This is a genomic window from Pantoea sp. X-Soil-ISGK-285 (assembly GCF_059730815.1).
Map to the genome: position 1 here is coordinate 2,799,804 of NZ_AP035938.1, position 57,671 is coordinate 2,857,474.

The window sequence follows — 57,671 nt, forward strand, 5'->3', positions numbered from 1 at the left end:
TCGGCGCTGAATGTCAGCGGCGTGCCCGACAGCTCCGCCTCCAGCCGCTCGGACGAGGCGCGCAGGGTGCGCACTTTGGCCTGCGCCTCGCCGAAGTTCGACTGGAAGCGTGTCGGATCGAGGGTCGCCAGCACCTGCCCTTTTTCGACAATGTCGCCCTCATGCACGTTAAGCTGTTTGACGATGCCGCCATCCAGGCTGTCGATCACCTGCGCGCGGCTGGAAGGGGTGACTTTACCGGTGCCGACCGTGACCTCATCCAGAATGGCAAAGTGCGCCCAGATGAGAAAAATCGCCAGCGCGGCGGTGCAGAGCCAGATAATCGCCGATGTCCGGCGCTCATGACGGGCAAGATCTTTATCAACAATAACCAGACTCATGCGGTGTCTCCTTTACCTGGCGACGGTGCCGACGCGGGTGTCGTCGCACGGCGCAGGATCTCGTCGCGCGGGCCGTCGGCCACAATCCGGCCGTTATCCATCACCACAATACGATCGACCATCTTCAGCAGCGCCGGACGGTGCGTCACCAGCACCAGCGTCCGGCCGCTGATCCAGCCCTGTAGCTGACGGATCACATGCTCCTCCAGCTGTTCATCCATCGCCGCGGTGGGTTCATCCAGCAACACCACCTGCGGCTGACGCAGGATCAACCGGCTCAGCATCACCATCTGACGCTGGCCGCCCGAAAGTCCGCGCCCGCCTTCATTGATAATGCGGTCCAGGCTGGCGGCATCCTGCTGGACCAGCGACAGCGCGCCGCTGATGCGCAGCGCCTGCAGCATCTCCTGTTCGCTGGCATGGGGATTGCCCAGCATCAGATTCTGCCGCAGCGTGCCAAAAAAGAGGCGGGAGTCGTGCGACAGCCAGCCGAGCTGACGACGTAAATCGGTGGGATCGATACGCTCAATATCGACGCCATCGACAATCACTTTGCCCTGCGTCGCCAGCGCCTGACCGGCGAGGATCTTCAGCAGCGTCGATTTCCCTGCTCCGACTTTGCCCAGAATGGCAATCTTCTCGCCGGGCTTAATCTGTAGTTGCTGAACGTTGAGCACATTCTTTTCATTCTCTTCGTCATAGCTGTAGTGCACATTGCGCAGATCGTACTGGCCGGTGAGCGTCGGGCAGTGTGCCAGCGTGGTCGCTTCAGGCTGATCAAGCGGCTTTTTCAGCAACTCATCCAGCCCTTTCATCGCCATTTTGGCGTGCTGCCAGCGCGAGAAGACCATGGTCAGCTGCATCAACGGGGCGATGGTGCGTGATGAGAGCAGGCTGCAGGCAACCAGCGTACCGGTAGTGATTTGCGAATCGAGCACCAGATAGACACCAAATACCAGCATGCCCGCATAGGTGAGCTGCTGCACAGTCGAGGCCCAGCCGGTGAGACGCGCGCCCCACAACCGCTGCTGGTTACTGATTGAGGCGCTGACTTCGTGCGTCTGCTCCCACTGACGCTGAAAATAGGGTTCCGCCTGCAGCGCCTTGATATCCTCAATCCCTTCAATGGTCTCTACCAGCACCGCATTGCGCAGCGCGCCCTCGCGCAGCCCCTCTTTGGCCAGCCGCGCCATCGGGATCTGCACCAGCAGACCGGGAATGACGATCAGCGGGATCGCCGCCAGCGGAATCAGCACCAGCCAGCCGCCAACAAACGACATAATAAACAGGAACAGGATAACAAACGGCAGATCGGCCGCTGCGCCTACCGTGGTCGAGGTGAGCAGCTCACGCACCTGGTCGATCTCACGCAGCTGCGAGATAAACGAACCGGTCGATTTCGGACGCGCCTCATTACGTATGCTCATCGCCCGGGCAAACAGCATGGCCGAGACTTTCAGGTCGATGCGTTTGCCCATTAAGTCTGACACCTGGGTCCGCATCAGCCGGATCAGATACTCAATGGCCGCAGCGATCAGCACGCCGACAAACAGTACCCACAGCGTGGACTGCGACTGGGCCGGGATGACCCGATCGTAGACCTGCATCGAAAAGAGAATACCGGCCAGTGCCAGCACATTACTGATCACCGAGGCCAGCGAAATTTCCGTGATACGGCGGCCCATACCGCGAAAATTTTTCCAGAACCAGTGTGGTTCATAAGGCTGAACGAATTCGTCGATGCGCGCATCACGGCCACGCGCCGCTACGCCAATCACGCCGACATCGCCCTGGGCGCGTGCCAGCAGTTCTGATAAAGCGCTTTCACGCACCACATCGCCGCCCTCACTGAGCCAGTAGCGCGCGCTGTTGTCTGAATCGATGCTCTCCAGCACCGCCACGCTGGCATTCTCCAGCACCAGCACCACCGGGGTGATCTCCTGACGCCAGCGCAGTTTGTTCTGCGGCACCATGGTCAGATGCAGTCCCAGCAGGCCGGAGAGTCGTTCCAGCTGCTGTGACACCGGCAGATGTTCAAACCAGCGCATCTGCTGACGCAGGGTTTTGCCATCGGCAGGTTTACCGAATCGCGCGGCTACGCGCAGCATGGCGGCAATCCAGTTATCGGTATTCAGGGTTGATGTACTCATTATTAATGCCTTATCGCTATTGCAGCGAAGGAAGGAGATCGCCGCTGCTTTGCTGGCGATCGATACCCATGATATCGAGCAGATTGTCTACCGCGGCGGCATAACGCACGGTGGCGTCCCAGCCATCGTAAAGCGCGGTGATACGTGAGCTGTCAGCCTGAAACACATCCTGTTCCACGCTAAGCAGATCGTTCAGGCTGCGCTTACTCAGGCGATATTCATCGGCGTAGACATTACGGGTATGGTCGGCGCTGGCCAGCTGCACTTCCCCGGCAGCCTGCCGCTGCTGCGCGCCAATCATGTCGGCATAGGCGGTAGAGGCGTTTTGATTGATGGCGAGCTTGGCCTGCTGAATAGCGGCCTGCGCCGCTTCACGATCGCCCTCCGCTGACTGGGTTTTCGCATTCACCAGGCCGCCCTGATAAAGCGGCGCTTCCACCTGCAGCTGCACTTCATCATCCCAGTAAGATTGACGATCGTTTTCATAGCGGGTCCGGCCCGCCTGCACTTTAATCGTCGGCCAGTGACCGGACTCTGCCTGGCGCACCCGTTCACGAGCGGCTTCCTGCTTCGACTGCGCGCTGCGCACTGCCGCGCTGCTTTCATAGGCGATTTTGTCGAGGGTGATCTGCTGCTTAAGCAGCGCCTGTGGCAGTTCAGGCAGCGTGGCGGGGACCACGCCGGTCAGCACGGTCAGTTGCGCGGTGGCGGAACGATGCTGGGCACGATATTGCTCCAGCGTGGCCTGCATGGCGGCGATGCGGGTTTCTGCCTGCAGCACGTCGGACTGGGAATTGAGGCCGGCATCGGCGCGCAGCTTCGCGATATCCCGCACGCGCTTCAGTGAGGCAATATTGGTATGCGCCGTTTCTGCCAGCGCCTGGTAACGTTTGACTTCGAGGTAGGCCTGCAGCGTATCTTCCGCCACGGTGGTCATGGAGTCGAACAGGCTGTAACGATAAGCATCCGACAGCGCGTGCTGCTCATCGATGGCGCTGCCGGTGCGGCCAAAGTCGTAGAGCAGCTGGCTGAGCGTGATGCCACCGGAGCCGTTGTTGTTCAGGCTCCCGGCGGAGTCGGTCTGATGAGAGCGTCCCGCCGCGCCCTGCAGTGAGATCTGCGGATACCAGGCGCTGCGGGCGGCATCAAGATCCCCCTCACCGATGTGGATCTGTGCCGCCGCTTCCGAGATTTTCGGATTGCGGGCAAAGGCCCGAAGAATGGCGTCGCGCAGCGTTAAGCTGGCAATCTGCTCTTCGGTGGGCGCGGCGCGCCAGTTAAATTCGGCTTTAGGTAACGGTGCGGCAAAGGCCGCGTGCACTGCAACGCCACTCAGGGCGCACAACAAAAAAGTTAATCGCGCTTTGTTCATTATCCATACCAACAGGGGTTCTTATCATCATGGTGTTTTTCCTGGTGAACAAAGCGAGCAAAAAGGGGTGCAACTCAGCGTCTGACAGATTTACTGCGTTATTTTATTTATGGTTCGCAAGCGAGACGCTAAACGACCTTTAACATTATTAGATCAGATCCCGCGCTTATTCCTGCTAAAAACAGATGAAATCGTTAATATTTCTGCTGAACGAACGAAAAGCAACCACTGAGCGAGCTCGCGCCAATCCAGACAGGCTTAACAGACCTGTCCGGAAGGCAGTGCGTTTACTAATGTGTCAGCGTCAGACCAGGGGGTGTGCCGCAGGATGCTGCAGCAGGTGGTCGGCGAGCGTATAAGGAATATCGGAGAACAGTTGACTTTCCTGCGGTGCGGCGGCGGCAGAAGATGCCTGCGCCACATGTGCGGTTTCCGCCTGCTGGGTCAGGCTGACCGTCTCCAGCAACTGGTCCACCGTCTGACCCTCCAGCGGGTTGGCACTTTCAGTATGTGATGCCACCTGCACCGCCTGGCTGGCACTGGCCAAATTACCGGCGCTGTCTTTGCCGCTGACTGTCATCTGGTACTCACCATCGTCCAGCGGTGCCAGCTGCCCGGCCAGAATGGTCAGCGCCCAGCCGCCATCGGCTTTTACACTGGCGCTGTAGTGCTGATCGCCCAGCGTTAATTCCACCAGGCTGCCCGGTTGCAGATGACTGGAGCTGCCCTGAATCAGATGCCAGCTGTTGACATCGGCAGCATCAATTTGGTTATCACCAAAAGCCGTGTCCAGGGTCAGCGTTGGCCGCTGGTGCACGGCTACGGTAAAGAGTTTATCGCTGGTCTGGGTGTCGCTGTTGCCATATTCATCCCAGCGGTGAAAGGTGGCGGCGACCGGGCCATCCGACAGCGCCAGCAGCTCGCTGGAGGTCAGTGTTACCATACCTTTGGCATCGGGCTGGTAGGTTTTATCGTTGATCTCCAGGGTGTTGGCACCTTCAACGTAGAAGCTCAGATCGTGCTGCGCCTCCTGATAGTTGAGCGTCATGTCACCGCCGATATCCATTTCGGTGTAGATCGGAATAAAACCGGTGTGGATATTCAGCTCATGCGTGACGTCGATGTAGTTTTTGGCCCCGTCGATCGACCAGGCGCGGATTTCCCCAACGTTGATAAAGGCGTGCACATCCGCTGCCGGGATCACCACCTGCCAGTGTCCATCATCGCCTATGGTGGCGGCATAATCTTTCTGGTTGGCACCCGTGATCACCAGGCGATGGCCCGGCATGACGGTGGAGAGCGTGCCGCTCAGTAGCAGGTCCTGCTGGCTTTCTGCCAGGTTTATCACATCGTCCGCAGTGATCTTATCGAAGCTAATTTTTGGCAGGCTACTCAGATGGGTGATCAGCGTCAGATCGTGATATTCGGTGGCGGTTTTTCCATTGGGATCAGTCGCCGTGACTTTCAGGCTGTAGACCCCGTCTTTCAGCGCCTGCATATCGCTTTCATGAAATGTGCCATACCACTTACCGTCATTTCCCATGCTGGCGGTGGTGGTTTGCGTACCCAGCGTCAGTTTCAGCACCGACCCCACCGGCAAGTGCGTTGCGCTGCCGCTAATCTCGACGCCATAAATGCTCTCAGCAATACTCACCGCGTTGTCACCACTGACCGTGTCCACGGTCAGGGTAGGTTTGATCGTGCGGTCGGTATAGAGACCAAAATCTACGGTGGTTGCCGTGCTTTGCCCTGCTTTATCGGTAATGGTCAGCGTCAGCGTATGATTGCCATCCGCTACGCCTTTCAGCGTATCAGCCGGCATGGAGGCGTTCCAGTAGCCCCACTTATTGACGGTGCTGTGCCAGCTTTGATCGTTGAAGGTCAGCGTTACGGTGGATCCCGCTTCTCCTTCCGCACGGCCGCGCAGATGCACCGGCTTTTGCGCTTCCCAGCCGGCGATCACGCCATCACTGGCGATCGGTTCATAGGGTCGCAGCATAGCGGGCGGCGAACTTTTCACCGCGCTGACAGCCAGTGTGCTGTCGTTGAGCGGGCTGCTATGCAGTGACTCGGTGGAGAGCGTAGTGATCGGCAGGCTCTGGCCCGGCGTGGCGAAAGGAAGGCTCAGACTTTGCGTGGCGGCTGGCGCAATGGCGGGCACAGCGCTATCGGCGACGGCAAAATCGCTCACCGCCGTCTGAAAAATGGATTCAAGCCGGGTAGTACGAAGCGTATCGCGTGATGACATAGGTAACCTCAGTTCAGAACAGAAACGCAGACAAAAACCATCGGATAAACCGATCGTTTAGTCTGACAACATGGTAGTGGGACAGCTGAAGCTGCCCGTTTCCGCTGGTCGGAACCGGTTACCCGCAGGTAACAAGGATTGATAAACAGGACGCTAATAAAAGCGCCAAATAGAGTCAGAATGCTGATTTTACGGCGTGACGCCGTTTGTTGCGCCTACCCTAATCTTTCATTCTGCTAATGAATAGTGGCGATAATCTGGAAAATGCAATTATCACGTGACTAAAACAAAAAAAAGCGGGTGCTTTCGCACCCGCTCTATTCATCTTCTGAACAGACCTTTCAGTCACTACACAACATGAACCTGCAGGTTCTGCTGCACCAGCACATCGCCCAGGGTGTTATCACTGGTCAGCGCCGAGTTGTGGTAAATCTCAAAGACTCTGCCCTCAACGGTACGCTCGCCCGTCACTTCCCAGATTCCGCCGTTGCTGTTAGCCAGTGTCACCTGGCTGCCATCTGCGCCTTTGATCAGCAAATCGTCACTCTGCTTATCCGTGATATTGAGTGCTTCATTGAGATCGAGCTTCACGGAGTTGGTTCCGGTTTTACCCAAATCGAGCACCTCAATGTGTTCGACCTTCAGGCCCAGCGCGGTGAGATCCAGACTGAGATGCTCACCATTCAGCACCAGGGTATCGGTGCCTGCGCCGCCATCAATATGGGTAAAGTTAAGGTCACTGACCGTCACGATATCCGCCCCGCTGCTGCCGGTCACTGTCGCCCCCTCAATGGTGCTGCCATCGGCCAGCGTAATCACGACGCCGCCGATGGTGTACCCCGCCTCCTCTGCCGGTGCCGCTGCCACCGCGGCGTCATTTGCCGCCGCGTTTTCACTGCTGCCGACGGGTGTCACGGTATCCGCTTCGGTGATCAGCGTGGAAGCCACCGCCACATGGGCGCTGCTCTCGTCGCTGCTGGTGCTGCTGTTATGCTGCGTCTCCGCGCTGGCGACAGTAGCGCTGTCATCCGCCACCGAGAACAGCGCAACCGATTCGTTTGCCGCCAGCGTCACCGGTAGCACGGCACCCAGTAACAGGGTATTGGTGGTCGAGTAGCTGTTACCGGCCGCGTCGGTAATCGTGACTTTCGCCAGCGTTCCCAGCGACAGCAGCAGGCCACCCACCGACAGCAGTGAAGGTGAGAAGTTAACCGCGTAACGCCCCAGCGCATCGGTCGTGGTGTTCAGCGTCGGGCCGTTGTTGCCGTTGGAGAGCAGCAGCGTAACGTTCACTTTCGAGCCCTGCGCGGCATTCAGCGATCCCCCCTGCACCACCAGACCCGCCAGTAAGGAACCGACGATGCTCAGCACCGGATCGACCCCGACCAGCGGCTGATTGTGCGACAGCGCGGTAAAGCTGCTGGTGCTGGTTGCGGTGTTGCCGCCAATATCCGCCACCGTGACGGTGAGAGGATGGCTGCCATCGGCGATCCCTTTCAGCGTCGCTGACGGCACGCTGATGCTCCATGCGCCATTCGCACCAATAGTAGTGGTGAGGATATTGCCCGCCACGTTCACCGTCACCGTGCCGCCCGCCGCGTTGGTGCTGGTTCCTCTGATGGTTTCAGTACTGTTGGCTTCCGCAATATTGAGGTAGCCATCGCCGCCAAAGAAGCTGTTGACGCTGACCGTTGGCGTGGTGTGACTGACCACACCCAGCGACGCCGAGGTGTTGCCAATGCTGCCCGCACCGTTGGTTACGCTGGCGGTGACAGTCTGCAGGCCGTCAGTAATGGCAGCAAGGTTAGCCGCCGGAACAGAGAGACTCCAGTTGCCGTTGCTGCTCACCGTGGTGCTGTAAGTCTGACCACCCAGCGTGACGCGCACGACCGATCCCTCGGCGTTGCTGGCGGTGCCGCTGATGGTCTGCGCCGTTTTGACATCCACCGCGCTCAGCGCACTGTCACCAAACAGCGAGGTAATGGCGACCACCGGCGTCGACTGACTGATGACGCTCAGCGTTCCGCTGCTGTTTGCCACGTTACCGTAGGCATCGGTGCCGGTGACCGTGACGGTTTTACTGCCGTCAGTGATAGCAACCAGATCCGCTTTCGGGACGGTAATACTCCAGTTGCCGCCGCTGACCACTTTGGTGGTGTAAGTCAGGCCATTCAGCGTGGCGCTGACGGTTGAACCGGCAGAGAGGCTGGACGTCCCGCTCAGGGTCTGGTTAGAGGCCAGATCCGCGGCGCTCAGCACACCATCGCCAAACACCGTATTCACCGACAGAGTCGGCTGGAACAGTCCCAGTGACACGCCCGCGCTGGTGCTGCTGACGTTTCCGACCGGATCGGTGACGGCCGCGCTGACGGTGAAGTTACCGTTCAGCAGCGTTGACAGAATCGCTGGCGAGACGGCGGTTGAGAAACTGCCATCCGCGTTGACCTGCGCGTTGACGATGGTGTTGCCAATTGCCAGCCTGACGCTGCTACCCGCAGCCAGCCCGGAGACCGTGCCGCTGATGGTCTGAGTCACCAGCGACTCCGCCAGGTTCAGCACGCCGTCGCCAAACAGCGGATTGAGGGTGACTTTCGGCAGGTTGTGAATACCGACCAGTGCCCCGGCCGTGGTGCTGTTGGTGTTACCCGCGCTGTCGGTGACGCTGATGCCCACGGTCAGATTGCCATCTGCAATCCCCTGCAACAGCGCTGGCGTCAGCGAGACGTTAAAGTTGCCATTGGCATCGGTCGCCGTCACCAACTGCTGTGAACCTACCGACACCACCACGCGCGATCCCGCTTCCGCGCCGCCAATCACCCCACCGATCACCTGGGTGACCAGCGAATCCGCCACGTTCAGCAGACCGTCGCCAAACAGCGGATTCACGGTGATAGTCGGCAGCAGCGTATCGACCCGGATACCGGCGCTGGTGCTGGCGGTATTGCCCGCCGCATCCGTTACCGACGCGCCCACCGTCAGGTTGCCCTGCGCCAGCGTGCCCAGAATATCTGGCGTCACTGTGGCGCTGAACGCCCCGCCCGCACCCACGGTGGCGGTCACCTGGCTGTTGCCAACCGAGAGCGTCACCACACTGCCCTGCGCGACGTTGTTCACCACCCCGCTGATCACCTGTCCGGTGGCGATATCGGCCAGGTTCAGCACCCCATCACCAAACAGTGAGGTCAGCGAGATTGATGGCGTCTGAGTAAAGATGCCGATGGATGCGCTGCTGGAGGCGACATTACCCGCCACGTCTCTGACGCTGACGCCCAGCGTCAGATTGCCATCCAGCAGAGAGGTCAGATCGCTGCCCGGCAGGCTAACGCTCCACACTCCACCCGCCTGTACCGTCGTACTGTAACTCTTGCTGCCAAAGGTGACCGTCACCTGGGAACCCACAGCCGCATTTTCTATCACGCCACTGACGAGCTGTCCGGCAGCGGCTTCCGCAATGTTCAGCAGGTTATCACCGCCAAACAGCCCGGTGAGCGCGCCAACCACCGGCACCGCATCGACAATCGCGGTGACGGTTTCACCGACGGTGCGGGTGTTGCCCGCGGCATCGGTCAGGGTGACGTCAAGCGCAAGATTGCCATCGCTTAACAGGCCCAGCACCGAAGGCGGCACCACGATGGCCCATTTACCATCCTGGCCCACTGACGCAGAGAGCGTTGTGCCGCCCAGTACCACCGATACCGTGGCACCCACACCCGCCGAGGTCGCAACCCCGGAGATAGTCTGCGCCACCGTGGTATCCAGCGCGCTGAGCGTGCCGTCGCCGAACACCGAGTCGACCACCAGCGTCAGCGCACTGTTGACCACTTTGTTGACCGTCAGCGTGGCGTCGGTCTGGTTGCCCGCACCGTCATTGACCCGCACGCCAAACACCAGCGCACCGTCAGTGAGACTCGACAGGACATCCGGCGCGAGATCGATGCTCCAGCGTCCGTCAGCACCCACCGTCGCGGTGGCGATCGGCGCGGCATCGCCCAGATAGAGACCGATGGTCTGGCCTTCTGCTCCCTGCGCGCTGCCGGTCAGCACCTGGCTTAGCACCAGGTCAGCGGCGTTGATCACGTTGTCGCCGAGGAACGCGTCGACCTGGACCAGCGGCGCGGCGGTATCCACCGTCACCGTCTGGGTGGTCGTCGTCACGTTACCGGCCGCATCCGCCAGCTGCGCGGTGATCACCGGCGAGCTGCCATCGGGAAGAGCCTGCATCGCGCTGGCAGGAACCGTTGTGGACCAGGTGCCGTTGCTCTGCACCACGGCGTTGTAGGTCTGATTATTGAAGGTCACCACTACCGTGCGACCCACTTCGCTGAGATCGGCGGTGCCACTGATGGCCTGGCTGGTGGCACTTTCATTGCCATTGACCTGGTTGTCACCGGTAAACGGATTGAGAGTCAGTGCCGGTGGCGTAAGGTCGATCAGCACGTTACCGCTGGTGGTCACAGGGGTAGTGCCATCGGTAGCATTCACCGTGATGGGGACGCTGCCGTCCGCATTGCCAAAGGCACTGACCGGCAATGCCGCCGTTGACCAGTTGCCCGACGCATCCAGCGTAGTCGCGTACTCCTGACCATTGATCGACACCGTCACTACCCCACCCGCGCCGAGGTTAGCGGAGGTGCCACTCACTACCACACCACCCGCCACATCCTGGGTGCTGATGATGTTGTCGCCCGACACCGTGCCCAGCGTAACCAGCGGCCCTGGCGGTGGGGTAAGATCTACCGTCAGCGCAACCGTGCCGTTGGCGGTATTGCCTGCCAGATCGGTCACTGCCAGCGCCAGGGTCGTCGATGGACCAAAGGTGGCCATCTGTTCTGGCGTCAGCGTTACACTCCAGTTGCCGTTGGCTGTCACTATCGCGGTGCCAAGCAGCGTGTCATTCAGCGAGATTGAGACCACTGATCCCGGCTCGGCTCCCGCTGCGGTGCCGCTGAGACTCTGCGGCTGAATGCTCTCGGCGTAGTTCAGCGCATTGTCACCGGTAAAGGCGGCAACATTAAGCACCGGTGGTGTGGTGTCGAGCACCAGCGAACTGTTAATGGTGGTGCTGTTGCCCGCCGCATCGGTTGCCGTCACGGTAACCGGATAGGTGGCATCCGGCAGCAGTGAAAGCTCCGCCGTTGTCAGTGGCACCGTCCAGTTCCCATTGGCATCCACTGTCGCAGAATAGGTTGTGCCGCCAAGCGTAAGCTGCACAGTCTGATTCGCGCCCGCCTCACCGGTGGTTCCGCTCAGCGTCACTCCCGCGGCCACATCGCCGCCATTCACATAACTGCCAAGGAATTCCGGATTGACCGCAGGCTGTGGCGCGCTGAGATCCGCGGTGAACGGCAGCTGCGCCGACGCGCTGTTGCCCGCCGCATCCACGACGTTAACCGTCAGTGATTGCGCACCGTCACCCAGTGAACTCAGGGCGTTGGCAGGAATGTTAACCGTCCAGTTACCGTTGCTCGCCACGGTGCCAGAATAGAGGCTGCCGTTGACATCCACGGTAATGCTGACCGCCTGGTTCGCCCCGACACTGCCGGTGGTGCCGGTCAGGGTCACCCCTGCCGCGGCTTCACTGATGTTCAGCAGGTTGTCGCCGCCAAATGCGCCTGGGTTGAAGGTCGGCACGGGCAGCGCCACCTCTGTCACCACGTTCTGCGCCGTCGCGTCGCTGTTACCCGCGATATCGGTCGCCGTCACGGTAATGGTGTGGGTGCCGCTGGTGAAAGTGGCTAACTGCGCTGGCGACAGGGCCAGAGACCAGCTGCCATCGGTCTGCACCGTGGCTGCCAGTGGCTGACCGTTGTTAAAGCCAGAGATCAGCACCGTTACCGTCTGTCCGGCTCCGGTAATGCCGGTTGTGCCACTAAGGATCTGTTCACCGGCCGCCTCTGCTGCGTTCAGCGCACCGTCTCCAAACGGCAGGTTCAGGGTGACATCCGGCAGCGCGTTAACGGCGACCAGTATCGTGCCGCTGGTGCTGCCGATGTTGCCGTTCGCATCGGTAACCGTCACGCTCACCGGCCAGTTGCCATCCGGCAATGACTGCAATACAGAAGGCGGCAGATCCAGCGACCAGCGCGAACCATCCGCACTGAGCGTAGCGGAATAGACCGTGCCATTAACGGCTACCGTAACCGAGGTGGCATTATCAATGTTTACCGCACCGGTCAGTGATCCGCCTGCGGCGGCCTCCTCAGCATTGATACGGCCATCAATAAATGGCGTATCCAGCGTTGGATTAGCAATCGGCGTAATCGCAGCGACGAACGTTTTGGTCGTTTCAATGCTGTTACCGGCCCGATCGGTGGTAATCAGGGTCAGCGTGTGTTCACCGGTTCCCAGGCTGGCGATGAACTCTGGGGGCAGGCTGGCAGTCCAGTTGCCATTGGCATCGACCGTCACCGACAGCGGGATATTGTCATCGCCTACCGTGACGCTCAGGGTCTGGCCCGGCACGACGGTGGAGGTGCCGGTGACCAGCTGAACGGAACCGGCTTCGCTGATATTAATGATGTTATCGCCGAACAGTGTCGTGTCGAAGGCGGCTGAAACAGGATCACTCTGCAGGATCTCAACGCCTGCGGTAACCTGCGCCGGATTACCGGCACCATCCGCGGCGCTGACCACCACCTGTGTCAGTCCATCGGCCAGGCCCGTCAGCGCGCCCGGTGCCAGGTTCAGCGTCCAGTTGCCGCTGGCATCCGTGGTGGTGCTGAAGTTCTGCCCGCCTACAGAGATGTTCACCACACTGCCTTCCGGCAGATTGGTACTGTCACCACTCAGCGTTAACGCCCCTTCCGCATCTGCCGCACTGATCAGCGCATCGCCAAACGGCGTATTCAGCGTCAGCGCTGGCAGGGTATTAAACGCTACGTCCAGTGTCGTGGTGCTATCCGTGGTGATATTGCCCGCCGCGTCGGTGACCGAAACGGTAATCGCATTGGGGCCGTCCGCCAGCTGCTGCAGGTCAGCGGTCGGAATAGTAAGTGACCAGTTACCGTCGGCATCGGCCGTGGTGGTATAGCTGACGTTATTCAGCGTCACCGTCACCGGCAATGCGCCCGTGGTGCTGCCGCTGATGGTGAGATCCTGCAGCGACTCCGCCAGGTTAAGGGTATCTCCCGCATCGACCGTGATATTCGTCAGCGCAGGCGGTGTGGTAATGAAACTAACCTCCTGAGTGGCGGTCGCCGGATTGCCTGCGACATCAGTGGCGGTCACGGTAAAGATTTGCGTGCTGCCCGGAGCCACGCTGGTAAAGGCAGCAGACGGCACATTCACCGTCCAGTTGCCGTCAGCGTCGAGCGTGGTGCTGTAGTCAGTGCCGTTAAACGACACCGTCACCAGCGTACCCGCTGCCAGCAGGGTGCTGCTGCCGCTGACCGCGACATCCGCTGTGGCCTCGGTGGCGTTAATCACATCATCGCCGGCTACCACGTTCATGGTCAGCGTCGGCTGAACCTGCTCGCTGGCCAGCACGACCAGGCTGGTGCTGGCGCTGGCCGGATTGCCAGACGTATCCGCTGAGAGCACGACCAGCAGCTGATCGCCATCCGGCAGATTACCCAGATCGGCGGCCGGAACGGTCACCGTCCAGCTGCCATCGGCTGCCACCGTGCCGCTGTACTGAATGTTATTCAGCGTCACCGTCACCAGCTGGCCTTCCGCCAGGTTGTTACTGGTGCCGCCGATGTTCAGATCCTGTAGCGACTCCGCCTGGTTAAGGAAATTATCGTCACTGATGGTCCCGATGGTCAGGGTTGGCAGGTTCAGAGTGTCAGCATCACGCGTCAGGGTCTGGGTGGCCGTGGCCGGGTTCCCCGCCGCATCGGTCATCGAGACAGCAACGGTGTAGCTGCCGTCAGCCAGCCCCTGCACGACGCTGGCTGGCAGTGTCACCTCCCAGGTGCCGTCAGAGAGCACCTGAGTGGTGTAATCGACATTCTGGAAGCTGACGGTGACCGTCTGTCCGGCATCCGCTACCGACGCACTGCCGCTGATAGCGACCGCTTCCAGCACCTCTACCGAATTGATAATGTTGTCGCCGCCGATGGCATTGACGGTCAGCACAGGCGGCGTGAGATCGACCGTAACGGCGCTGGTCAGCGAACCACTGTTACCGGCGGCATCGCTGGCATTGACCACCAGCGTAGTAACCCCCTCGCCCAGCGACTGCACCTGATCTGCTGATAAGTTCAGCGTCCAGTTACCCTGCGCATCCACCGTGGCGGAATAATCGTTCCCGCCCAGCGTCACGCTGACGGTCTGGCCGTTGCCCGCTACACCGGTGCTGCCGGTCAGCGTCTGACCGACTCCCTGTTCCGCCAGGTTCAGATAACCATCGCCAAACGGGGTGTCTATGCTGACGGCCAGCGACGCCGTTGCCACGGTGATTTCACGGGTTTCGGTTACCGGGTTACCCGCCGCATCGCTGACCGTCACGGTCAGAATGTACGCCCCGGCCGGAATACCGGCCAGCGAACCCGCAGGCAGCGTCAGATTCCACTCGCCGTTCTGGTCAACCGTGGTAGTCCAGGTCTGGTTGTTCAGCGTAATGGTGACCTGCTGTCCCGCTTCGGCATTGCTGTTACCGCTGAGAACAATCGGCGCGGTGCTTTCGGCAATATTGATACTGTTATCGCCCGCAACCGTATTCAGTGTCAGGGTCGGTGGCGTCAGATCCACCGTCACGCTGCCCTGGCTGCTGCCGGTGTTACCCGCTGCATCCTGGACTGTGACGGTATAGTTCAGGAGATCTTCCGGCAGGCCGGCCAGCGCGGAAGCCGGCACGCTGATCTGCCAGTTGCCATTGCCATCGACGGTGCCGTTGTAGGTTGCGCCATTCAGCAGCACGCTCACCGTCTGGCCGTCACCGGTTATGCCGGTGGTGCCGCTCAGGGTTTGTGCTGTGGCGATCTCGCTGCTGTTGAGCAGGCCATCGCCAAAGGCCGAGACGATCTGCGGTGCTGGCAGCGTCGCCAGCACGCTGAGCGCTGCCTCGCTGCTCAGGGTCGCCCCGCCGCTGTCCGTTGCGGTGACCGTCAGAGTGTAAGGCCCATCGGCGAGCGCCGTCAGTGCCTCAGCCGGAACGATCACTGTCCAGCGGCCGCTGGCCGAGACCTGCGCGGTGTAGCTGATGTTGTTAAACAGCAACGTGACTGTGCTGCCCTCTGTCACGTTCACCGACGTACCGGTGACGACCAGGGCCTGACCCAGCTCCTGCGCATTCAGGTAGTTATCTTCGCTGATGGCATCCATCGCCAGGCCAGAGGCGTTGCTGTTGACGTCAAAGGTGAGATTGCTGGTGGAGGTGTTGCCCGCCACATCGCTGACTGCCACGGTAAAACTGGCGCTGCCATCATTAATCGCGGCCAGCGCACCGGCTGGCACGATCAGGCTCCATGCTCCGCTCGCCTGCACGGCGGCGCTGTAGACTGTGCCGTCAACGGTGACGGTGACCAGCTGACCCGCTTCGACGTTGGTGGTGGTGCCGGAGAGACGTTGATCGGTGAGGCGCTCCGCGCCATCGACCACGTTGTTACCGGCAAAGGCATCCAGCGTCAGGGTCGGCAGTGTGCCTGGCTCCACTTTCAGCGCGAGGTCGCGGCTGGTGGTGGTGGCATTACCTGCCGCATCGCTGGCGGTCACGGTCAGCGGATAGCTGCCGTTGCCCAGCCCGGTGTAAACCGTGGCGGGCAGCTCCAGCGACCAGACGCCGTTGACGTCAGCGGTGGTGCTCAGGGTGGTGCCGTTGAAGCTGGCCACAATCAGGGCGTTAGCTTCGCTGCTGCCGGTCAGCGTCAGCGGCTGCTGACTTTCAGCGGCGTTAATGATGCCATCGGATGGCGTAATGAAGTTCAGCACCGGAGGCAGTGTATCCACCACCAGGTTGCCATCAGCCTGGCTGCTGTTGCCCGCCACATCACTGACGACCACGGTGTAGCCACTATTGCCCTGCGGCAATGCAGACAAGACATCGGCCGGAACGGCGACCTGCCAGTTGCCTGCAGCATCGACCGTGCCGCTGTAGTTGTTGCCGCCCAACGTCACGACGACGGTCTGGCCGTCGCCGGTCACGCCAGTGTTACCGGTGATCGTACCACCGGCAGCGGCTTCCTCTCCGTTCAGAATGCCATCATCAAAGGCCACGCCCGGGGTCGCCACCGGCAATGCGCTGGCGATCACCGTCAGGGTAGCGTCGCTGGTCGCCAGCGGCTGTCCGTTAGCGTCGCTGGCGGTGGCGGTGATGGTCTGCGGGCCATCTGCCGTTCCGGTAAAGGTGCCTGCCGGTAAGGTCAGGCTCCAGCTTCCATCTGCCGTCACGGTGGTGCTGACCGTGGTGCCGTTGGCCAGCACGGTGACAATGCTGCCGTCAGGCAGACCGCTGGTGCTGCCGCTGACTACAACGGCGCCACCCAATTCCTGCGCATTGAGGTAGTTGTCGTCACTGACGGGTGCCAGCGCGATCGACGGCAGGGTGTTGTCCACACTGAAGTCAAGCGGGCTGCTGGCGGTGTTACCCACGGCGTTGATGACGCTGACGTTCAGTGTCTGGTTGCCTTCTCCCAGTTCAGCCAGGGCGCCCGCAGGCAGAATAATGCTCCAGTTGCCGCTGGCCTCAACCACACCGCTGTATTCGATGCCATTCAGGGAGATGATCACCTGCTGGCCCGGTTCGACATTCGTGCTGCTGCCGCGCACCGTTATCGGCTGCAGCTGCTCCGCTGCCGTGACGATGCCGTCACCGGCGAAGGTGCTGCTGTCGATGGTCAGTACAGGTTGCACGTCCGGCGCGGTTGCCACATTCAGATCAACCACCTGGCTGCTCTGATTCCCGTTAGCACTGGTTTCCGTCACCGTCACCAGATTACTGCCTGGAGGCAGTGCCGCCAGCGCTTCAGGGGCGATCTGCAGCGTCCACTGGCCGTTAACGCCAACGGTGGTGCTGTAGAGCTGGTCATTGAGCTGGACTGTGACCACGTCACCATTCTGACCACTGCCACTTACCACCAGCGGCTCTGCCAGTTCCCCGACGTTCAGCGCGTTATCACCGCTGACCGGCGCGACGACCAGGGGAGGCGGCGTAGTCGCAACCGTCAGGGCACTGTTCTGGCTGCTGCTGTTACCGGCTGCGTCGGTGACGGTGACCACCACCGGATAGCTGCTGCCATTGGTCAGACCGGCAAGCGCCGCTGGCGGAACAGCCAGCGCCCAGTTTCCGTCACCATCAACGGTGCCGGTGTAGGTCACGCCATTCAGCGTCACACTGACGCGATCGCCTTCACTGCCTGCGCCGCTGAAACTGAACCCTGCCGCCTGCTCAGCGATGTTCAGCACGCCATCACCCGCGGGCGCAGCGATACTGAAGTCTGGTGCCGTGGTATCCACGGTAACCGACACTGGCGTAGTGGCGACGTTGCCGCTGACGGTGGTGACGGTCACGTTGAGATCGTAACGGCCATCTGGCAACTGTTGCAGATTCGCAGCAGGCACGGTGGCGGTCCAGCTGCCATCGGCGGCAACCACTGCGTCATAGGTCTGGCCATTCAGCGCAAGGCTGACGCTGCTGCCCGGCGTAACGGTGCCGCTGAGGGTCAGATCGGTGGCGGTTTCAGCCTCATTAATCGTGCCATCGGTAGCAATCGGGTTAACGGTCAGCGCCGGTACGCCGGTATCAACAATCAGCGGCTCGCTGATGCTGGTGCTGTTACCCGCTTCATCACTCACCGTCACGGTAATCGGATTGCTGCCCTGCGCAAGTGCCTGCAGTCTGTCTGCGGGTATCGTCACGCTCCATTCACCATTCGCGTCTACAGTGGCCGGATAGCTGGTACCGCCCAGGGTCACGCTGACGGCCTGGCCTGGCAGGACTGTGCCGGTCAGCGTCTGCGCTGCGCTGGCTTCATCGGTATTGAGTATGCCGTCAGTGAATGGCGTATTGATTTGCGGGTCTGCCAGCGGCGCGGTCGCTACCAGCAGCGGCAGGCTGTTCTGCACATCACCCGAAGAGACGGTAACGGTGGTCGTGCCCTGCGGCAGCGTCGCCAGATCGGCAGCCGGAACGGTCAGGGTCCACGCACCGGTTTCATCGGTCGTCGTGCTGTAGACGGTGCCGCCAGTCACCAGCGTTACGCTGATCGGGCTGTTAGCCGGCAGGTTCGCTGAACCGCCGCTGAGGATAAGATCGCTCTGCGCCTCCAGGGCATTCAGCGCATTGTCGTCACTGATTGGGGCAATCGACAGCGACGGTACGGGTGAAGTAACCACGCTGAACTGCCCTTCAGCAGGCAGCGCCGGGTTACCGGCCACATCGGTAATCGCCACGGTGAAGGTTTTATCGCCTGCGCCGCCCAGCGATCCGGCTGGCAGCGACACACTCCAGCTACCGTTCGCCTGTACTACGCCATCGTAAGACTGGCCATTGATGGTCAGCAATACCGGCTGACCTGCCGGTACGCCGGTGACGTTACCGGTGACCAGAATGTCGGTGAGCTGTTCAGCGCTGTCGACCTGATTATCGCCGGTCACGGGATTAATGGTCAGCGCCGGCGACGTTGCCGCCAGCACAGTGACGCTGGTCGGTACGGTGCTGCTGTTGCCATAAGCATCGCTGAGTACCACATCCACCGGATAGGTTGCGTCACCCAGCTGGCTGATAATCGCGGCGGGCACCGTAACACTCCACGCGCCATCAGTATCCACGGTGGCGGTGTAGGTCTCGCCATTGAAACTCACCGTGACGGTGTCGCCCTGGGCCCCCCCGCGTCCGTCGAGTGTGAGATCCTGAGTGTGTTCAGCGATATTGATATAACCATCACTGCCCGGCGTGGAGACTTCCAGCAACGGCGGTGTGGTGGCGAAAATCAGTGAACTGCTGGCTGGTGTGGTATTACCATCGGCGTCTGTCGCCACTACCGATACCGGTTGGGTACCGTTGGGCACATTTGCCAGGTCGGATGCCGGAACGGTGACACTCCAGCTGCCACCCTGCGCCACCACGGCGCTGTAGGCCACGTTATTCAGCGTGACGCGGATGATGTCGCCTTCGTCGCCGGTTCCGCTGACGATTAGCGGCTGCTGCGCGTCGCTGACGTTGATCACGCCATCATCGCTGAGATCGTTGAGCGTCAGAGCGGGCACCGCGGTAGCCACCCGCAGTTCCGTATTCTGAGTGCTGATGTTACCGGCCGGATCGGTCACGGTGACGGTCACCGGATAGGTCTGATTGGTCAGCGTGCCGAGATCGGCCACCGGGACGGATGCACTCCAGTTACTGTTTTCGTCAACAATGGCGGTGTAGGACTTACCGTTTAATTCCACCGTCACGCTGTCGCCCGGGGTGCCGGTTCCGCTGATTTGCAGCGGCGTAGTGAGTTCGTTGTTGGTCAGGACGCCATCACCGCCCGGTGCGGTAACGGTTGCAACCGGAGGCTGCGTGCTGACCGCCAGGGGCTGCGTCTGGGTGGTGGTGTTACCGCTGGCATCAGTCAGCGTAACTACCAGCGTATAGCTGCTGCCATCTGACAGGGCCTGCAGCGCCGCTGGCGGCAGATCCACCGTCCAGTTGCCCTGCCCATCTACGGTGGCGCTGTAACTCTCGTTATTCAGCGAGACAGACACCACTTCGCCCGGCAACGCACCTGAACCGCTGACCGGCAGACCGGCAGCCACTTCACTGCTGTTGAGAATGCCATCGCCGCCTGCGACCTCTGCCACAATCAGATTCGGTGGCAGCGTGTCGACGCTGAAGTTGAGCGTCTCATCCACGCGGTTGCCTGCTTCATCAATCGCGGTAATGATCAGGCTGTTGGCGCCCTGTGGCAGTAAGGCGAGATCGGCGGCCGGCAGCGCCAGGCTCCAGCTGCCGTCTGCATTGACCGTGGTGCTGTAGGTTTTACCGTTAAGTTCCAGTTCAACCTGCTGGCCCGGCACGGCTTTGCCGGTGCTGCCGCCGATCAGCAGATCGCTGCCCGCTTCCAACCGGTTGAGAAGGCCATCGGTGATTGCGCTCTCCTCCAGCGTGATTTGCGGCAGCGTGGCTGCGACTACATTCAGTTGAGCGGAGTCGGTCAGCAGTGCGCCGGTGGCGTCGGTGGTGGTGACCGAAATCAGTTTTACGCCGTCGGTGATAGTGGTGAGATCGCCTGCCGGAACAGTGACGCTCCAGAAGCCATTGTCGCCGATCACCGCGCTGTAATTATTGCCGTTAAAGTTAACCTGCACCGCCTGGCCCGGGTTAACGCCTACCGCAGAACCGCTGATGATCAGATCGCTGCTCAGCTCCTGCTGATTCAGGAAACCATCAAGGCTGACAGGTTCACTAATGGAGACCACGCCAGGTTCGCCTGCCGCCGGGGCGACGTTAATATCGCGGGTGTCGGTAGCTGGGGCGCCTGCCGCCGTTTTGACGCTGACCGCGATGGTGCTGCTGCCCGCCGCCAGTGCGCTGAGCGCCGCAGAGGGGATCTGCGTGCTCCAGCTGCCATCCGCGTTGACCAGCGCAGTGTAATTTTGGCCGCCCAGGGTAATGGTGACCGTCTGGCCCGCCTCCACGTTGCTGGTGCTGCCGGACAGCGTCTGGTCCAGCGCTTTTTCGCTGTTATCCAGCAGATCGTCACCGGCAAACAGGGCGATCGTCACCGTCGGCGTACCCGGTTCCGCTGGCGCTTCCACCGCAATCACCCGATCTTCGCTGACTGTTACGCCCGCCTGATTGGTGACTGTGGCCGCGATAGTCGCGTTGCCCGCCGTCAGTGCCGCCAGCGCGCTGGCCGGGACGCTCAGGCTCCAGCTGCCATCCGCGCCGACCGTGGCGCTGTAAGTCTGGTCGCCCAGCGTAACGGTCACGACCTGACCCGCCTCGACATTGGTTGAGCTGCCGCTCAGCAGCTGATCGCTGGTTTTCTCATCGTTGCTCAGCACGTCATCCACGGCGAACTGATCGAGCGTGATAGTGGGCTGGCCCGGCTCGGTAACCGGCGGCTCAACCGTGATCGGCAGCGTGTCACTGACGGTAGTACCTGCCGCGTTGCTGACCGTGACCACCAGCGAGGCAGAACCGGCTGCCAGCGCACCGAGTGCATCGGCCGGAATGGCAATGTTCCAGCTGCCGTCGGCGCCAACCGTTCCGCTGTAGCTCTGGCCGCCCAGCGTCACCGTGACAATCTGGCCCGCCTCGACGTTGGTGGTGCTGCCGGAGACCGCCTGCGCTTCCAGCTTCTCATCGTTGCTCAGGATGTTGTCGTCAGCAAAGGCATTGAGGGTTAGCGTCGGGGTGCCTGGCCCGGTGCCCGAGGACTCCACCAGGAAGTCGCGGGTTTCAGTGATCTGAGTACCAGACTGATCTGTCACCGTCACATTCAGGGCTGCGCTATCGGCTGTCAGCGCCGCCAGCGAACTGGCAGGAATCGACACGCTCCAGCTGCCATCCGCGCCGACCGTGGCGGTAAAAGTCTCTCCGTTCAGAGTGACAGTGACCTGCTGGCCTTCACCGATATTAGTGGTGGTGCCGCTCAGCAGCTGATCGCTGGCTTTCTCGCTGTTGCTGAGGATGTCATCCCCGGCAAAGGCGTCGATGGTTACGGTGGCTTCACCCGGCTGCGTTACCGGGGCTTCGACAGTGACTGGCTGCGTTGAAGTGACTGTGTCGCCCGCTGCATTACTGACCGAGACGGTCAGTGTGGTGGTGCCTGCTGCCAGCGCATTCAGCGCGGCTGACGGCACGGCGACGCTCCAGCTGCCATCACCCTGCACGCTGGCACTGTAGGTCTGACCGCCCAGGGTGACCGTCACGATCTGCCCGGTTTCGATATTACTGGTGCTACCGCTGACAAGCTGATCGACCGCTTTTTCGTCGTTGCTCAGAAGGTTATCGCCGGCGAAATCATTCAGGGTCAGAGACGGCACGCCCGGTTCCGTTACTGGCGTCTCAACCGCGATATCGCGGATTTCGGTAGTGCTCACGCCATCGGCATTGCTGACGGTAACGCTGATGGTATTAGCTCCCGCCGGCAGATTACCCAGCGCGGCTGCCGGAACAATTACACTCCAGTTACCACTGCCATCGACGGTGCCGAGGTAAGTCTGGCCACCGAAGGTGACTGTCACCGTCTGGCCCGCTTCGATGTTGGTGGTGGAGCCGGAGAGCGTCTGGGCCGTCCCTTTTTCATCGTTGCTGAGGATGTCATCCCCGGCAAACTGACCAATGGTGACTGTGGGTTCGCCCGGCAATGTGACAGGCGCTTCCACGGTGATGGGCAGCGTGCCGGTCACGGTATCACCGGCCACATTGCTGACTGAAACCGTCAGCGTCGTTTCACCTGCCGCCAGGGCGCTCAGGGCCGCCGATGGCAAAGTAACGCTCCAGTTGCCCTGCGCATCAACGCTGCCGCTGAAAGTCTGGCCGCCCAGGGTGACGGTTACCAGCTGACCGGGTTCAACATTGCTGGTGCTGCCGGTGAGTGTCTGATCGGTGGCTTTCTCCCCATTACTCAGCACGTTGTCCCCGGCAAAATTATCCAGCGTGACGGATGGCGGGCCCGGAACGACCGGCGTATCGATGCTGATCGCGCGGTTTTCACTGGCTTCAATGCCAGCCTGGCTGGTGACGACCGCGGAAATCGCCACCGAACCGGCTGCCAGCGCATTCAGTGCCGCAGGCGAGAGCGTGACGCTCCAGTTGCCCTGCGCATCCACTACTGCGCTGTAGGTCTGATCGCCCAGCGTGATGGTGACAATCTGGCCCGCTTCCACATTGGTGGTAGTGCCGCTAAGTACCTGATCGCTGCTTTTCTCGGCATTGCTGAGAATGTCATCACCGGCAAACTGATCGATGGTGATAACGGGCGTACCCGGCTGAGTCAGTGGTGGCTCTACGTTTACGGTCAGGCTACCGCTGGCGGCGGTTCCTGCCTGGTTAGCAACGGTGGCAGTCACCGTGGTGGTGCCGGATGCCAGTGCGGTCAGCGCATCAGCAGGCACGGTAATGCTCCAGCTACCGTCGCCTGCCACGCTGCCGCTGTAGCTCTGGCCGCCCAGGGTAACCGTGACGATCTGCCCGGCTTCGACGTTGGTGGTGCTGCCGCTAAGAATCTGATCGCTGGTTTTTTCTGCGTTGCTCAGCACGTCGTCGCCGGTAAACGGGGCGATCGTCAGGGCTGGCACGCCAGGGGTGGTGTCAGGTGCCTGCACCTGGATACCCAGGCTGGCGGCAGCCGCCGTGCCCGCGGCGCTGGTCACACTGACCGAAATGGTGCTGCTGCCTGCAGCCAGCGCCGAGAGTGCGGCAGCCGGAATTGAGACGCTCCAGCTGCCATCCGCCCCCACAGTGGCGTTATAGCTCTGTCCGCCCAATGTCACACTGACCTGCTGGCCCGCTTCGACATTGCTGGTGCTGCCGGACAACGTTTGTGGCGTGGTTTTTTCGCTGTTATCCAGCAGGTTATCGCCCGCAAACGGGTTCAGGCTAATGGACGGCGCAGCCGGTGTGCCGGGATCGGCGGCCGCGACGGTAATGGGCAGGCTGCCGGTGGTCGTCGTGCCCGCCGCGTTAGTGACGCTGACGTCGATGGTGGTGGTGCCTGCGGCGAGTCCCGCCAGCGCGGCAGCAGGAATAGTGACGCTCCAGCTGCCGTCAGCACCGACGGTGGCGTTGTAGGTCTGGCCGCCCAGCGTGACAGTGACAATCTGACCCGCTTCGACATTACTGGTGGTGCCGCTCAGTACCTGATCGCTGCTTTTTTCCGCGTTATCCAGAACATCATCGCCAGCGAATGCATTGAGCGTGATAGCAGGCGTCCCCGGCGTGACCGGTGTTCCAGGATCGGTGCCACCGTCATTGCCGCCACCGTTACCCCCACCGCCGCCACCACCACCACCGCCGACGCCAACGGCCAGACCGGCTAAGCCGAGCACACCCAGACCGCCCGCCGTTATCACACCCATCGAGGTGTTGGCGTTATCTGCCAGCAGCAGCGGCTCTACGCTGTCAAGTGATTCATAGGTTGGCGTGACCGACGTGGAAGCGAGTTCAGCCCCTTCTGCGGTCTGCGGAAAGAGCGCGTGTTCCGGTGGGTTGACGCCATCATCGAACACCAGTTCGCTGTGCTGGCCATCGGCGTCGTCGAGGAAGAATTTCTGATAGCGGACAGTCTTGCCGTCGCGCATATGCAGCACCAGATCGTTACCCTGGCGCTCATACTGCGTCACCATGTCGCGGGTGCCGCTGATGCGCACGACGCTGGGCTCGGTGAGGTTAATGGATTGTGACGAACCGCTGACGGACTGCGAGATGAGTGTGCCGTTTTCGCGCGAGATAATGTCTACACGGCCTTGCGTGAGTTCTGCCATTTGTAACCTCTACTCCACCAGATTAGCTAATATACTGAATCCATAAACATAAAATTATTTTATGCTTACAGTGTTCACACATAGTTTCACCTTCTGAAGATCAGAAGATGTCTTAACCTGGTGTATGTCGAAACGGCAAAGCCAAAGCTGGTCACACGTCCCTAATCAGAGTGGCGAGTGACGCTATTATTGTTAGTTTTACTTGTACAGACTCACGCAAAATGTAACGTTTCTGACAGATTAAGTTTTAGCGTAGCCGTGTTAAAAAACAATTTCAATGTACAGATTTCATTATGGTTTAATCTTCATTACATAAGCCTCACTTGAGAAAAGGTTTTCATAAAATCCGCTTTGCCTTTGTTTTTACATGTCAATTTATTGCTGACTGTTTCCGGAAATGATGAGGAGAGGTTAAAAAACCACCACTACCGGAACATCAGGGCTGTAAAAAAAATTTGTTCATTAAGCGATTCAGCCATCATTTATCAGTGGCCCTGATCCGATTTTTCAGCAGCAAGTCGTTGAAAAACGACAATGAAATTTGAGTTAAGTCATTCTGCGGGGCGGTGGTCATGCCAGGAAAGTTCTGGAAAAAATTCGCAGCGCGACAAAAGTCGGTAAACTCCCGGTTTTGTCATTTATGCCATGTTGCTGCCCCCTTCCTGATAAGAGGCGCAACGACCACTGACTCACGGCCAGTGCTACACTTTTCCGCTTTACCATTGATGAATCTGACCTATGACCGCACTGGACGCTGCACAACAAAACAAACATCAGAGCCGCCTTAACTGGGGCACGCGCACCATCTTTTTGATCAATGGCTTAGGAATGTCAGCCTGGGCTCCGCTGGTGCCGTTTGCCCGCGATCGTCTGCAGCTCAGCGGTGCATCACTGGGCGCGTTACTGCTCTGTCTGGGTATTGGTTCGCTGGCCGCGATGCCGGTGACCGGCACACTGGTGGCGCGGTTTGGCTGCCGTCGGGTGATGTGCTTCTCTACCCTGTTAGTGCTGATGATGATGCCGCTGCTGGCCACGGCTGACTCTCATCTGGTCATGGCGGCTGCGCTGATGCTGTTTGGCGCCGGGCTGGGCATGCTGGATGTGGCGATGAATTATCAGGCGGTTCAGGTTGAGCAGGCGGCGGATAAACCGATGATGTCCGGCTTCCATGGCTTCTTCAGTCTTGGCGGGATTCTGGGTGCGGGCACGGTCAGCCTGTTGCTGAGCCAGTCTTTTTCACCACTGGCCGCCACGCTGGTGGTAATGGCAGTGATGTTGTTGCTGTTGCTGTGGCGACTGCCGGTCTTAATGAATGAACGCCTGCATCAGCCCGATCAACCCTGGCTGGTGATCCCACGCGGCTGGGTCGCGTTTCTTGGCCTGCTCTGCTTTATCCTGTTCCTGGCGGAAGGGGCCGTGCTGGACTGGGGCGCGCTGCTGTTGCTGCAGAACCCGGAGATGTCACCCGCCTGGGCCGGGCTGGGCTATGCGGTCTTTTCCGTGGCGATGACGCTGGGCCGTTTTAGCGGCGATAAGATCATCCAGCGTTTTGGCCGCTACCCGGTGATGCTGACCGGCGCGCTGACCGCCGCCGCGGGCATGAGTCTGGCCGTCTGGCTGCCGTGGCCGGAGATCGCCCTGCTGGCTTTCCTGCTGGTCGGCTTTGGTTTATCTAACACGGTGCCGATGTTGTTCAATGCTGCCGGGAATCAACAGGATATGCCTGCGAACCTGGCGATTTCTGCCATGACAACGCTGGGATATGCGGGTATTCTCTCAGGTCCGGCTTTAATCGGATTCATTTCGCAATGGATCAGCCTCAGCGGCGCATTTTTAGCGATCGCCCTGTTGCTGTTAGCGGTAGCCGCCAGTGCGCGAAAAGTTGCGCAATAATTCAGGTACCTGACACGCTATGTTGTATAAGTTTCCACTGACCTCCGGCAACGTCACCCGCTTTTTTGTGGTTTTCAATCTGGTGCTCCTGCTGGCGCTGGGCTTTATGGTGCATAACTCGGTGAATGCCTGGCTGACCGGGAAGCGCTATGCCATGGACGATCTGGCTCGTGACGTTCAGAAGCGCATTGATGCCTATCGCTTTGCCACCTGGCAGATCTATGAAAACCTTTCTACCAGTGCGGCAGGTGCAACACCCGGCAGTAACCTGCAGGAGACGCGACTGCGTCCTGACGTCTACTACCTGGAAAAAACCCGGCGTAAAACGGAAGCGCTGATTTTCGGCTCACATGACAGCAGCACGCTGGACATGACCATGCGGATGTCGAACTATCTCGACACGCTGTGGGGCGCAGAAAATCCCACCTGGTCGATGTACTTTTTAAATGGTCAGGACAATAGCCTGATTATGATCTCGACCCTGCCGCTGAAAGATATGGCGACGCGCTATAAAGAGAGCGCCATCAGTTCAATGGTTGATGGCCGTCGTGCTGAGATGTTGCAGCAGGCGAATGCGCTCGATGAGCGCGAGAGTTTCTCACCGCTGCGCCACCTCGCCTTCCAGAACGATCACTATTTCACGCTGCGTACCACCTTTAATCAGCCAGGCCATCTGGCCACGGTGGTCGCCTTTGATCTGCCGGTTAACGATATTGTTCCGCAGAACATGCCGCTGGAAAATTTCCAGCTGCGTCAGGACAGCTCAATGCCTGCCAGCAGCAGTGAACAGCAGGAGGTGGAAAATACCCGCATCTCACTGGTTAATCCCAATATCGAGATTACGGCCACCCTGCCCAGCACCTCGCTGCAGCTGGTTTATCAGGTGCCGATTGGCCGTCTGATTATCGACACCCTGCACAATCTGCTCTGGCCGCTGCTGATTAACCTGCTGCTGTTCCTGCTTTCACTGGCGGGTATCGTGCTGCTGCGCCAGCAGTCGCTGCGTCCCAGCGAGAACCAGAGCGCTGAACTCGATTCGCTGCGGGTATTGAATGAAGAGATAGTGGCTAGTCTGCCGGTCGGTCTGCTGGTGTATGACTTTGCCAGCAACCGCACCCTGCTGAGCAATAAGATTGCTGAACATCTTTTGCCTCACCTCAATCTGCAGAAGATCATTAATATGTCCGACCAGCATCAGGGCGTGCTGCAGGCCACCATCAATAACGAAGTGTATGAGATTCGCCACGCCCGCAGCGTGCTGTCGCCGCATACCCAGCTGTTTATGATGCGTGACCAGGATCGCGAGCTGCTGGTGAATAAGAAGCTGCAAAAAGCGCAGCAGGTGCTGGATCGTAACCATCAGATGCGACAGCAGCTGCTGCACAATCTGGGCCATGCGCTGAATCAGCCCCTGGAGAAGATGGTGACGCAGCTGGTACAGCTCAGCCAGCGTGATGCCGATGAGACCGTGCTGGATCTGCTCGATGAGAGTCAGGGGCTGGCGCGGCTGGTGGATGATATTGTGCTGCTGAACCGGCTTGAGGCGCACGACTGGTCACCCGATGCGACCGTCTTTAACCTGCAGGAACTGCTGGATGAGATCGCGCTGGAAAGCCTGCCGCTGATGCGCCGCAAAGGGCTGTCGCTGGTGGTGAATAATCACCTGGCTAATGATGAGACGCGCTTTGGCGACCGTCGCGCCCTGCGTAAAGTGCTGACCACGCTGATGCACTACGCCCTGACCACCACCCGCTGGGGGAAAATCACCCTGGAAGTTAAGGCTGCGGACAAGCAGGCCGATAGATTGATTATCGAACTGGTGGACACCGGTGCGGGCCTGACGGTGGATGAACTGGCCAATGTCGACTTCCCGTTCCTGGGTGATACCAGTCAGGATCGCTACGGACAGGCTTCTGGCATGGCGTTCTTCCTCTGTAAGCAGCTCTGCAAGCAGATGGGCGGCAGCCTGGATATCGTGGCAAAAGCGGATATCGGCACGCGCTATAACATGCAGTTGCCGCTGGTGCTGGAGCAGAAGCGCGAAGAAGAAGAGGAAAAAATTCTGGATGGCGTTACCGCGCTGGTGGAGATCACCGTGGAGGACGTGCATAAAATTGTCTGCCGCCATCTGGAAAACTGGGGAGCGCGTTGTCTGACACCCGACGAGCGCATTTCCGGTCAGGATCACGATGTGCTGGTGACCGACGATCCATCAAAGCTTAGCGGCTGGGCACTGCTGCTGGCGGAAGATGAACTGGGGCACCATGCACTGAACGACCAGCAGTATCGGGTCAATTTCAATCTCAGTAATGCGCTGCTGGATGCATTGCTGGCACTGATAGAGAAGCAACTGTCGCATGATGTGATGGATAACGACACGGAAGACGACGCGGCCACGCCATTGATGAGCGGCGGCTATTTCCAGCTGTTTACGGAGACAGTACCGGTTGATGTGAAGAGGCTGTATACTGAGTCGGCGGAAAAGGACTACGCCTCGCTTGCTCAGACAGCGCATCGCCTAAAGGGCGTGTTTGCCATGCTCAATCTGACTCCCGGCAAACAGCTTTGTGAAGAGTTAGAACACCACATTAAAGCGTGTGACGATTCAAACATTACAAATACCACCAGTGATATTGACGCTTACGTCAATCAACTGCTGCAGCAAGGTAACCAATAAGATGAATAACTTAAACGTAATTATTGCCGATGACCATCCAATTGTCCTTTTCGGTATCCGAAAATCTCTGGAACAAATTGAATGGGTTAACGTTGTAGGTGAGTTCGAAGACTCAACAGCACTGATCAATAATCTGTCCAAGCTTGACGCCAACGTCCTGATCACCGACCTCTCTATGCCAGGTGAGAAGTATGGCGATGGTATTACGCTGATTAAATATATTAAACGCCACTACCCGGATCTCTCGATTATTGTTCTGACCATGAACAATAACCCGGCGATTCTGAGTTCAGTACTTGATCTCGATATCGAAGGGATTGTACTGAAACAGGGCGCGCCAACCGATTTGCCAAAGGCACTGGCTGCACTGCAGAAAGGCAAGAAATATACGCCGGAAAGCGTTGCGAAACTGCTGGAGAAAATCAGCGCGGGTGGTTATGGCGACAAACGCCTGTCACCGAAAGAGAGCGAAGTGCTGCGTCTGTTTGCAGAAGGTTTCCTGGTCACCGAGATTGCCAAGAAGCTGAACCGCAGTATCAAAACCATCAGTAGCCAGAAGAAATCAGCGATGATGAAACTGGGCGTGGATAACGATATCGCACTGCTGAACTACCTGTCGTCTGTCAGCCAGACTCAGGTCGAAAGAGACTAAGTTACTTCCTGAGGCGGTGCAGCCTGCACCGCCTCGCCTCTGCCCTTTCCTGCCCTATCCCATCCGCGTTTTACGTACCCGATCAGCATAGATTGCCAGCGTCACTTTCAGCACATCTAACGTCACCGGTTTCGACAGGCAGTTATCCATGCCCGCATCCATGCAACGCTGTTTCTCTTCCGCCAGCGCATTCGCCGTCACGCCAACCACCGGGAAGAGATGGCCCAGCTGACGCAACCGCTGCGTCAGGCGATAACCATCCATATTCGGCATGTTCACGTCGGTGAGTACGATATCAATCTCATTACGACTCAGTACATTAAGTGCATCAACGCCATCCTGCGCAGTCTTCACCTGATAGCCCAGCGTGCCGAGCTGTTCCGACAGCAGCATGCGGTTAATCGGATGGTCATCGACAATCAGCACCATGATGTCATCGTTATGCACTTTCTCTTCTACCGGCGCGGCCAGCAACAGCGCATCTGCGGCGTCGTTGCCGAGTGCGATCCGATAGATGCGCGCCAGCAGCGCCGGAACCTCATGCAGCGTGGCGGTAGAGTGGATCCAGCGGCCAGGCTGACGTTCACGCGGCATATCCACATGCGATCCATCGAAAGTGACCAGTGCCCGCAACGGAACATCAATATCCAGTTCGTAATCGGTCATCACCACATCGTCATGGCCAGGCTTACCGTTATACTCCGCGACCTGAATGCCCTGCTGCTGAATCTGACGCGTGATAAATTCCGCGAGGTACTCGTTGCGCATCGCCAGCCAGATTTTCTTATCCTGTAAATCCTCCAGCAGCATCAGTGACGGCTTCTGCCCTTTGTAGATTGGAATACGCACAATAAACTGGCTGCCCATGCCTGGCTCTGAGTCGACCTCAATGTCGCCATCCATCATATTGATCAGCTTTTCACAGATCGCCAGTCCCAGCCCGGTGCCCTGGAAATTACGCTGCACGCCATTTCCCACCTGGAAGAAGGGATCAAACAGGCGTGGCAGCTCTTTTGCCGGAATGCCGACGCCAGTATCACGGACGCGGAATGCCAGATAGCCCTGCGCAACGTAAGCGTGGAGGATAATACAGCCCGTATGCGTGAACTTAATCGCGTTATTCAGCAGGTTAGAGATCACCTGCTGCAGACGCAGCGGATCGCCGTCCAGCACCTGCGGAACGTCATGTTCAATAAAGCAGTAGAGCGTAAGCCGCTTCTTCACCACCAGCGACAGATAGTTGCCGACGATGTGGGTCACGATTTCACGAGGTGCAAACGGACGCGGCTCAATTTTCAGCTGCTCTGATTCGATTTTTGAGAAGTCGAGAATATCGCTGATGATTTTCAGCAGCAGGCTGGAGGAGTTGTTCATCGCCGTCACCAGCGAGTCGATACCGCTGGGCAGTTCTTTGGTCTGCAGCAGATCGAGATTCCCGATAATGCCATAAAGCGGCGTGCGCAGTTCGTGACTGACCGTGGCAAGGAACATCGATTTTGACTGGCTCGCCTGCTCTGCCGCGTGGGCCATCTCCTGCAGCGACTGCTCCATCCGCACGCGCGCCGAGACATCGACCAGCACGCAAATCGCCACGTTCTCATTACGATAGCGCGAATGCACGAAGCTGATTTGCAAATTGGTATTACTGCCGGTGAGCACATCGACAAAGTTGACCTGCTGCCCGCCAATAATCTCATTCAGCCGCAGGCGATCTTCCTGCGTCAGCAACGTCAGATAATTGTGCGCCAGCTCGTTACTCAGAATATTGGTGCCGTCGCTGGTGCGTAAAATACAGATCCCGACCGGCGCAGAGGCGACAATCTTACGGTTAAACTGCTCGTGCTCTTCCAGCCGGTGCGCGTTCTCCTCCGCCGGCAGGAACATCCGGCGCTCAAACAGCCAGGCGAGGGTAAACAGAATGACAGCGCTGAAAATATTGAGCAGCAGCGCATTAATGATCATCAGCTTGAGCTGATCCACCATCACGTCGGTAGATATCGACCACACCACGTTAAGATCGGAAGGCGGCAGCGGCTTTTTCAGAACCAGCTGACGATAACCATTCAGGTATCCGAACCAGGTTTTATCATCAGGAAGACTATCGAGCGAGAAGCCCAGCCCGCCGCGCCGCGAATTTAGCAGTGGACGATAATTTTCATCGGTAATGGACGCGATAATCGGCAGGCTGCCCGGCTGAATAAACTCATCCAGCCGGATATTCTGTTCGACGCCCAGCAGCGCCTGTAACTTATTAGCAACGTAGACGGGCACCACCATAAAGAAGGTTCCGACGCCTGGCTGAGCACTGCTGTTAATCCAGTACATCGGATTGCGGCGATCTTCTTCGCTGCTATTGCGATAGCGCAGCACATTCTCACGCAGCGATTTCAGGCTGCGTTCCCGGTCAGCATTGCTGCTGCCAATCGTGAAGTCGGCCAGACACTGACTCTCGCCACCGATAAAGAACACCCGATTCAGCTCATACGATGAGGCGAAGTTACTTTTCCAGTAATTGATGTAGTAACTGAGTGAATCGAGCGAGTTGCGCCAGGTATTGCTCATCGAGGTACAGTCGCCATCCGAAAACAGGGGCGTAAACTGCGGCTGGGATGTTTTGCCTGGCATCATACCGGTCAGCACATCCAGACCGCTGCTGGCGTTGGTTAAGCGGTTCTCGGTGATATATTTCAGCTCACGCATCATGTCCGCCGAATGACGGACATACCACTGTATCGTGCCGTAGTTGCTGGCAAACTCCTGCCGAACCTGCGTCTCTTTATTGTGCAGCACGCTGATAATGTAAAACGCAGTAAGAACGGCGCCCAGCGTCCAGATTAGCAGCGCCAGCGCGCGGAAAAGATAGCGCGAGATGCGAAGCGTAGTGCGGAAAGAGACAGGATATTTCAAAGGTAACTCGCAGTTGGCAAGGTTAGTCGCATCATCGATTTTTAATGCCCATACACTAGCTTTATCGGGCGTAAAAAGCCAGCCAGCCGCAGGCTTAGCGGGCGGTTTGGGAATCTTTTAAGACAGCCAAAGCAACATCTTTATCCCAACAAAAAATGGCCGCCTCTCACGGCTTAAACAAATACACACATATCCCCCTCAAAGCGACGTCAAAATCCCAACAAGAAAGGCCCGCTATGCCCGAGGAGCAAAGCGTCCACGCCAGGGATGGCGTGGCCGATCCGCATGGATGCGGGAATCCTTTGCGATCGGGCATAGCGGGTCTTTCGGCGGCTCCCGACTCACAGCCATCAGCCACCAGCCACCAGCCACCAGCCACCAGCCACCCGCCACCCGCCACCCGCCATTTTCCCGACCCGCCTCTCACACCTCAAACAACACCACGCCCCATCCCCTCAAAGCGACACCCAAATCCCAACAAGAAATGCCTGCTATGCCCGAAGAGCAAAGCGTCTGGCCCGCGATGGCGTGGCCGATCCGCATGGATGCGGGAATCCTTTGCGATCGGGCATAGCAGGCCTTTCGGCAGCTCCCGACTCACAGCCATCAGCCATTTTCCCGACCCGCCTCTCACACCTCAAACAACACGCCTATCCCCTCAAAGCGACACCCAAATCCCAACAAGAAAGGCCCGCTATGCCTGAAGAGCAAAGCGTCTGGCCCGCGATGGTGTGGCCGATCCGCATGGATGCGGGAATCCTTTGCGATCGGGCATAGCAGGCCTTTCGGCAGCTCCCGACTCACAGCCACCAGCTCCCAGCTCCCAGCCACCAGCCCTAAGCTCCCTGCTCCTTCCCCATCACACAAAAAAAACGGCAGGCCGGGTTTCCCCTGACCTGCCGTTTCTGCAACGAACTTCAGCTCACGCCAGACAAATTACTCTTCGTCTTCAGCCGCGTCGTCTTCGTCTTCTGCATCCGCTTCCGGCGCAATCTCTTCATCGTCGTTCTCTGCTTCCGGCGCGATATCTTCCTCGCCTTCCGCCACGCTACCGTCGATTGAATCCAGCTCTTCTTCTTCAACCGGCTCGGCAACACGCTGCAGACCCACGACGTTCTCATCCTCTGCGGTACGAATCAGAATCACACCCTGGGTATTACGACCCACGACGCTCACTTCTGAAACGCGGGTACGCACCAGCGTACCGGCATCGGTGATCATCATAATCTGATCGCCATCAACGACCTGAACGGCGCCAATCACCGGACCATTACGTTCGGTCACTTTGATTGAAATAACACCCTGAGTCGCACGCGACTTGGTCGGGTATTCGCTGTTGGCCGTACGCTTGCCGTAACCATTCTGCGTCACGGTCATAATTGCACCCTCTTCACGCGGCACAATCAATGACACAACGCGATCGCCTTCAGCCAGCCTGATGCCGCGTACGCCAGAGGCGGTACGACCCATCGCACGGACTGCGGTTTCTGCAAAGCGCACCACTTTACCGGCCGCTGAGAACAGCATCGCTTCATCGTTACCGTTGGTCAGCGCCACACCGATCAGCTCATCGTCGTCACGCAGATTCACGGCAATAATGCCCGCGCTGCGTGGACGGCTGAACTCTTTCAGTGCGGTCTTCTTCACGGTACCGAGCGCGGTCGCCATAAAGATATTAAAGCCTTCGGTATACTCACGTACCGGCAGAATCGCCGTAATACGCTCGTTGGCTTCCAGCGGCAGCAGGTTGACGATTGGACGTCCACGTGCGCCACGGCTTGCTTCCGGCAGCTGGTAAACCTTCATCCAGTAGAGACGGCCACGGCTGGAGAAGCAAAGAATCGTGTCATGCGTATTGGCGACCAGCAGACGATCAATGAAGTCCTCTTCTTTGATACGTGCGGCTGACTTGCCCTTACCACCACGACGCTGCGCTTCATAGTCGGTCAGCGGCTGATACTTCACATAGCCCTGATGCGACAATGTCACCACAACATCTTCCTGATTGATCAGGTCTTCGATATTAATGTCAGCCGTGTTGGCGGTAATCTCTGTGCGACGCTCATCACCGAACTGATCACGCATCAGCTCCAGCTCTTCGCGGATCACTTCCATCAGACGGTCCGCGTTCGACAGAATGCGCAGCAACTCAGCGATCTGCTCCAGCAGCGCTTTATACTCATCCAGCAGCTTCTCGTGCTCAAGGCCGGTCAGTTTCTGCAGACGCAGATCCAGAATTGCCTGAGCCTGCTGCTCGGTCAGATAGTATTGACCATCACGGATGCCATATTGTGGATCCAGCCACTCCGGACGCGCGGCGTCATCACCAGCACGTTCCAGCATCGCTGACACGTTACCGAGAGCCCACGACTGTGCAATCAGACCCGCTTTCGCTTCTGCCGGGTTTGGTGCACGACGAATCAGCTCGATGATAGGATCGATATTCGCCAGCGCAATCGCCAGACCTTCCAGAATATGCGCACGATCGCGTGCTTTACGCAGTTCAAAGATAGTACGACGCGTCACAACTTCACGACGATGGCGAACAAAGGCGTCCAGAATCTCCTTCAGCGCCATGATCTTCGGCTGACCCTGATGCAGGGCGACCATGTTGATACCAAACGAGGTCTGCAACTGGGTCAGTGAATAGAGATTATTCAGCACGACTTCGCCGACCGCATCGCGCTTGATCTCAATCACGATACGCATGCCGTCTTTATCAGACTCATCGCGCAGTGCGCTGATGCCTTCGACACGCTTCTCTTTCACCAGCTCCGCAATCTTCTCAATCAGGCGTGCCTTGTTAACCTGATACGGCAGCTCATGAATGATGATGGTCTCGCGGCCCGTTTTAGCATCGGCTTCCACTTCGCCACGCGCACGAATATAAATTTTACCGCGTCCGGTGCGATACGCTTCTTCGATGCCACGGCGACCATTGATGATAGCGGCGGTCGGGAAATCAGGCCCCGGAATGTGCTCCATCAGCTCTTCAATGCTGATGTCTTCATTTTCAATGTAAGCCAGGCAGCCGTTAATCACTTCACGCAGGTTATGCGGCGGAATGTTGGTTGCCATACCTACGGCGATACCGGAAGAGCCGTTCACCAGCAGGTTAGGGATTTTGGTCGGCAGAACTTCAGGGATCTGCTCAGTGCCGTCGTAGTTCGGTACGAAATCGACGGTATCTTTTTCCAGGTCAGCTAACAGGTCGTGGGCGATTTTCGACATGCGAATTTCGGTATAACGCATCGCCGCGGCGGAGTCGCCGTCGATGGAACCGAAGTTGCCTTGTCCGTCCACCAGCATGTAACGCAGGGAGAAAGGCTGGGCCATACGTACAATGGTGTCGTAAACGGCGGAATCACCATGCGGGTGATATTTACCGATAACGTCACCGACGACGCGGGCAGATTTTTTATAGGGTTTGTTCCAGTCGTTACCCAGTACACTCATCGCAAAAAGTACGCGACGATGAACCGGCTTCAGGCCATCACGCACATCGGGTAAAGCTCGGCCAACGATGACCGACATGGCGTAACCGAGGTAAGAATTTTTTAATTCTTCTTCGATATTGACCGGTGTAATTTCTCTCGCAAGGTCGCTCATGGAGCCGCTATCCCTCTACTTAATCCCGGATTTTAAAGGTGCGAAAGTATATCACACTGCAATGCTCTGGTGAACGCTAACCACCGATTTCACCCGCTTTTCCTTGTGCCTGAAAGGTGTGCCATCTGCGGTTAAGCGTTTATACTGTGGGCACATTTTGTCAGGAGTTACGATTCAATGAATGCACAACCGCAGAATCATCAGCAGAACGTCGATGCGCAGGAAATTGCCAAGTTTGAGGCCGTTGCCTCGCGCTGGTGGGATCTGGAGGGTGAATTTAAACCGTTGCACCGCATTAACCCGCTGCGCCTGGGCTATATCGCGCAGCACAGCAACGGCTTATTCGGTAAAACCGTGCTCGACGTCGGATGCGGCGGCGGCATCTTAGCCGAAAGTATGGCGCGCGAAGGCGCCGTGGTCACGGGTCTGGACATGGGCGCGGAACCGCTGGCCGTGGCGCGCCTGCATGCTCTGGAGAGCGGAGTGACGCTGGACTACGTGCAGCAGACCGTCGAAGAGCATGCGGAGCAGCACGCCGGAAAATATGATGTGGTGACCTGCATGGAGATGCTGGAGCACGTGCCGGATCCGCGCTCAGTCGTTCACGCCTGTGCGAAGCTGGTCAAACCCGGCGGCGAAGTCTTCTTCTCTACGCTGAACCGCAATCCAAAAGCCTGGCTGCTGGCGATATTTGGTGCGGAATATGTGTTGCGCATGCTGCCGCGCGGCACTCACGACGTGAAGAAATTTATCCGTCCTTCCGAACTGCTGGGCTGGGTCGATGAAACGGCCCTGCGTGAACGCCACATCATTGGCCTGCATTACAACCCGGTGACTAACCGATTCAAACTGGCTCCCGGCACTGACGTGAATTATATGGTGCACACCCACCGCGCCGTCTGAGTGACCCGCCCGCCTGAATCAGGGCGGGCATCTCCTCTTCTGCGTCCGTTCTCCCTGTGCCGGTCACAGCACTCACCGCGCCAGAGGCATTCTGATGTCTGCCAATAGGTTACATCAGCCCGGTTCCATCCTCTTCAGCGTTACCGCATCCGATTCTCTGCTGACCAGCAACCCGCTAGCGGCTTTTAGCCATTTTTCATCCCTTTTCCTGCTGAATCCTGAGGATTGAATAAGAAACACGCGCCCGATCATAATAAGAAAAAAAAGTGTGATCTGGTTGACATGATGCCAGGCCTTACAAGGCGTGGGCTAAGAAATTTCGCAAGAATTACAACCCCTCCAGCCATCATTTTTTGCTCTTGTTAAGCGGCCGTAAAATACTAAAATATGCCCCCATGTAGTTATGGCTTTTCCCATCACCCCCTAGATGTAGTGTTTATCCACACATTATTCACAATGAATAGGCTGTGTATAAACCGGGATTTCTTTTAATTTTTGGATACTCACGCAAAGGTAAAAACGCGACATGAACCAGAGTCTGCTCGTTACTAAACGCGATGGCCGCCAGGAGCGCATTGATCTCGACAAAATTCACCGTGTGCTGGACTGGGCAGCTGAAGGGCTGAACAACGTCTCAGTTTCACAGGTTGAGCTGCGCTCTCACATTCAGTTCTATGATGGCATCAGAACCTCTGACATTCATGAGACCATCATCAAGGCCGCAGCAGACCTCATCTCCCGCGATGCCCCTGACTATCAGTACCTGGCTGCCCGCCTGGCGATCTTCCACCTGCGCAAAAAAGCGTATGGTCAGTTTGAACCACCAAAGCTCTATGACCAGGTCGTTAAAATGGTCGACATGGGCAAATATGATCGCCACCTGCTGGAAGATTACAGCCAGGAAGAGTTTGCGCAGATGGACGAGTTCCTCGACCACTGGCGTGACATGAACTTCTCCTATGCCGCTGTGAAGCAGCTGGAAGGTAAATATCTGGTGCAGAACCGCGTTTCGGGTGAAATCTACGAAAGCGCGCAGTTCCTCTACATTCTGGTCGCCGCCTGCCTCTTCTCCGGCTATCCGCGCGACACGCGTATGGATTACATCAAGCGTTTCTATGATGCGATCTCGACGTTTAAAATCTCCCTGCCGACGCCAATCATGTCTGGCGTACGCACCCCAACACGTCAGTTCAGCTCCTGTGTACTGATCGAGTGTGGCGACAGCCTGGACTCCATCAACGCCACCTCCAGCGCGATTGTGAAATATGTCTCTCAGCGTGCCGGCATCGGTATCAACGCCGGTCGTATCCGTGCGCTGGGCAGCCCGATTCGCGGCGGTGAAGCGTTCCATACCGGCTGTATCCCGTTCTACAAGCATTTCCAGACCGCGGTGAAGTCCTGTTCTCAGGGCGGCGTTCGTGGCGGCGCAGCCACGCTGTTCTACCCGATGTGGCATCTGGAAATCGAAAGCCTGCTGGTGCTGAAGAACAACCGTGGTGTTGAAGGCAACCGCGTGCGTCACATGGACTATGGTGTACAGCTCAACAAGCTGATGTATCAGCGCCTGCTGAAAGGCGAAGATATCACCCTGTTCAGCCCGTCTGACGTGCCTGGCCTGTATGACGCATTCTTCGCCAATCAGGATGAGTTTGAGCGCCTCTATACCAAATATGAGCAGGATCAGAGCATCCGCAAGCAGCGTGTTAAAGCGGTCGATCTCTTCTCACTGATGATGCAGGAACGCGCCTCTACCGGCCGTATCTACATTCAGAACGTCGATCACTGCAACACCCACAGCCCGTTTGACCCGAGCATTGCGCCGGTTCGCCAGTCTAACCTCTGCCTGGAAATCGCCCTGCCGACCAAACCACTGGAAGATGTTAACGACGAAAACGGTGAGATTGCCCTGTGTACGCTTTCGGCGTTCAACCTCGGCGCCATCGAAAGCCTCGACGATCTGGAAGAGCTGGCTACCCTGGCAGTACGTGCGCTTGATGCGCTGCTCGACTATCAGGACTACCCGATTCCGGCTGCCCAGCGTGGCGCGATGGGTCGTCGTACCCTGGGTATCGGCGTCATCAACTACGCCTACTATCTGGCGAAACATGGTGTGCGCTACTCCGATGGCAGCGCCAATGGCCTGACGCACAAGACCTTTGAAGCGATTCAGTATTACCTGCTGAAAGCCTCAAACGAGCTGGCGAAAGAGCAAGGTGCCTGCCCGTGGTTCAATGAAACCACCTATGCGCAGGGCATTCTGCCTATCGACACCTACAAGAAAGATCTGGATGCGATCAGCAACGAACCGCTGCATCTCGACTGGGAAAGCCTGCGTGAAGAGATTAAAACGCACGGCCTGCGCAACTCGACCCTGTCTGCGCTGATGCCGTCTGAAACCTCGTCGCAGATCTCCAATGCCACCAACGGTATTGAGCCTCCGCGCGGTCACATCAGCATCAAAGCGTCAAAAGATGGCATCCTGCGTCAGGTCGTGCCGGAGTATGAGCGTCTGAAAGATCAGTACGAACTGCTGTGGGAAATGCCGAACAACGATGGCTACCTGCAACTGGTGGGTCTGATGCAGAAATTCATCGACCAGGCGATTTCGTCCAACACCAACTACGATCCGTCGCGCTTCACCAACGGTAAAGTGCCGATGAAACAGCTGCTGAAAGATCTGCTGACGGCGTATAAGTTCGGCGTGAAAACGCTCTACTATCAAAACACCCGTGACGGTGCTGAAGATGCGCAGGATGACCTGGCACCTTCTATCCAGGATGATGGCTGCGAGAGCGGCGCCTGTAAGATCTAATGGTCAGGCGGGAGAATCTCCCGCCTCATTCATTTCACGAGGCCTGGCTTCGTCTACTTTTGGACAACTTTTATGGCTTACTCCACTTTCTCACAGAACAAAAATGATCAGCTGAAAGAGCCGATGTTTTTCGGTCAGTCCGTAAACGTGGCGCGCTTCGACCAGCAAAAATATGACATCTTTGAAAAGCTGATCGAAAAGCAGCTCTCCTTCTTCTGGCGTCCGGAAGAGGTCGACGTTTCACGCGATCGCATCGATTACCAGGCGCTGCCGGACCACGAAAAACATATCTTTATCAGCAACCTGAAATATCAGACGCTGCTGGATTCTATTCAGGGCCGCAGCCCGAACGTCGCGCTGCTGCCGCTGATCTCGATTCCTGAACTGGAAACCTGGATTGAAACCTGGGCGTTCTCAGAGACGATTCACTCCCGTTCTTACACCCACATCATCCGTAATATCGTTAACGATCCGGCAGTGGTGTTTGACGATATCGTCACCAATGAGCAGATTCTGGCGCGTGCTCAGGATATCTCACGCTATTACGACGATCTGATTGAGATGACCAACTACTGGCATCAGCTGGGTGAAGGCACGCATCAGGTCAACGGCAAACCGGTTGTCGTCAGCCTGCGCGCCCTGAAGAAGCAGCTCTATATCTGCCTGATGAGCGTCAATGCGCTGGAAGCGATCCGTTTCTATGTCAGCTTCGCCTGTTCATTCGCGTTCGCTGAGCGTGAGCTGATGGAAGGCAATGCCAAAATCATCAAGCTGATTGCCCGCGATGAAGCGCTGCACCTGACCGGCACCCAGCACATGCTGAATCTGCTGCGCAGCGGTGAAGACGATCCGGAGATGAAAGAGATTGCGGCAGAGTGCCGTGAAGAGTGCTTCGAGCTGTTTAAGAAAGCAGCGCTGCAGGAGAAAGAGTGGGCAGAATATCTGTTCAGCGGCGGCTCAATGATCGGCCTGAACAAAGATATTCTCTGCCAGTACATTGAGTACATCACCAATATCCGTATGCAGGCTGTTGGCCTTGATTTGCCGTTCCAGACGCGCTCAAACCCAATCCCATGGATTAACTCCTGGCTGGTCTCTGACAACGTTCAGGTTGCGCCGCAGGAAGTGGAAGTGAGCTCCTATCTGGTGGGTCAGATCGATTCTGAAGTAGGCGCTAACGACTTCGACGACTTCCAGCTTTAATTATGAGCCGCGACGTTGTTATTCTGCGCAGTTCCGGCACCCGGCTGGAATGCACAGACGAGCATACCAATCTGCTGACGCTGCTGGAAGCCAACAATCTCTGCGTGGAGTTTCAGTGCCGCGAAGGTTATTGCGGCTCCTGCCGGATGCGGCTGCTGAAAGGCGAAGTGCATTACCCACAACGGCCGCTGGCTTTTGTGCAGCAAGATGAGATTCTGCCCTGCTGCTGCAAAGCCAAAGGCGAGATTGAGCTGGAGTTATAACTGAGGTGGGATAAGTCTGGCTTGATTTGCTGTGAGATCGAGTCAGCTTAGGGAACACGGTCAGATCGGAAAGACGCAAAAAGCGTCATCCCTGACAGCTCGGCCCGCGCGATTACGCACCTCATCCCTGAGGTGCGCCCGTAGCCGGGCCAACGCGTTGCGTTGTTCAAAAACGCTCCCGGCGTTTTTGTCCCAGGCGCGGGACGCTTTCCTCCTCTGCCCGTGTTCCCTGCGCTTTGAGCTAATTTATTGCTGCGAGAATGACGCTGTATGGGATTAATTCGCAGTCACATACAAGACGGGCGCCTCAGGCGCCCGTTTTATTTTCACTGATATTACTGTCTGACAGTTTCAACCACATCAATCCAGCCGTGACCGGTGCTCACTTCGCTGCCGTGTAACCAGCGGCGCAGCATGTTCATCGCCATCATTGCCACCACCTTCTGCCGCGTCTCCAGATTATGGCGACCGGTACTGAACTTCACGCGCTGACCAAAGCTGCCATCCGGCGTATGCAGCGCCACCGAAATCTCTTCCTGCTCCAGGCTGCCAACAGAGAGCGCCAGCGCGGCCTGCTGCTGTGCAGCAAGTTCGCGGGTGCGGATCACCTGCTGCTCAAGCGTCTCCTGCCGGGGTGGAAAGATGTCAGCGCCACGCAGCGGCACGCTGGCGCCAGCCAACTGCCAGTAGAGCAATCCGGCGGTGTATTGCTCACTGATTGCCAGCTGCTCACCGCGCTGCTCCAGCTCACGTGCCAGCAGCGCCGGTAAGCCTTCGGTACCTTCGAAAATGGTGCACTCCGCCAGTTGCAGACGCACCTGCTGCCACACCTGCTCCATCGCCACCCGCTGACTGGCCGGGCCGGTGAGCTTGATCTCAATGATCGGCATGGACGAGCGATATCCCATGACCACGCCTTCCGGCAGCGCCAGCGGCTCCAGTTCGGCGGCAATATCGCTTTCACCGCGACCAAAGGTGGTCAGCCGTAGACAAATCGGTGGCTCGGGCGGCGAAAATTTCGCTTTCAGACGGGGGATGATCTGCTGCTCCACCATCACTTTAAATTCAGACGGCACACCAGGCGTGAAGAACATCCAGCAGCGATTGAGTTGCAGGGCAAAGCCACAGGCGGTACCGACCGGATTATCAATCAGTTCCGCATTGGCCGGGATTTCCGCCTGCTTGCGATTGCTGGCCGCCATCACGCGTCCCCGGCTGGCGAACCAGGCTTCCATCTGTTCCAGCCACTCCTGCTGCACCTCAAGCTCAACGCCACAGGCTCTGGCGGCTGCCAGCGCACTGAGATCGTCACTGGTCGGCCCCAGACCGCCATTCACAATCAGCACATCTGCCTCATGGCTGCGCGCCTGTAGCGTGGCGATTAGCGATTCGAGTGAATCTCCTACCGTGGTACGGCTGGTCATAGGCAACCCTTGCTGGAACAACATATCCGCCAGCCAGGCTGCGTTGGTATCGACGATTTGGCCATGCAGCACCTCATCCCCGGTCGACAGCATCTCTACTCTAATCACGTTGAGTTCTCCTTTTCACGTTTGCTTTACTGTACGAACTCCTCCCGCCAGACACAATCGGCATCACCAGGGATTGTGACCATTGCGTCTCAGGCACGTTGCACATAAAGATAGCGAGGGTGAAGCAGGATCAAGGGTGGTGAAGGTGTTCAGGGAGTTAAAAACCAATAAAAACGGCGGGATTGCCCCGCCGCTTTTTTACTACTGTTGTCTGCTACAACTGAGTCAGCGAATCGCGATTAGCGACGCGCCAGCAGCAGACCAAGTACCAGACCGGCTGTTGCACCGATACCGACACCCTGCCACGGTTTTTCGTGCACGTAATCGTCTGCACGGTAAGCCGCTTGTTTAGCGCGATAGTAGTAGCTATCGGACGCCTGGCTGACACGGGATTTCACATCGTTCAGCGCCTGTTCGGCTTTGCTCTTAAGCTCAATGTACTTCTGATCGGCCGGATCACCTGATGCCTTAAGAACTTCTTCCAGCGTTTCAGTCAGTAACGCAATATCGTCATCGAGGCCCGTTTCGAATTGATTTGTCTGATTTACCATCGTTTCCTCCGTGTGAATTGCAAAGCAGTTCATTAACTATAGTCATAATCTGGCGCTCTGCTGATTTCCTGCTCCAGGAATCACCTGATTTTTCATCTGTTAATCTTGCTCAGTGCAGGCTGTGCGCCGTTTCGCTACGCAAAGAAGTGTAAGACGCAGCGGCAACCGCGGAATTTCGCTTCGCTTCTTTGATTAATCTGATAAATTTTGTTGTGACTGAATTTTCCAGTAACCCTACTGTCGTACCCCTCTGTTGCCTGTGATTATCGGGCCATGAAAGTGCATTTTGCACGACAGTCACGACACCCTCGAACAGCTAAGGAATAATCTCTGGCATGAATCGAAGAATGTTTATGAAAGCGTCAATGGCCTTCTCCGCCGTTAGCGGCATGACCGGCCTGTCAACGCTGTTTGCGCAATCCGCATGGGCAGAAGATGGCATTGCTGACGGAACCGCCGTACGCTTCGATTTCGACGTATTGAAGAAAAACGCGGCTGCACTGGCGAAAAAACCCTGGGGCGGAGCACCGGGCGCGCTGCCGGAGACGCTGGCCACATTGACCCCGCAGGCGTACAACGAAATTCAGTATGACGCCAACCACTCACTCTGGAACAACCTGCCCGATCGTCAACTGGACGTTCAGTTCTTCCATGTCGGTATGGGCTTCAAGCGGCGCATCCGCATGTTCTCTGTTGACGGTGAGAGTCGCGAAGCACGCGAAATTCACTTCCGTCCCGAATTGTTCAACTACAACGACGCCAGGGTCGATACGAAGCAGCTGGAGGGCAAAACTGACCTCGGCTTCGCCGGGTTCCGCGCCTTTAAAAAACCGGAACTGGCCCGTCGCGACATCGTCTCCTTCCTTGGCGCAAGCTACTTCCGTGCCGTTGACGATACTTTCCAGTACGGCCTCTCGGCGCGTGGCGTAGCGATCAACACCTTCAGCAATGGCCAGGAAGAGTTTCCCGATTTCACCGCCTTCTGGTTTGAAACGCCAAAAGCGGAAGATACCACCTTTACCTGCTACGCCCTGCTGGATGGTGCCAGCGTCACCGGTGCTTATAAATTCATCATCCATTGCGAAGAGAAACGCGTGGTGATGGAGGTGGAAAACCACCTGTTTGCCCGTAAAGAGATCCGTCAGATTGGCATCTCGCCAATGACCAGTATGTTCAGCTGCGGCACCAACGAACGCCGTATGTGTAACACTTACCATCCGCAGATCCATGACTCCGATCGCCTGGCGATGTGGACCGGTAAAGGTGAATGGATTGCCCGTCCGCTGAATAATCCTCAGCGTCTGCAGTTCAACGCCTATGAAGATGAGAATCCACGTGGATTTGGCCTGCTGCAGCTTAATCACGACTTCAAAGATTATCAGGATGTGATTGGCTGGTATGACAAACGTCCCAGCCTGTGGGTTGAGCCGGTTGGTAAGTGGGGCAAAGGCGCGATTAACCTGATGGAGATCCCGACCACGGGTGAAACGCTGGATAACGTGGTCTGCTTCTGGCAACCGGCTGAGCCGGTCAAAGCGGGCAGCGAGCTGAACTTCTCCTACAAGCTTTACTGGAGTGGTCTGCCGCCGGTGCGTAGCGGTCTGGCACGCGTGGATGCAACCCGTACCGGTATCGGTGGTTTCCCGGAAGGCTGGGCGCCTGGCGAACACTTCCCGGAAACCTGGTGCCGCCGCTTCGCCATTGATTTTATTGGTGGCGATCTGCAGGCTGCTGCGCCGAAAGGTATTGAGCCGGTGATTACCGTTTCATCCGGCAGCGTGAAGCAGGTTGAGATTCTGTATGTCGATCCGCTTAAGGGCTATCGCATCCTGTTTGACTGGTATCCGAACAGCGATTCCACCGAGCCGGTAGAGATGCGTCTGTTCCTGCGCAGCAAAGATGAGACGCTGAGTGAAACCTGGCTCTATCAATATTTCCCGCCTGCGCCGGATCAGCGTAAATATGTCGATGACCGCCAGATGACGGTGGGTTGATGTAAAAAAGGCGAGGCTCAGGCCTCGCCTTTTTTATGGCGCGTTCTTCAGCATATCGACGTGAGGGATCCCATCTTCCAGGTAGTTCTCCCCCACCGCGACAAAGCTATGCTGCCCATAGAAACTTTCCAGATGCGCCTGCGCAGAGAGAAACAGATCGCGGCCCGGCCAGTGCTGCTGACAACTGTTGATTGCCTGCTCCATCAGACGATTCCCCAGCCGCGCACCACGAACCCGATCTGAAACAATCACCCGTCCGATTTTCACCGGGCTGGTCTCATCCTCCGGAGAGAGCAGTCGCGCATAGGCCACTAGTTGGTCATCCGCCATTCCCAGCAGATGCCGGTTTTCCGCCTGCAAATCTTTGCCATCCACATCAAGGTAAGCGCACTGCTGTTCCACCACAAACACGGCACTGCGCAACGCCAGCAGTGCATAGAGCTGTGAGAGGGTCAGTTCGCTATGGTGTTTATCCTGCCAGTTAATGTCCATGGTCTCTCCTTTAAACCACACACTCTACATCAGCGCGGTGTCGCCAGCACCTGCTGGTGACACTATGTTACAGGCAAAAAAAATCAGGCCCGGAGGCCTGATTCGTCAGTCGCAGCAACGCGCTTACATCAGCGGCTGAGCCATCTGCACCAGTCTGATCAGCGGCTGCGGGTAAACCCCTAACAGCAGCACCAGAATGGCAGAGATCAGTACCACCACACCACCGGCCGTAAATGCCCAGTTAGCAGGGGTATCACGTGTATGCAGTTCCGGCGGGCTGAGGTAGAGACTCACCGTCACGCGCAGATAGTAGTAGAGGCCAATCGCACTACCTGCAACTACAGCACCGGTCAGCCACCACAGGTGCGCACTGACGCCTGAAGCGATAACGTAGAATTTACCGATAAAGCCCAGCGTCATCGGGATACCCGCCAGTGACAGCATCATCACCGTCATTACCGCTGACAGGATAGGACGATGCCAGAACAGACCGCGGTAGGAGTAGAGCGAGTCAGCATCCGGGCCACGATACGGGCTGGACATCAGACTTACCACACCAAACGCGCCCAAGCTGCTGAACAGATAACCGGCCAGGTAAACGCCCGACGTTTCCAGCGACAGCTGATGATCTTTCACCGCAATCAGCGCCACCAGCAGATAACCGAGGTGGGCGATAGAGGAGTAACCCAGCAGACGCTTGATGTTGCTCTGCGAAATCGCCATCAGGTTACCGAACAGAATCGACACAAAGGCGATCATGGCCAGCACTGTGCGCACCGCTTCGCTGTCGGTCACCGGCGCATACATAAACAGACGCATGATGACACCGAAGATTGCAATCTTGCTGGCGGTGGCCAGGAAGGTTGAAACCGGCGCAGGCGCACCCTGATAAACATCGGGGGTCCATAGGTGGAACGGAACCAGTGAGAGTTTAAAGCCCAGACCGATGATCATCATGCCCAGACCCACCAGCAGCAGTGGCTCGTGGATCATGCTGTCAGTCAGGCTCTGGCCCAGCGCCACAAAGCTCAGGTTACCGGAGTCAGCGTAGATCAGCGCAATACCAAACAGCAGGAACGACGAGGCCGCCGCCGAAAGAATGGTGTACTTCAGCGCGGCTTCAAGCGAACGTTTCTGGCGGAAGGCGTAGCCAATCAGACCAAACAGCGGCAGTGACAGCAGTTCAATACCGATGAACAGCGAGGCCAGATGATTAGCACTGGCCAGCACGATGCCACCAAGTGCCGCAATCAGCACCAGCAGGTAGAACTCATCTTTGTTGTCCGGGAAGCCTGCCAGCCATGGATAGGCAAAGGTACAGGTCGCCAGACTCGCCAGCATAACCAGCGCGGTATAGAACATCGAATAGCCATCGACGCGCAGCAGCGGCGTGACATCCATCGCCCCGACCTGACCGACAAAGTACAGCGAGAGCAGCGCCAGGTTCAGGCCAACTACCGTTAGCGTGGCGTTAACGAAGTGGTTGCGTCGCCAGGCAATGGACAGCATCACAACCACCACCGTCAATCCGACGATTAACAGCGGTAGCAACGCAATCAATTGGTGAGGAGTTATTGTCATGGCGAATTACGGCCTTGTAGTTGAAATTGAAGCGGTAAACCACTGCTGAATATTGCTCATGGCAGCGTGCGAAGTATCCAGAATCGGCTGTGGATAGACGCCCAGCAGCACCAGCAGCACCACCAGAACACCGATGGTCATAAACTCACGCGGTGACATGCCTGGCAGCGGATCTTTCGATTTCGCTTCGCCGTAATAAGCGCGCTGCATCATCACCAGCGAGTAAATCGAGGCAAACACCAGACCAAAAGTCGCGATGATGATAATCATCGGCACCACCTGGAAGCTGCCGGTCAGAATCATAAATTCGCCGACGAAGTTACCGGTTCCTGGCATACCGAGGTTGGCAACCGCAAAGAACAGCGACAGACCCGGAATCCATTTGATGCGCGACCACAGGCCACCCATCTGACGCATATCACGAGTATGCAGACGCTCGTACAGCTGACCACACAGAATGAAGAGTGCTGCAGCGGAGAGACCGTGCGCAATCATCTGAATCACCGCGCCCTGCAGCGCCAGCTGGCTGCCGGTGTAGATGGCAATCAGCACAAAGCCCATGTGCGAAATCGAGGTGTAAGCAATCAGACGTTTGATATCAGTCTGCGAGAAGGCCATCCAGGCACCGTAGAAGATACCGATGATGCCTAACCACATGGCGATTGGCGCAAACTCGGCTGACGCATTCGGGAACAGCGGCAGACTGAAACGCAGTAAACCGTAAGCTGCGGTTTTCAGCAGGATACCCGCCAGGTCGACAGAACCAGCCGTTGGCGCCTGACTGTGCGCATCCGGCAGCCAGCCGTGCAACGGTACCACCGGCATCTTCACCGCAAAGGCGATAAAGAAGCCCAGCATCAGCAGATATTCAACACCGCTCGACATTGGGGTCTGCAGCAGCTGTTCGTAGTTGAATGTCCAGACGCCAGTCGCGTTGTAGTGGACAAACACCAGGCCCAGAATCGCAATCAGCATCACCAGACCTGAAGCCTGGGTGTAGATGAAGAATTTGGTCGCGGCGGAAATACGGGTTTTGCCGTCCGATGCTTTATGACCCCAGAGCGCGATGAGGAAGTACATCGGCACCAGCATCATTTCCCAGAAGAAGAAGAACAGGAACAGGTCGATGGAGAGGAAAACACCGATTACGCCGCCCAGGATCCACATCAGGTTCAGGTGGAAGAAGCCCTGATACTTTGAAATCTCATTCCAGGAACAGAGCACCGCCATCAGACCGAGCAGGCCGGTCAGCACCACCATCAGCAGCGACAGGCCATCAATGGCTAAATGGAAGCTGATGCCGAAGCGTGGGATCCACGGAACGGAGAAACTTGACTGCCACTGCGGAATGCCCGCTGCCTGCGTCAGTGAATAGCCTCCCTGCAACCAGAGTTGCAGTGAAAGCGCCAACGTCAGCCCCATAGTGATCAGTGCGATCCAGCGTGGCACCTTCGCGCCGAGGCGCTCAGTGAGCCAGCAGATCAGACCACCGACGAAGGGTATGATAATTAGCCAAGGTAATAACACGGCACACTTCCCTTTTCTTTGTCTTAGTTCGGGCTATCTTACTTGCCATTTTGGCTCCCGGCAGTGCTCGCAATCCTCACATACCTCGGTATGCTCCGGTTGCTGTGCGCTGGCGGTAACCAAACTAGCCGCGACGATAACGCCCTTGCTCAGGACAATTTTTGACATTCTCAATGGGCAGATTAGCTAACCTGCCCCGCTCATCAATCTTTAAATCACCAGCAGCAGAGCCAGCACCAGCACGGCGCCCACGCTCATTGACGCAACGTACCAGCGCAGGTAGCCATTCTCACTGACTACCAGGCCTTTGTTGGCAATACGTGACAGCAGCGCAGGCAGGTTCATCAGGCCATTCAGTGGGTCGCGCTTCAGCAGCCACGCAATACCCAGATAAGGTTTGACGAACACTTTATCGTAGAGCCAGTCGAAGCCCCAGGCCGCAAACCACCAGGTGCCGAAGAAACGGCCTGGTGCACTGTTTGCGATACGGGTAACCAGCTCACGTTTGCCCAGCCACAGCGCGGCAGCGATCAGAATGCCGACAATCGCTACAACGCCCGAGGTGATTTCAAGTCCCACTTTGCCCGCTTCACCGAACTCATTGGCTGGCAGTACACCTGCCAGCGGCGGCGTGATCAGCGCACCAATAAAGGTGGAGAGCAGCAGCAGCACAATCAGCGGCAGATGATGGGTAATGCCCTTACCGGCGTGCGCATGAATTTTCTCTTCGCCGTGGAACACGATGAAGATCATACGGAAGGTATAGATAGAGGTCAGGAACGCCCCCACCAGACCCGCAACCATCAGGTTGATGTGACCGTTAGCCAGTGCGCCAAACAGGATCTCATCTTTACTGTAGAAGCCCGCCGTAATCAGCGGCAGTGCCGCCAGCGCCGCGCCGCCCACCAGGAAGCAGGTGTAGACCAGCGGAATGCTCTTACGCAGGCCACCCATTTTGAAAATGTTCTGCTCGTGATGGCAGGCCAGAATCACTGAACCCGAAGAGAGGAACAGCAACGCTTTAAAGAAGGCGTGCGTCATCAGATGGAAAATCGCCGCATCCCACGCCTGAACACCCAGCGCCAGGAACATGTAGCCAATCTGGCTCATGGTGGAGTAAGCGAGAACACGTTTGATGTCGGTCTGTACCAGCGCGGCAAAGCCTGCCAGCACCAGGGTTATCGCCCCGATAATCCCGACCAGATGCAGCACTTCCGGCGTCAGCAGGAAGAGACCGTGGCTACGGGCAATCAGGTAGACACCTGCTGTCACCATGGTCGCGGCGTGGATCAGTGCCGAAACCGGTGTCGGACCAGCCATCGCATCTGCCAGCCAGGTCTGTAACGGCAGCTGAGCCGATTTACCGACCGCGCCACCCAGCAGCATCAGCGTTGCCCACTGCAGCATATGGTTATCTGCGGCAAAGTGCGCAGGAGCCAGCTCCATCATCTCGCGGAAGTTCAGCGTGCCCAGCTCGTTGTAGAGGATGAACAGACCAAATGCCAGGAAGACGTCGCCCACGCGGGTAATGATGAACGCTTTCATCGCCGCTTTGCCGTTTTCCGGATTGCTGTAGTAGAAACCGATCAGCAGATAAGAGCAGAGGCCTACCCCTTCCCAGCCCAGATACATCAGCATCAGGTTATCGGCCAGCACCAGAACAACCATGCTGGCGATAAACAGGTTGGTATAGGCGAAGAAGCGGGAGTAGCCCTCTTCTCCGCGCATGTACCAGGAGGCGAACATGTGAATGAAGAAACCGACACCGGTCACGACAGACAGCATGGTCAGCGACAGGCCATCCAGCGTCAGGTTCACCTTCATGTCGAAGTTGCCGACATGCATCCAGGTCCAGAGCGCCTGCGTGTAGGCTTGCTGGCCGTTGGCGAAGAAGTCAAAACCGACCATCGCTGTAGTCAGGGCCGCCAGACCCACCGATCCCATACCAATCGTGGCCGACAGGTTCTCTGACCAGCGACCGCGCGAAAACGCTAACAGCAGAAAGCCGATCAGCGGAAACAAGACAGTTAAATAGAGAAGATTCATCCGCGCATCTCGCTCACAGTATCAATGTTCAGCGTCTGACGACGACGATAGAGCTGAAGCAGCAGTGCCAGACCAATACTGGCTTCCGCTGCCGCCAGGCTGATCGCCAGGATATACATCACCTGTCCATCGGCCTGACCCCAATAGCTCCCGGCAACCACCAGGGCTAAGGCGGCGGCGTTGATCATGATTTCAAGGCCGATCAGCATAAACAGCAGATTGCGGCGTATTACCAGCGACGTCAGTCCAAGGACAAACAGCACGGCAGCAAGAATCAATCCATGTTGTAACGGGATCATGCGTTCTCCTTTTTCACCTGAGCGGCGTCAGCATTACGGTTACTCAGGACTTCGCCCTGACGCTCCTCGCGACCGATATGGAACGCCACGACCAGACCCGCCAGCAGCAGCATTGAGGCCAGTTCAACCGCCAGTACGTAAGGACCGAACAGGCTGATGCCGACCGCTTTGGCGTCGATGATGGTGCCATCGATGCCCTGATCGTTGGCGGTCAGGATGGCGTAGACCATTACGACCAGCAGCAGCAACGAGACGATACCCGGACCAATCCACAGTGACGGGCTGAGCCACTCACGCTCCTGCTTCTCGGTCTGTTTGCCCAGGTTCAGCATCATGACCACGAAGACGAACAGCACCATGATGGCACCGGCGTAGACGATGATCTCCAGCGCACCGGCAAAATAGGCTCCCATAGAGAAGAAGACGCCCGCGATCGATAACAGCGAAACGATCAGGTACAGCAACGCATGTACCGGATTAGTGTGGGTAATGACGCGCAACGTCGTCAGCACCGCCACCAGCCCGCAAAGATAAAACGCAAATTCCATGCCTTGCTCCTTAAGGTAATAAGCCTTTGACGTCGATAGGCTTCGCTTCGTTTTCTGCTTCGCCCTTATCTTTACCGTCAATCGCCATACCTGCCATGCGGTAGAAGTTGTACTCCGGATATTTACCCGGCCCCGAAATCAGCAGATCGTCCTTCTCATACACCAGATCCTGACGCTTAAACTCACCCAGTTCGAAATCGGGGGTCAGCTGAATCGCCGTGGTTGGACAGGCTTCCTCACACATGCCGCAGAAGATGCAGCGTGAGAAGTTGATGCGGAAGAACTCCGGATACCAGCGGCCATCTTTGGTTTCAGCTTTCTGCAGCGAGATACAACCAACCGGACAGGCAACCGCACACAGGTTACAGGCGACGCAACGCTCCTGACCATCCGGATCGCGGGTTAACACGATACGGCCACGATAGCGTGGTGGCAGATAAACCGGCTCTTCCGGATACATCTGAGTTTCACGTTTGGCGAAGGCGTGCAGCCCGATCAGCCAGATACTGCGAACTGTCGTGCCAAAGCCTACGACAATATCTTTCAAAGTCATTTGTTAACCCCTTACGGCGCTGTGTAGAGAATCACTGCGGCAGTCGCCAGCAGGTTCAACAGCGTCAACGGCAGACACACTTTCCAGCCGAATGACAGCACCTGGTCGTAGCGTGGGCGCGGAAGCGCAGCACGAATCAGGATGAACATCATCATAAAGAACGCCGTTTTCAGGGCGAACCAGATGAACGGCGGCAGGAATGGGCCGTGCCAGCCACCAAAGAACAGCGTCACAATCAGCGCTGAAACGGTGGTGATCGCCACATATTCGCCGACAAAGAACAGGCCGAACTTCATACCGGCATATTCGATGTGATAACCGTCCGCCAGTTCCTGCTCCGCTTCTGGCTGGTCAAACGGATGACGGTGACACACCGCCACGCCAGCAATACAGAAGGTCACGAAACCGAAGAACTGCGGAATGATGTTCCACAGGTGCGTCTGGCTGTTGACGATATCGTTCATATTGAACGAGCCCGCCTGCGCTACCACGCCCATCAGCGACAGACCCAGGAACACTTCGTAGCTCAGGGTCTGCGCCGAGGCGCGCATCGCACCCAGCAGCGAGTATTTGTTATTACTCGACCAGCCGGCAAACAGCACCGCGTAGACCGCAAGGCCCGCCATCATCAGGAAGAACAGCAGACCGATATTCAGGTCTGTCACCATCCAGGTTGGCGAAACCGGCACGATAGCAAAGGCCAGCAGCAGTGAAACAAAGGCGATAACCGGCGCAAGAGTAAAGATAAAGCGGTCGGTAAACGGCGGAACCCAGTCCTCTTTAAAGAACATTTTGATCATGTCCGCTACCAGCTGGAGCGAGCCGCCCCAGCCTACGCGGTTTGGTCCGTAACGGTTCTGGAACAGGCCGAGCAGACGACGCTCGGCGAAGCTCATGAACGCGCCGCAGGCCACAACCACCAGCAGAATCACGATGGCTTTAACAATGGCCAGCAGAATGTCGATAACGTCCGGTGTTAACCAGCTCATTGCGCCGCCTCCTGCAGAGTGTCGATTTTACCGTTCGCCAGGAATGGCGGAACGCCCGGCATGCCCAGCGGCAGACCAATCTGTCCCGCCTGCAGTGACGCCGAGAAACGGACCGGCAGACGCACTGTCTCACCGGCACAGATGAACTCAACCGCCGCGCCATTGTTGACGCCCAGCTTCGCTGCATCTTCCGGGTTAATCACCAGTGCAGGCGGTGCCATACGCTGCTGGAAGACCGGTGAACGCTGTGACATCTCTTCACTACCAAACAGCTGGTAGAGAGGGGCCACGCGCCACTGCGCTTCACTGACGAATGCCGCCGGAACGTTGCTGAACCAGGGCAGACTGGCTGCGCTGGCTTCAAACAGCCGTATACCCGGATCGCCATTACGCAGTTTGCCGCCCACTTCAACCTGGAACTTGTTCCACGCCTGCGGTGAGTTCCAGCCCGGTGCCCAGGCAAACGGAATCTGCGAACGCGGTGCGCCTGGCTGGTTGTTCCCTTCCATTGAGAAGGCGAACATCGTGTCCTGATCCTGCGGCTGACGCGGTTCGTGCACGCTGATATTGGCGCGCGCCGCGGTACGGCCACTGGCACGGTGCGGTGAACGCGACAGTTTCTGTCCGCGAATACGGAAGCTGGCATCCGGTGCCGCATCCTTGATTCCGGCCAGCTGTGGCAGATGACTCACCACCGCATCGATCACGTGGTCCAGCTGCGTCCAGTCGACGTGACGGCTTTCCAGCGTGCTGTGCAGCGAATGCAGCCAGCGCCAGCTCTCCAGCATCACTACGTTGTTGTCATAATAGGAAGGATCGTAAACCTGGAAGAAACGCTGTGCGCGGCCTTCATGGTTGATCGAGGTGCCATCACTTTCGGCGAAGCTGGCGGTTGATAACACCAGACCCGCTTTCTCCAGCGTCGCGGTGCGCTGATGATCAACCACAATCACGTTAGTGGTCTGGGCCAGCGCCGCATCAACCAGCGCTTTCGGTGCATGGCGATAGAGGTCATTTTCCAGTACCACCAGCGCATCGGCTTCACCGTTGCTCAGCTGATCCAGCGCGCTCTCCAGAGGATTGCCGCCCATCAGGCCAAGACCCACGCTGTTGGCGTGTCCCGCCAGCAGCGTAATCCCGACGTCGGCACCGCGCGCTTTCAGCGCTTTGGCCACGTTGGCAGCCGCTTCGATCATCGCGCTGCTGCCGGAATGGGTCCCGGAAATAATTAACGGTTTTTTCGCGCCGGCCAGCGCCTGCACGATGACATCCATTTTGCCGTTCAGTTTGCTGTCGAAATCGGTCACTGCCGGAGCGGTTTCATCCAGCGCACTGGCGATAGCGAAACCGAGACGCGCCTGATCTTCAACCGGTGCGCGATAGCTCCATGCCGCGATATCATCCAGACGGGTTTCATCGACGTTAGTGATAAACAGCGGATGTTTCGCATTCTGACCGATGTTCAGGATCGCGGCGATCTGCCAGTCTGCCACTTTCTGAGCCGCAGCCATGTCGAGCGCTTTGCCTTTCACGGCCTGACGCACTGACAGCGCCACGCGTGCGCCCACCTGGGTCAGATCTTCGCCCAGCACCAGCACCGCATCGTAGCTTTCAATTTCACGCAGCGATGGCGTATAGATACCGCCCTCACGCAGAACTTTCAGCATCAGTTCAAGCCGGGCCTGCTCGCCCGCTGGCATGCCGGTAGAGAAGTTCTCTGCACCGACCAGTTCACGCAGCGCGAAGTTACTTTCAATGCTGGCGCGCGGCGAGCCGATACCGATCACTTTTTTCGCCTGACGCAGCAAATCTGCACCGGCATTGACCGCCTGCTCTGCGTTCAGCGTCACCCAGTCGTTGCCGCGCAGCAGCATCGGCTGGCGTGGGCGATCTTTACGGTTCACGTAGCCATAGCCAAAGCGGCCACGGTCACACAGGAAATAGTGGTTTACGGTGCCGTTATAACGGTTTTCGATACGGCGTAACTCACCATAACGCTCACCCGGGCTGGTGTTACAGCCCACACTGCACTGCTGGCAGATGCTCGGCGCAAACTGCATATCCCATTTACGGTTATAGCGTTCGGAGTGCGTTTTATCGGTGAAGACGCCGGTCGGGCAGATTTCAACCAGGTTACCGGAGAATTCGCTCTCCAGCGTGCCATCTTCCGGACGACCGAAGTAGACGTTGTCGTGTGCGCCGTAGACACCCAGATCCTTGCCATCGGCATAATCTTTGTAGTAACGCACGCAGCGGTAACAGGCGATACAGCGGTTCATCTCATGGGAGATGAACGGGCCGAGATCCTGATTACGGTGGGTACGTTTGGTGAAGCGATAGCGGCGGAAGCTGTGGCCGGTCATTACTGTCATATCCTGCAGGTGACAGTTACCGCCCTCTTCACACACCGGACAGTCGTGCGGGTGGTTGGTCATCAGCCACTCCACCACGCTTTCGCGGAACTCTTTTGCTTCGCCATCATCGATGGAGATGAATGTGCCGTCAGAGGCCGGCGTCATGCAGGACATGACAAGACGGCCGCGGGTATCTTCGGCATTCTGGAATTGCTTTACCGCACACTGGCGGCAGGCCCCAACGCTTCCCAGCGCCGGATGCCAGCAAAAGTAAGGAATATCAAGGCCCAGAGAGAGACATGCCTGTAGCAGGTTGTCCGCTCCGTTCACATCATACTCTTTACCGTCTACATGAATTGTAGCCATAGTGACATGCTTCCGTAAGGCTCGTCAGAGACGAGCGTTAATCATATTCTTGCCCCGACGCACGACATTGTCGGGGCGGCGGCACCAGGCCTGTTCCGTGTTCTTCGGCGAATTACCAGCGCGCTTTCAGCAGGTTTGGCTGGATCCCGCCAATGGCGCGGGTATTGCCAAACACCTGCGGTGCCATGCCGGCTTCAAACTCTTCACGGAAATATTTAATCGCACTCTGCAGGGGCTCAACCGCACCCGGCGCATGCGCACAGAAGGTTTTACCCGGGCCAAGCTGACGGCAGAGTTGCAGTAAGGTTTCGATATCGCCTGGCTGACCCTGCTTCTGCTCCAGCGCGCGCAGAATTTTGACGCTCCACGGCAGGCCATCGCGACACGGTGTACACCAGCCGCACGACTCACGGGCAAAGAACTCTTCCAGGTTACGCACCAGCGAGACCATGTTGATCTCGTGATCGACCGCCATCGCCAGCGCCGTACCCAGACGACTGCCCGCTTTGCCGATGCTGGCAAACTCCATGGGCAGATCCAGGTGCTGGTCGGTCAGGAAGTCAGTCCCTGCCCCGCCGGGCTGCCAGGCTTTGAACTTCAGTCCGTCACGCATACCGCCCGCATAATCTTCAAGGATTTCACGTGCGGTGATACCAAATGGCAGCTCCCAGACGCCGGGATTTTTAACCCGTCCGGAGAAGCCCATCATTTTGGTACCGGCATCTTCGCTTTTAGAGATGTTTTTGTACCACTCCACGCCGTTGGCCAGAATCGCCGGAACGTTGGAGAGGGTTTCCACGTTGTTCACGCAGGTCGGTTTGCCCCACGCGCCCGCACTCGCCGGGAATGGCGGTTTCGAACGCGGATTAGCACGACGGCCTTCCAGTGAGTTAATCAGTGCCGTCTCTTCGCCGCAGATATAACGACCTGCGCCGGTGTGGACGATCAACTCAAAGTCGAAGCCGGTACCGAGAATATTTTTACCGATATAGCCCGCTTCCGTCGCTTCAGCAATCGCACGACGCAGATGCACCGCGGCTTCAATGTATTCGCCACGTAAGAAGATATAGCCACGGTAAGCCTTCAGCGCAAAGGCGCTGATCAGCATTCCTTCCACCAGCTGGTGAGGCATCTGCTCCATCAGCAGGCGGTCTTTATAGGTGCCCGGCTCCATCTCATCGGCGTTACACAGCAGGTAACGGATGTTCATCGACTCATCTTTCGGCATCAGGCTCCACTTCAGCCCGGTGGAGAAGCCCGCACCGCCGCGCCCTTTCAGGCCTGAATCTTTGACTGCCGCAACGATTTCATCCTGCGACATGCTTTTCAGCGCTTTTTCCGCACCGGCATAGCCGTTTTTACTGCGATATTCGTCAAGCCAGACAGGTTGCTTGTCGTCACGCATCCGCCAGGTCA

At 57.7% G+C, this 57,671-nt stretch carries 27 protein-coding genes (2 of these 27 cut by a window edge); 8 read left to right on the plus strand and 19 right to left on the minus strand.

All coding sequences use genetic code 11. The annotated features are described in order from the left end of the window. The 5 genes from AC6I8B_RS13315 to AC6I8B_RS13335 all read right to left on the minus strand — a co-directional run. Positions 1-380: the beginning of a beta-barrel domain-containing protein gene (locus tag AC6I8B_RS13315; RefSeq protein ID WP_010248368.1), read on the minus strand. Its footprint begins 790 nt before the window's first position; 380 of the gene's 1,170 nt are visible here — the first part of the coding sequence; the start codon lies at positions 378-380; its stop codon lies off the left edge, out of view. Continuing rightward, positions 377-2,530: a type I secretion system permease/ATPase gene (locus tag AC6I8B_RS13320; RefSeq protein ID WP_010248371.1), complete on the minus strand. Its 2,154-nt coding sequence runs from the start codon at positions 2,528-2,530 to the stop codon at positions 377-379. The genes AC6I8B_RS13315 and AC6I8B_RS13320 overlap by 4 nt, the downstream gene beginning before the upstream one ends. 16 nt (positions 2,531-2,546) lie before the next feature. Further along, positions 2,547-3,902 (minus strand): TolC family outer membrane protein, encoded by a 1,356-nt coding sequence (locus AC6I8B_RS13325; protein WP_010248373.1) that lies wholly within the window; start codon positions 3,900-3,902, stop codon positions 2,547-2,549. 304 nt (positions 3,903-4,206) lie between these two features. Further along, positions 4,207-6,150, minus strand: a complete 1,944-nt coding sequence (locus AC6I8B_RS13330; RefSeq protein WP_497817469.1) for an Ig-like domain-containing protein — start codon at positions 6,148-6,150, stop codon at positions 4,207-4,209. 348 nt (positions 6,151-6,498) lie between these two features. Beyond that, positions 6,499-24,504, minus strand: a complete 18,006-nt coding sequence (locus tag AC6I8B_RS13335; RefSeq protein WP_497817470.1) for an Ig-like domain-containing protein — start codon at positions 24,502-24,504, stop codon at positions 6,499-6,501. Between the two features lie 738 nt (positions 24,505-25,242). Here AC6I8B_RS13335 and AC6I8B_RS13340 point away from each other — a divergent pair. Genes AC6I8B_RS13340 through rcsB form a run of 3 tightly spaced genes read left to right on the plus strand, consistent with a single transcriptional unit; the run spans position 25,243 to position 29,726 of the window. Further along, the gene (locus AC6I8B_RS13340; protein WP_022625065.1) at positions 25,243-26,397 is read left to right on the plus strand and encodes an MFS transporter; all 1,155 of its coding nucleotides are present in this window, start codon (positions 25,243-25,245) and stop codon (positions 26,395-26,397) included. A 19-nt stretch (positions 26,398-26,416) separates the two neighbouring features. Next, positions 26,417-29,074, plus strand: coding sequence for a phosphotransferase RcsD (gene rcsD, locus AC6I8B_RS13345; protein WP_010248389.1), 2,658 nt, complete (start codon positions 26,417-26,419; stop codon positions 29,072-29,074). Between the two features lies 1 nt (position 29,075). Then, a complete protein-coding gene (rcsB, locus tag AC6I8B_RS13350) occupies positions 29,076-29,726 on the plus strand; it encodes a response regulator transcription factor RcsB (protein ID WP_009089068.1) in 651 nt (216 codons plus the stop codon). A 54-nt stretch (positions 29,727-29,780) separates the two neighbouring features. On the opposite strand, the gene rcsC is transcribed toward rcsB, so the two are convergent. Together rcsC and gyrA are read right to left on the minus strand one after the other, a co-directional pair. Continuing rightward, positions 29,781-32,633, minus strand: a complete 2,853-nt coding sequence (gene rcsC / locus AC6I8B_RS13355) for a two-component system sensor histidine kinase RcsC (RefSeq protein WP_022625067.1) — start codon at positions 32,631-32,633, stop codon at positions 29,781-29,783. A gap of 936 nt (positions 32,634-33,569) precedes the next feature. After that, positions 33,570-36,242, minus strand: coding sequence for a DNA topoisomerase (ATP-hydrolyzing) subunit A (gene gyrA / locus AC6I8B_RS13360; protein WP_033772293.1), 2,673 nt, complete (start codon positions 36,240-36,242; stop codon positions 33,570-33,572). A 177-nt stretch (positions 36,243-36,419) separates the two neighbouring features. On the opposite strand from gyrA, the gene ubiG reads away from it, so the two are divergent. The 4 genes from ubiG (at position 36,420) to yfaE (ending at position 41,423) form a co-directional block, all read left to right on the plus strand. Further along, positions 36,420-37,145, plus strand: coding sequence for a bifunctional 2-polyprenyl-6-hydroxyphenol methylase/3-demethylubiquinol 3-O-methyltransferase UbiG (ubiG, locus tag AC6I8B_RS13365; RefSeq protein ID WP_010671459.1), 726 nt, complete (start codon positions 36,420-36,422; stop codon positions 37,143-37,145). 526 nt (positions 37,146-37,671) lie between these two features. Beyond that, the gene (gene nrdA, locus AC6I8B_RS13370) at positions 37,672-39,957 is read left to right on the plus strand and encodes a class 1a ribonucleoside-diphosphate reductase subunit alpha (protein ID WP_010258098.1); all 2,286 of its coding nucleotides are present in this window, start codon (positions 37,672-37,674) and stop codon (positions 39,955-39,957) included. Positions 39,958-40,029: 72 nt separating this feature from the next. Further along, positions 40,030-41,160, plus strand: a complete 1,131-nt coding sequence (gene nrdB, locus AC6I8B_RS13375) for a class Ia ribonucleoside-diphosphate reductase subunit beta (protein ID WP_010258096.1) — start codon at positions 40,030-40,032, stop codon at positions 41,158-41,160. A 2-nt stretch (positions 41,161-41,162) separates the two neighbouring features. Continuing rightward, entirely contained in the window at positions 41,163-41,423 is a 261-nt protein-coding gene (yfaE, locus tag AC6I8B_RS13380; RefSeq protein ID WP_010258095.1) for a class I ribonucleotide reductase maintenance protein YfaE, read from the plus strand. Positions 41,424-41,758: 335 nt separating this feature from the next. Here yfaE and AC6I8B_RS13385 read toward each other — a convergent pair whose 3' ends face one another. Then, positions 41,759-42,955, minus strand: a complete 1,197-nt coding sequence (locus tag AC6I8B_RS13385; RefSeq protein ID WP_022625069.1) for a nicotinamide mononucleotide deamidase-related protein YfaY — start codon at positions 42,953-42,955, stop codon at positions 41,759-41,761. 239 nt (positions 42,956-43,194) lie between these two features. Further along, the gene (elaB, locus tag AC6I8B_RS13390) at positions 43,195-43,506 is read right to left on the minus strand and encodes a stress response protein ElaB (protein WP_010258091.1); all 312 of its coding nucleotides are present in this window, start codon (positions 43,504-43,506) and stop codon (positions 43,195-43,197) included. 335 nt (positions 43,507-43,841) lie between these two features. Here elaB and AC6I8B_RS13395 point away from each other — a divergent pair, with 335 nt between their 5' ends. After that, a complete protein-coding gene (locus AC6I8B_RS13395; protein ID WP_022625071.1) occupies positions 43,842-45,500 on the plus strand; it encodes a glucan biosynthesis protein D in 1,659 nt (552 codons plus the stop codon). Between the two features lie 33 nt (positions 45,501-45,533). Here AC6I8B_RS13395 and AC6I8B_RS13400 read toward each other — a convergent pair whose 3' ends face one another. The 10 genes from AC6I8B_RS13400 to nuoF all read right to left on the minus strand — a co-directional run. Continuing rightward, positions 45,534-45,992: a GNAT family N-acetyltransferase gene (locus AC6I8B_RS13400; RefSeq protein WP_157352664.1), complete on the minus strand. Its 459-nt coding sequence runs from the start codon at positions 45,990-45,992 to the stop codon at positions 45,534-45,536. Between the two features lie 123 nt (positions 45,993-46,115). Next, complete coding sequence (gene nuoN, locus AC6I8B_RS13405; protein ID WP_010258083.1) at positions 46,116-47,573, minus strand: NADH-quinone oxidoreductase subunit NuoN; 1,458 nt, start codon at positions 47,571-47,573, stop codon at positions 46,116-46,118. 6 nt (positions 47,574-47,579) lie between these two features. Beyond that, positions 47,580-49,100 carry an NADH-quinone oxidoreductase subunit M gene (gene nuoM / locus AC6I8B_RS13410; protein ID WP_010258081.1) on the minus strand — a complete coding sequence of 507 codons (1,521 nt, stop codon included), beginning with the start codon at positions 49,098-49,100 and terminating at the stop codon, positions 47,580-47,582. Positions 49,101-49,310: 210 nt separating this feature from the next. Next, positions 49,311-51,146: an NADH-quinone oxidoreductase subunit L gene (gene nuoL, locus AC6I8B_RS13415; protein ID WP_010258078.1), complete on the minus strand. Its 1,836-nt coding sequence runs from the start codon at positions 51,144-51,146 to the stop codon at positions 49,311-49,313. Further along, on the minus strand, positions 51,143-51,445 hold the full coding sequence (gene nuoK, locus AC6I8B_RS13420) for an NADH-quinone oxidoreductase subunit NuoK (RefSeq protein WP_003854236.1): 303 nt from the start codon (positions 51,443-51,445) through the stop codon (positions 51,143-51,145). Before nuoK ends, nuoL begins: the two co-directional genes overlap by 4 nt. Beyond that, a complete protein-coding gene (nuoJ, locus tag AC6I8B_RS13425; RefSeq protein ID WP_010258075.1) occupies positions 51,442-51,993 on the minus strand; it encodes an NADH-quinone oxidoreductase subunit J in 552 nt (183 codons plus the stop codon). Before nuoJ ends, nuoK begins: the two co-directional genes overlap by 4 nt. A 10-nt stretch (positions 51,994-52,003) precedes the next feature. Next, the gene (gene nuoI, locus AC6I8B_RS13430) at positions 52,004-52,546 is read right to left on the minus strand and encodes an NADH-quinone oxidoreductase subunit NuoI (protein WP_003854239.1); all 543 of its coding nucleotides are present in this window, start codon (positions 52,544-52,546) and stop codon (positions 52,004-52,006) included. An 11-nt stretch (positions 52,547-52,557) separates the two neighbouring features. Beyond that, positions 52,558-53,535 carry an NADH-quinone oxidoreductase subunit NuoH gene (gene nuoH / locus AC6I8B_RS13435; RefSeq protein ID WP_003854240.1) on the minus strand — a complete coding sequence of 326 codons (978 nt, stop codon included), beginning with the start codon at positions 53,533-53,535 and terminating at the stop codon, positions 52,558-52,560. Continuing rightward, positions 53,532-56,255, minus strand: coding sequence for an NADH-quinone oxidoreductase subunit NuoG (nuoG, locus tag AC6I8B_RS13440; RefSeq protein ID WP_157352666.1), 2,724 nt, complete (start codon positions 56,253-56,255; stop codon positions 53,532-53,534). Before nuoG ends, nuoH begins: the two co-directional genes overlap by 4 nt. Before the next feature lie 112 nt (positions 56,256-56,367). Further along, positions 56,368-57,671 carry the 3' portion of an NADH-quinone oxidoreductase subunit NuoF gene (gene nuoF / locus AC6I8B_RS13445; RefSeq protein ID WP_029519446.1) on the minus strand. It continues 37 nt past the right edge of the window, so only the last 1,304 of its 1,341 coding nucleotides appear in the window; its start codon lies off the right edge, out of view — the gene reads right to left on this strand; its stop codon occupies positions 56,368-56,370.

Excerpts from the sequence above, each read along its gene's own strand:
- nuoJ (WP_010258075.1), bottom strand. The coding sequence starts at position 51,993 with ATGGAATTTGCGTTTTATCTTTGCGGGCTGGTGGCGGTGCTGACGACG.
- rcsD (WP_010248389.1), top strand. The coding sequence starts at position 26,417 with ATGTTGTATAAGTTTCCACTGACCTCCGGCAACGTCACCCGCTTTTTT.
- nuoH (WP_003854240.1), bottom strand. The coding sequence starts at position 53,535 with ATGAGCTGGTTAACACCGGACGTTATCGACATTCTGCTGGCCATTGTT.
- rcsB (WP_009089068.1), top strand. The coding sequence starts at position 29,076 with ATGAATAACTTAAACGTAATTATTGCCGATGACCATCCAATTGTCCTT.
- nuoI (WP_003854239.1), bottom strand. The coding sequence starts at position 52,546 with ATGACTTTGAAAGATATTGTCGTAGGCTTTGGCACGACAGTTCGCAGT.
- nuoN (WP_010258083.1), bottom strand. The coding sequence starts at position 47,573 with ATGACAATAACTCCTCACCAATTGATTGCGTTGCTACCGCTGTTAATC.
- AC6I8B_RS13335 (WP_497817470.1), bottom strand. The coding sequence starts at position 24,504 with ATGGCAGAACTCACGCAAGGCCGTGTAGACATTATCTCGCGCGAAAAC.
- nuoG (WP_157352666.1), bottom strand. The coding sequence starts at position 56,255 with ATGGCTACAATTCATGTAGACGGTAAAGAGTATGATGTGAACGGAGCG.
- nuoL (WP_010258078.1), bottom strand. The coding sequence starts at position 51,146 with ATGAATCTTCTCTATTTAACTGTCTTGTTTCCGCTGATCGGCTTTCTG.
- AC6I8B_RS13400 (WP_157352664.1), bottom strand. The coding sequence starts at position 45,992 with ATGGACATTAACTGGCAGGATAAACACCATAGCGAACTGACCCTCTCA.
- nuoK (WP_003854236.1), bottom strand. The coding sequence starts at position 51,445 with ATGATCCCGTTACAACATGGATTGATTCTTGCTGCCGTGCTGTTTGTC.
- AC6I8B_RS13320 (WP_010248371.1), bottom strand. The coding sequence starts at position 2,530 with ATGAGTACATCAACCCTGAATACCGATAACTGGATTGCCGCCATGCTG.
- gyrA (WP_033772293.1), bottom strand. The coding sequence starts at position 36,242 with ATGAGCGACCTTGCGAGAGAAATTACACCGGTCAATATCGAAGAAGAA.
- AC6I8B_RS13340 (WP_022625065.1), top strand. The coding sequence starts at position 25,243 with ATGACCGCACTGGACGCTGCACAACAAAACAAACATCAGAGCCGCCTT.
- ubiG (WP_010671459.1), top strand. The coding sequence starts at position 36,420 with ATGAATGCACAACCGCAGAATCATCAGCAGAACGTCGATGCGCAGGAA.
- nrdA (WP_010258098.1), top strand. The coding sequence starts at position 37,672 with ATGAACCAGAGTCTGCTCGTTACTAAACGCGATGGCCGCCAGGAGCGC.
- AC6I8B_RS13330 (WP_497817469.1), bottom strand. The coding sequence starts at position 6,150 with ATGTCATCACGCGATACGCTTCGTACTACCCGGCTTGAATCCATTTTT.
- nrdB (WP_010258096.1), top strand. The coding sequence starts at position 40,030 with ATGGCTTACTCCACTTTCTCACAGAACAAAAATGATCAGCTGAAAGAG.
- AC6I8B_RS13325 (WP_010248373.1), bottom strand. The coding sequence starts at position 3,902 with ATGAACAAAGCGCGATTAACTTTTTTGTTGTGCGCCCTGAGTGGCGTT.
- elaB (WP_010258091.1), bottom strand. The coding sequence starts at position 43,506 with ATGGTAAATCAGACAAATCAATTCGAAACGGGCCTCGATGACGATATT.
- yfaE (WP_010258095.1), top strand. The coding sequence starts at position 41,163 with ATGAGCCGCGACGTTGTTATTCTGCGCAGTTCCGGCACCCGGCTGGAA.
- AC6I8B_RS13395 (WP_022625071.1), top strand. The coding sequence starts at position 43,842 with ATGAATCGAAGAATGTTTATGAAAGCGTCAATGGCCTTCTCCGCCGTT.